Here is a 57,472-nt window from a genome sequence, read left to right on the forward strand (position 1 = left end):
TTCAAGTTTTAAGACAACTTGAGCGTAGACGCTACCGCTACCGGACGCTAGCATTAAGCGATATAACTGCCACGTATCTCAAGGATTTGTCCTCATTATGACCAGACTGATTCGCCTGCTGCCCCTCGCCGCGCTGGTGCTTACCGCATGTTCCATTACGCCGCCCAAAGGGCCAGGCAAAAGCCCCGACTCGCCGCAGTGGCGTCAGCACCAGCAGGAGGTGCGCGGTTTAAGCCAGTACCAGACCCGCGGCGCCTTTGCTTATCTGTCGGATCAGCAGAAAGTGTACGCCCGCTTCTTCTGGCAGCAGACCGGCCAGGATCGCTATCGCCTGCTGCTGCTCAATCCGGTGGGGAGCACCGAGATGGAGCTGATTGCTCAGCCAGGCAGCGCGCAAATCACCGACAATAAAGGGCAGAAATATACCGGCACCGATGCCGAAGAGATGATCGGCAAGCTGACCGGAATGCCTATTCCGATCACCAGCCTGCGCCAGTGGATCCTCGGCCTGCCGGGCGACGCCACCGATTACAAACTCGACGACCAGTATCGTCTGAGCGAAGTAAACTACAGCCAGAACGGCAAAAACTGGCACGTGGTTTACGGCGGCTACGACAGCAACACCAAACCGGCTCTGCCGTCCAGCCTGGAACTGACCGAAGGCGGCCAGCGCATCAAGCTGAAGATGGATAACTGGATTGTCAAATGATGACCCACTGGCCTTCACCGGCAAAACTGAACCTGTTTTTATACATCACCGGCCAGCGGGCTGACGGCTATCACACCCTGCAGACGCTGTTTCAGTTTGTCGACTACGGCGACACGATTTCGATTGAACTCCGTCAGGATGGACAGATCCGTCTGCTCACCCCGGTGGAGGGCGTGGCCGATGAAGATAACCTGATCGTCCGCGCTGCCCGGCTGCTGATGGCTGCGGCGCAGCAGAGCGGACGCCTGCCTGCGGGCAGCGGCGCGGATATCAGCGTCGAGAAACGGCTGCCGATGGGCGGCGGGCTGGGCGGCGGGTCGTCAAATGCTGCCACCGTCCTGGTGGTGCTCAATCACCTGTGGGGCTGCGGACTTTCGGTGGATGAACTGGCCGCGCTCGGGCTGACGCTCGGAGCCGACGTGCCGGTGTTTGTCCGGGGGCATGCCGCCTTTGCCGAAGGGGTGGGCGAGATCCTCTCCCCGGCAGAACCTGCCGAAAAATGGTATCTGGTGGCCCACCCGGGTGTCAGCATCCCCACCCCGATTATCTTTAAGGATCCGGACCTTCCACGCGATACCCCGGCCCGGTCAATAGAAACGTTATTAAACTGTGAATTCAGCAACGATTGCGAGGTTATCGCAAGAAAACGTTTTCGCGAGGTTGATGTCGCGCTTTCCTGGCTGTTAGAATACGCGCCGTCGCGCCTGACTGGCACAGGAGCCTGTGTCTTTGCTGAATTTGATACGGAATCCGCCGCACGTCAGGTGCTCGAGCTGGCTCCAGAGTGGCTGCATGGTTTCGTAGCGCGTGGTATGAACATCTCCCCGCTACAGCAGGCCATTCTGGCGCAATCTGAGTTTCGGTGACAACGTCACCCTGTTCCAGACGTTGCATCGCGCTCTTTAATACACCGCCTGGATAGCGTTCGCCTGGCCCGCACAGTTTTCGGCGACACTATCCACCACTGGACGCATGCCTGAGGTTCTTCTCGTGCCTGATATGAAGCTTTTTGCTGGTAACGCCACCCCGGAACTAGCACAACGTATTGCCAACCGCCTGTACACTTCTCTTGGCGACGCCGCCGTAGGTCGCTTTAGCGATGGCGAAGTCAGCGTACAAATTAACGAAAATGTACGCGGTGGTGATATTTTCATCATCCAGTCCACCTGTGCTCCAACTAACGACAACCTGATGGAACTGGTTGTCATGGTCGATGCCCTGCGCCGTGCTTCCGCTGGCCGTATCACTGCTGTAATCCCTTACTTTGGCTATGCCCGTCAGGACCGTCGCGTCCGTTCCGCACGTGTGCCAATTACCGCAAAAGTTGTTGCTGACTTCCTCTCAAGCGTAGGCGTTGACCGTGTTCTGACGGTTGACCTGCATGCCGAGCAGATCCAGGGCTTCTTTGATGTTCCGGTTGATAACGTATTCGGCAGCCCAATCCTGCTGGAAGACATGCTGCAGCTGAACCTGGACAACCCGATTGTGGTTTCTCCGGACATCGGCGGCGTGGTTCGCGCTCGCGCTATCGCCAAACTGCTGAATGACACCGACATGGCGATCATCGACAAACGCCGTCCACGCGCTAACGTTTCTCAGGTGATGCACATCATCGGTGACGTCGCTGGCCGTGACTGCGTGCTGGTTGACGACATGATCGACACCGGCGGCACTCTGTGCAAAGCCGCCGAAGCGCTAAAAGAGCGTGGTGCTAAACGCGTGTTCGCCTACGCAACTCACCCGATCTTCTCCGGCAATGCTGTAAACAACCTGCGCAACTCCGTCATTGACGAAGTTGTCGTCTGCGACACCATCCCACTGAGCGACGAAATCAAAGCGCTGCCAAACGTGCGTACTTTGACTCTGTCCGGGATGCTGGCCGAAGCGATTCGTCGTATCAGCAACGAAGAATCCATCTCTGCGATGTTCGAACACTAATCGGCCGCAGTCTGAAAACCCGCTACGGCGGGTTTTTTTGTCTGTAGCATTTATTTGTATGATTAATGCCTCCTTCACCTGCCATTGATATGACAGATGATGCGCAACTGGATAATGATTGTGAAAAACGCTTCCTCTCATGTTCTTCCCTTCCGCGCCCTCATCGACGCCTGCTGGAAAGAGAAATACACTCTGTCGCGGTTTACCCGTGACCTGATCGCCGGGATTACGGTCGGCATTATTGCGATTCCGCTGGCGATGGCGCTGGCTATTGGCAGCGGCGTGGCGCCGCAGTATGGCCTGTACACCGCCGCCGTTGCCGGGATTGTCATTGCCCTGACCGGCGGGTCACGCTTTAGCGTCTCCGGGCCGACCGCAGCCTTCGTGGTGATCCTCTATCCGGTTTCTCAGCAGTTCGGCCTTGCCGGTTTGCTGGTGGCGACCCTGATGTCCGGGGTATTTTTGATTCTGTTCGGCCTGGCGCGCTTTGGCAGGCTGATTGAGTACATCCCGCTTTCCGTCACCCTCGGCTTTACCTCCGGGATCGGCATTACCATCGGGACCATGCAGATCAAGGATTTCCTTGGCCTGCAGATGGCCCACGTACCGGAACACTACCTGCAAAAAGTGGGGGCGCTGGTGATGGCGCTGCCGACCGCCAACCCCGGCGATGCCGCGATCGGCGTGGTGACGCTGGGCACGCTGATCCTCTGGCCGCGGCTGGGCATCCGCCTGCCGGGCCACCTGCCCGCCCTGCTGCTGGGCTGCGCGGTGATGGGGGTGGTCAACCTGCTGGGCGGCCATGTCGCGACGATTGGCTCACAGTTCCACTATGTTCTGGCCGATGGTTCGCAGGGTAATGGCATCCCGCAGCTTCTGCCCCAGCTGGTACTGCCATGGGACATGCCCGGCTCCAGCTTCACCTTAAGCTGGGACTCCCTGCGTGCCCTGCTGCCTGCCGCTTTTTCTATGGCGATGCTGGGGGCGATTGAGTCTCTGCTCTGCGCCGTGGTGCTGGACGGGATGACCGGCACCAAACATAAAGCCAACAGCGAACTGGTCGGTCAGGGGCTGGGCAACATCATCGCGCCGTTCTTCGGCGGGATCACCGCCACGGCGGCCATCGCCCGCTCGGCAGCCAACGTGCGTGCGGGTGCCACCTCGCCGGTCTCGGCGGTGATCCACTCGATACTGGTGATCCTCGCCCTGCTGGTGCTGGCGCCGCTACTCTCCTGGCTGCCGCTATCCGCGATGGCCGCCCTGCTGCTAATGGTGGCATGGAACATGAGCGAGGCGCATAAAGTGGTCAACCTGCTCCGTCGCGCGCCGAAGGACGACATCATCGTGATGCTGATCTGCATGTCGCTGACGGTGCTGTTTGATATGGTGATTGCGATAAGCGTCGGGATTGTGCTGGCATCGCTGCTGTTTATGCGCCGTATCGCCCGCATGACCCGTCTGGCGACAGTGAACGTTACGGTGCCGGATGACGTGCTGGTGCTGCGGGTGATCGGCCCGCTGTTCTTTGCCGCCGCCGAAGGGCTGTTCAGCGAACTGGAGTCGCGCATCGCGGGCAAACGCATCGTGGTGCTGAAGTGGGATGCGGTGCCGGTACTGGATGCCGGCGGGCTGGACGCCTTCCAGCGTTTTGTGCAACGTCTGCCGGAAGGCTGCGAACTGCGGGTCACCAATCTCGAGTTCCAGCCCCTGCGCACGATGGCGCGCGCAGGGGTTCAACCCATTGCGGGTCGTCTGGCGTTCTATCCGGATCGCGACGCTGCGTTAGCGGATCTGTGACATCCTCCGCTGCATCATGATCCCGATCGCCTGCTGGAGCCACTCAAGCACGGCAGGCGTCATCCAGGTTCCCTTCATCAGATGCGGCTCCTGCTGCATCGCAAGGCGGAATTTTTGCTGAGTAACTGGATGCGTCCCGGCGTAAGACTGGAACAGCTCCAGCCAGTTTTCTGCCAGCCGCTGGGCTTCCGGGCTATCTGCACTCACGCCGTCCCGGCTCGCCTGATGCAGTTTTGCCACCAGCGCCGGCCACTCCATCATGCGATCAAAATAGTGCGCGCGGGTAAACGCCATCTCCTCGGGTGTCAGGTAGCGCGCCCAGATTGCCAGCTTGCTCTCGGCAAACGCCCGGGTGATGAAATCCAGAATTTCAGCGTTGATCCCCGTCTGCTCGCGCATCTGTGGCTCCACGCTGTGCATCTCATTCAGCCGGGTCAGGAAGGCCGGATTGCTCGCGGTATCCTGCTCAAGCTGCGTCATCCAGCGCGTCGCCAGATCGGTGGCGCGCGGGTCGGCAACGTCCACCTTTTCCGCCAGCAGGCTTTGCACTTCCGCCACCAGCCCGGCCCAGATCCCGGCCAGGGCGTCACTCTGCTGCGCAAAGGGTAATGCCTGTAACTCTTCTTTACTGAACCAGCGATCGTACATCGTCATTAACTCCAGCGTCTGTAACCAGGATTCCAGATCGGGCTCTGCCCCTGCGGCCATCGCGCCACGCAGGCCCATCAGCTGTTCGCGCAGCGTCTGTATGCCGCGCAGCTGTTTATCCAGCAGGGCGATTTGCACACTCAGTACGTCCACCATGGAGCGGGGATCCCGATCGAGAATCTCTTTGATTTCGGCAAGTTCCAGCCCCGCTTTGGCCAGCACCTGGATTCGGTGCAGCCGCTGTACATCCGCGAGGGTATAAAGACGGTAACCTGCCGCACTTCTGGCGGAGGGAAGCAGCAAGCCGGTTTGCTCATAGTGGTGCAACGTGCGAACGGTGATCCCCGCTCTCTTCGCCAACAGGCCAACCTGGATTAACATTGCTGCTCCTTTTATCTCGCCATCACGGTCACTCTGGGGGCTTACGTTACGTGAGGGTCAAGGAAAAAGGCAAAAAAAAACGGCTTCCGAAGAAACCGCTTTTCGCGCTGTCGCAGGTTAACTGTGCTTATGCTGATCGCGACGGCAGCGTTTATCGTAGTGGCGCACCCACCAGTATCTGTCGCAAACCTGCTCGTGGCCGCTGACGCGAGCCCCCGCGAGCCACAGCACCGCACCCAGGAAGATGCTGAGCACCGCGCCATGCGCGAAGTATTGCGGCAGGTCAAGTTGCGGAAGCTGGTTTAAAATGGAATAACCGACGCCGACAACCATGACGACTAATCCCAACCCCATCAGCACGTTACCGAGTAGCGAAGCGTTTTTGCGTTTCATATGTCACCTCCGGAACTTTGGGTTGTCAGGGAATAATCTCCCCAATCCTTGTGTGTAAAGTATAGACAACACCCTTTTTGCGGAGTGCGTGAGCGATCACAAATACGTACTTCAGTGCAACAAAACTTTACAAATAAGCCTTTGAGTAGCATGAAATTCTAATGGTTCAAAGGCGGTATTATTCAGCTTTTACGCGTCGGCACGCAGAATTTTGTCAACCGACGCGGCAGACAGTACACTACGCGCCAGTCTTAGCACTTTCAGGAACAAAAACGTGACGATTAAACTGATTGTCGGCCTGGCCAACCCCGGCGCGGAATATGCGGCCACCCGCCATAATGCGGGCGCATGGTATGTCGATCTGTTGGCCGAGCGGTTGCGCGCTCCCCTGCGTGAAGAACCTAAATTCTACGGGTTTACCTCACGCATTAACCTGGCCGGAGCCGATGTGCGTCTGCTGGTGCCGACCACGTTTATGAATTTAAGCGGTAAGGCCGTTGCCGCGATGGCGACCTTTTATCGCATCAACCCGGATGAAATCCTGGTAGCGCACGACGAACTGGATCTGCCGCCGGGCGTGGCTAAATTCAAACTGGGCGGCGGCCACGGTGGGCATAACGGCCTGAAAGACATCATCAGCAAACTGGGCAATAACCCCAACTTCCACCGCTTACGCGTGGGTATTGGCCATCCGGGCGATAAAAACAAAGTTGTTGGTTTTGTCCTCGGTAAACCCCCGGTTTCCGAGCAGAAACTGATCGACGAAGCGGTAGACGAAGCGGCGCGTTGCACCGAGATCTGGCTGCAGGATGGCTTAACCAAAGCCACTAACCGTCTTCACGCTTTCAAAGCGCAATAACCGGCGCGAAATGCCTTTTTTGCCCCGCAGGCTGCGGGTTACGTGTATAATAGGCGTAGTTTTTTACTTTTCTTCGACTCGTTAATGTCAACGCGTTGAATATCAAGATATTAAGGTGATTCAGAAATGGGATTCAAATGCGGTATCGTTGGTCTGCCTAACGTTGGCAAATCCACCCTGTTTAACGCGCTGACTAAAGCGGGCATCGAAGCGGCGAACTTCCCGTTCTGTACCATCGAGCCAAACACCGGTGTCGTACCCATGCCCGATCCGCGTCTGGATCAGCTTGCCGAGATCGTAAAACCGCAGCGTATTCTGCCGACCACCATGGAGTTTGTGGACATCGCAGGCCTGGTAAAAGGCGCATCCAAAGGTGAAGGCCTGGGTAACCAGTTCCTGACCAACATCCGTGAAACCGAAGCGATCGGCCACGTTGTGCGCTGCTTCGAGAACGACAACATCATCCACGTGAACAACAAAGTGGATCCGGCTGACGATATTGAAGTTATCAACACCGAGCTGGCGCTGTCTGACCTCGACACCTGCGAGCGCGCCCTGCACCGCGTGCAGAAGAAAGCCAAAGGCGGCGATAAAGACGCGAAAGCTGAACAGGCTGCGCTGGAAAAATGTCTGCCACAGCTCGAAAACGCAGGCATGCTGCGCGCGCTGAAAAACCTGACTGAAGAAGACAAAGCGGCGATCAAATACCTGAGCTTCCTGACCCTGAAGCCAACCATGTATATCGCCAACGTCAACGAAGACGGTTTTGAAAACAACCCATACCTCGACAAAGTACGCGAAATCGCGGCGGCGGAAGGTTCTGTTGTGGTGGCAGTGTGTGCTGCTGTCGAGTCTGATATTGCCGAACTGGACGATGCCGACCGTGAAGAGTTCATGGCCGAACTGGGTCTGGAAGAGCCGGGCCTGAACCGTGTGATCCGCGCCGGTTATGAGCTGCTGAACCTGCAGACCTACTTCACCGCGGGCGTAAAAGAAGTGCGTGCATGGACCATCCCTGTCGGTGCGACCGCTCCACAGGCTGCGGGCAAGATCCACACCGACTTTGAGAAAGGCTTTATCCGTGCCCAGACTATCGCGTTTGAAGACTTCATCACCTACAAAGGTGAGCAAGGCGCGAAAGAAGCCGGCAAGATGCGTGCAGAAGGGAAAGACTACATCGTTAAAGATGGCGATGTGATGAACTTCCTGTTTAACGTCTAATTCGTTTCTGTTGTCTCATGCGATCTCAGCGAATCGCATGAAGACTGAAAAAACCCATAAAATCCACGCACTTGCGTGGATTTTCCTTTTCATAATGTCTCAACTCGTCTCATAGCAGCGCAGTCAAAAATGAGTACAGACATGAGTACAATCAGTTTTCATCTTCATTTTAGGTGAGTACAATAGCGGTCTAAGAAATAGACAAGGACTCGCTATGCTCACTGATACGCAATGCCGCACTGCTAAGCCGAAAGAAAAACTCTATCGACTCAATGACTTCAATGGTCTCTACCTCGAAGTAAAACCCAACGGCAAAAAGGCATGGCGCTATCGGTTTAAACTCAACGGCAAATCCAGCATGTTCGCGTTGGGTGAATACCCAACAGTCAAACTTGCCGAAGCTCGGGAGAAATGTGTTGTGGTCAACTAAAACTGGCCACCGCGTTAGAGTTTTTCCAGTATCGGTTTTCTGATTCGTTTGGTGGTAACCCACCATTATATTCGTGCGGTCTTAGTGCGCTGTAATATCCAACGATATAGTCCGTTATTGCGTGAGCTGCATCGCTGAAGCTTACATAGCCCGTCGCTGGCACCCATTCGTTCTTCAGACTCCTGAAGAAGCGCTCCATTGGGCTGTTATCCCAGCAGTTTCCACGCCGACTCATACTCTGCCTGATCCGGTATCGCCACAGTAACTGCCGGAACTGCCTGCTCGTATAATGACTGCCTTGATCGCTGTGGAACATCACCCCGACGGGCTTACCACGGGTTTCCCATGCCATTTCCAGTGCTTTCATGGTAAGCCTGCTGTCCGGCGAGAACGACATGGCCCAGCCCACTGGTTTTCTTGCGAACAGGTCGAGAACAACGGCGAGGTACGCCCAGCGCTTACCCGTCCAGATATAGGTCACATCACCGCACCACACCTGATTTGGTTCCGTTACGGCGAACTGTCGCTCAAGATGATTCGGGATAGCAACGTGCTCATGACCGCCACGCTTATACCGGTGAGTCGGCTGCTGGCAACTGACCAGCCCCAGCTCTTTCATGAGTCTGCCAGCAAGCCAGCGCCCCATCTGGTAGCCTCTCTGGGTTGCCATTGTGGCGATGCTTCTTGCTCCGGCAGAGCCGTGGCTGATGCCATGCAGTTCAAGTACCTGGCTGCGTAATACAGCCCGTCTGCCGTCTGGCTTTTCAGGACGGTTTTCCAGTATTTGTAGCTGCTGCGATGGACCCCGAACACATGGCAGAGAGTGGCCACAGGATAACGCGCCCTGAGTTTCCCGATTATCGAGAACTGTTCAGGGAGTCTGACATCAAGAGCGCGGTAGCCTTTTTTAATATTTCATTTTCCATTTCAATACGTTGTAGCTTTTTCCTGAGCTCACGGATTTCAATTTGTTCCGGGGTAATGGGGGAGGCTTTTGGTGTTTTTCCCTGCCGCTCATCACGTAATTGTTTCACCCATCGCGTCATTGTGGAAAGGCCGACATCCATAGCGCTGGCTGCATCTGCCACGGTGTAATTCTGGTCAACGACCAGTTGAGCGGATTCGCGTTTAAACTCTGCGCTGAAATTTCTTTTTTTCATTATGGCACCTGTGTTGTTCTGAGGTGAGCATATCACCTCTGTTCAGGTGGCCAAATTCAGTAAACCACTTCAATGTTCGGGGATCTGCCACCAGAGAGCATTGGCTGGCTTCTGGTAGATGAAGCGGGCCAGGCCGTTCCTCAGGCAGCAGTTGGAGCTATCATGCGGGCAAAGCGCTCCATCGTGGTAGGTGACCCGTTGCAAATCCCACCTGTAGTTTCACTTCCTGAAAAGCTGAACGCCGAAATCTGCAAGTTCTTTGACATTGACCAAGTCGAATGGTCTGCCCCCGCAGCATCTACGCAGACCCTTGCTGATCAGGCATCGCGCTTCAAATCCACCTTCGTCATGGACGTAGGTGATCGAGAAGTCGGGCTGCCACTTCTCGTTCACAGGCGTTGCCAGAACCCAATGTTCGACGTTTCTAACTCCATCGCGTATGCCAAGCAAATGGTCCATGCTGTCGGGCCTAAAAGACCTGGATCTATCGGCTTGGCATTGGGAAGATCTCGCTGGGTGGATATCAATGGCGATGCTGAGACGAAGTGGTGTCCCGATGAGGGCGAAGCGGTTGTACGAATGCTAAAAGAGCTGGCAGCATCGGGCACTACAAATCCAGACGTATTTATCATTACACCATTCAAGATCATAGAGCAGAACATGCGTCGGCGTCTCGACAGAGAAACCGACCTGCTGCGAACGTTCGGCGTAAAGCTGGATGAATGGTGCCGTGATCGTGTAGGCACAATCCACACGTTCCAGGGCCGAGAGGCGGACACGGTAATCCTGTTGCTGGGTGCGCCGAAAGCGAGTCAGCAAAGGGCGCGTCAGTGGGCGGCAAGCCCGCCAAACATAATCAATGTAGCCGTCTCACGCGCCAAGCAAAACCTGTATGTGGTCGGCTCGGCTGCTGCATGGGCAGGGGCGGGAACTAGTCTTCAGGTCCTGCATCGTCAATTGGCACAATCAGCCTGACAATCTCCGAGGTGGCCCTCATTGTTGAGGGCTCATCGCGACTCATTTTTGGCTTACTTCAGTAATGGGCTGGCCTCTAAATGACTTTGTTGAATAAATCGAACTTTTGCTGAGTTGAAGGATCAGATCACGCATCTTCCCGACAACGCAGACCGTTCCGTGGCAAAGCAAAAGTTCAAAATCACCAACTGGCCCACCTACAATAAAGCCCTCATCAACCGTGGCTCCATAACTTTCTGGCTGGATGATGAAGCTATTCAGGCCTGGTATGAGTCGGCAACGCCTTCATCACGGGGAAGACCTCAGCGCTATTCTGATCTCGCCATCACCACCGTTCTGGTCATTAAACGCGTGTTCAGGTTGACCCTGCGGGCTGCACAGGGTTTTATTGATTCCATTTTTACACTGATGAATGTTCCGTTGCGCTGCCCGGATTACACCAGTGTCAGCAAGCGCGCAAAGTCGGTTAATGTCAGTTTCAAAACGTTCACCCGGGGTGAAATCGCGCATCTGGTGATTGATTCCACCGGGCTGAAGGTCTTTGGTGAAGGCGAATGGAAAGTCAAAAAACACGGCAAAGAACGCCGTCGTATATGGCGAAAGTTGCATCTGGCAGTTGACAGCAAAACACATGAAATCATCTGTGCAGACCTGTCGCTGAACAATGTGACGGACTCAGAAGCCTTCCCGGGTCTTATCCGGCAGACTCACAGAAAAATCAGGGCAGCATCGGCAGACGGCGCTTACGACACCCGGCTCTGTCACGATGAACTGCGGCGTAAGAAAATCAGCGCGCTTATCCCTCCCCGAAAAGGTGCGGGTTACTGGCCCGGTGAATATGCAGACCGTAACCGTGCAGTGGCTAATCAGCGAATGACCGGGAGTAATGCGCGTAAGCGTTAAGTGAGCGCCGTATTGACGGCTATTTATTGGTGAGATCTACGTTCCATGGCAGCAGTTCGGCCACTTTGTTGATGGGCCACTCCGGCAATACGCTCAGGATATGGCGAAGGTAACCCTCTGGATCGATACCGTTCAGCCTGCACGTTCCGATCAGACCATACAGCAGGGCACCACGTTCACCACCATGATCACTGCCGAAGAAGATGTAGTTTTTCTTGCCCAGACAGACCGCTCGTAGCGCTCGCTCAGCAGCGTTATTATCCGGCTCTGCCAGACCATCATCGCAGTAGTAACACAGGGCATCCCACTGGTTCAGTGCATAAGCGAACGCCTCGCCTAACCGGGATTTTTTCGACAGAGTGGCACTTTTCTCCACCAACCAGTCATGCAGGGATATCAGCAACGGTTTACTTCGGGACCGTCTGGCGGCCAGCCGCTGAGATGCCGGAAGGCCGCGTATTTCCTCTTCTATCGCGTATAACTCACTGATGCGCTTCAGAGCCTCCTCTGCTGTGGCCGTCCGGGTGCTGATATAGACGTCATGGATTTTGCGCCGCGCATGAGCCCAGCATGCCGCTTCTGTCAACGGGCCACCTTCACGCTCTGCGCTGAACAACCTGTCGTACCCTGCGAAGGCATCTGCCTGCAGCACGCCATGATAGTGCCGAAGATGTTGCTGAGGGTGTTTCCCCTGTCGGTCCGGTGAGAAGGCGAACCATGCCGCTGGCGGATCTGATGAACCCGCGCTTCTGTTATCACGGACATATGTCCAGATACGCCCGGTTTTCGTCTTCTTTCTGCCCGGCGCCAGCACGGGCACCGGAGTGTCATCCGTATGCAGTTTGCGGCAGTCCATCACGTAGTGGTAGAGGGCTTCATCCAGCGGGGCCATTAACCGGCAGCACGCATCCACCCAGTTGGAGAGCAGCGCACGACTCAGATCCACACCCTGACGGGCAAAGATTTCGCACTGGCGATACAGCGGCAGGTGTTCACAGTATTTGGCCGTTAACACGCGGGCCAGCAGACCCGGCCCGGCGATGCCCCGGTCGATAGGACGTGAGGGCGCTGGCGCTTCAACGACGCAGTCGCATCGGGTACAGGCCTTTTCACTCTGACCGTGCGGATCACTTTCAGGGCGCTGGAGACCAGCTCCAGTTGCTCCGCGCTGACTTCGCTGAGATAGGCCATATCACTACCGCAACCAGGACAGCTGGTTTCAGCTGGCTCCAGTCTGTTTATTTCGCGGGGAAGATGTTCCGGTAACGGGCGACGATGACGGGACTGGCGCAACTGACGCGGAACCTGCTGATCATTGTCCCGGCCGTTGTAACGATCGCTTTGCTGCTCCTGCTGTTTCAGCAGGGCTTCGGCTTCTTCGACCTGCCGGCGTAGCTTTTCTGAACGGGTACCGAACAGCATTCGGCGCAGTTTTTCTATCTGAGCCCGCAGATGTTCTATTTCACGCTCTTCGTTCTCTATTTTCTCTTCTGCGCGGGCCAGCGCCGAACGCAGGAACGACTCAGTCTCAGCAACGAGACTGAGCTGGCTGTCTTTCTGGCGAAGCGCGTCTTCCAGCGCAGCGATACGGGCGAGATAGTCCTGACTCATGACCCCATTTATAATGCGGTCATGCGCTTTTTACAACATCGTCAGTGAGTTAAGGCGTGCAGTTTTAGGTTGCCGCCAGTCCAGCTTATCGAGGAGCATGGCGAGTTGTGAGCGGGTGATGGCGATTTTGCCGTCGCGTACAGCAGGCCAGACGAACTGTCCCTCTTCCAGACGTTTGGTAAACAGACACAGACCGTCAGCATCAGCCCAGAGGATCCTCACGGTGTCACCTTTACGACCACGGAAGATAAACAGGTGGCCGGAGAACGGATTGTCATCAAGAACATGCTGGACCAGTTCGCCCAGACCATTGAAGGACTTACGCATATCGGTGACCCCGGCAACCAGCCAGATACGAGTGCCTGACGGTAAGGGTATCATCGGCTCCTCCCGCTCAGCTCGCGGATCAGCGTTTTCAGAAGTGCAGGTGATAAATCCCCGGACAGACGCAGGCTGGCACCGCCGACAGTCACCTCGCATGTCATGGCCTCGCGGCAGGCTGGAGCGGCGGATTCATAGTGCGGCTCAGCATGGTGTGACAGGACCATATCAGGCAAGACAACGGGGATAACAGAGTCTTGCTCTCTGATTGACCGTTGTATTTCATCGGGCAGAAGATGTCTGTAACGCTGGCGCCAGGTAAACAGCAGATTGTCATTAATTCCATTATCCCGCGCCAACCGGGCAACACAGGCTCCAGGCTGATATGACTTTTCGACGAGAGCCAGCTTAAAGTCCATTGAGTAGGACGCCCGCGCCCTGCGGGGCTGAAGAGTGTTTGACATTGATAGAGTCCATTAACGTTAATAAGAGGACTCTATCATCGTCAATCGTTAGTAATCGCAACAGGCGGCAGTGGCTTGACGCTTACTAATGCGCGGTGGAAATGGACAACAGATTACAACCGTCGCTCGATAGCGGAAACGGCGATGTACCGGGTAAAACAGCTGTTCGGGGGTTCACTGACGCTGCGTGACTACGATGGTCAGGTTGCGGAGGCTATGGCCCTGGTACGAGCGCTGAACAAAATGACGAAAGCAGGTATGCCTGAAAGCGTGCGTATTGCCTGAAAACACAACCCGCTACGGGGGAGACTTACCCGAAATCTGATTTATTCAACAAAGCCCCTCTAAATGTCAAAAGCTGACATTGCTCACATAATAGTCAAGTAGTCACTTTTCACCGCCCATCCAAGCTTGATAATTCTTACCGCTCCCCTTATATCCACACTGAGGAATAACCTCTGACATGGCTAAGGAGTACGATTATGGGGCTTAAACCTGGTCCAAAACCAATTGCAAAATCAACAGGAAAACCCGATCAACGCAGACGTGATAATAAGGATACACCCGGTAATACCCCAGGACTGAAACCAAGCAAATCAACTGGGAAGTAATCGTTCAAGGGTATGGAGAATTCATCTATACCCTTATCTCATTAAATCTGTCTGCTCTAGCCCTTTTGTGCCAAAAGCGGAAGAATTTAACATTGAGATAAATTTCAAAAAATCAAAGCGATTGTCTTACAGTTCTATTATTAAAAGGCTTATTCACAAGCCAAAAATAACTATCCGCTGCCTGCCAATGCTTAAGTGTAAATATATTGGCAATAAAATAATGACATAACTAAAAACAATCTTATTAGCTCAGATTAATACTTTTCGGGATAAGGCTCTTAAGAGTTTAATAAATGACAAGGGAATGAGTTACTTGCCATTTATTAATTTAAGGATGATTATTTCTTACGACTCTCATAGAAGTTAATTAATTCATTAACTTCGTCCTTACGAGGAAGGAGTTCTATTAATGGATTATCCTTAAGATATTGTATTGCATATCTAAAGCCACCATCATTTTTATCCATCATTTTGTTTATGTGCCTCGAGTTATTATTATAATTCCGGATGGATTCTAGGCTACTTTCAAAGAAGCTCAGCGCATATATTTTATCATTATTTATAGATAGAGCCCTTGCAGACAACTGCGCTAATACTAATGTGGCACTGTAATAAGTTTGATTTTTAAACTCGGCACTATCGAGTCTTACTTTGCTTGCATAACTCATTCCTTCGACGAGGTCATCAATTGTGTGTGCCGATATTAATTCTGACTTAGCCCTTTGTAACCAGTAGTGCATATCTTCACGATAGGTATGTGCAATTTCCTTATATATGTCCCTGATAAATTTATGGACATTTTTTCCATTCCCAAGTTCATTTAGTTTATCAAAGCTTATAAGGTTCCTTGATGCTGCAAGAAATCCTTTTGACGCAAGAGATATTATTAAATCAGATACTGTTTTATAAGATGCAGGATTCTTATCAATATAATCACTGATAACTCTTAAAAGCCAGGATGGTGAATTGCAGATTATAACTCCACTTGGATCTGTGTTAGTTGACTCCAATTCAAATAATCTATCATTTTGCGAAATAAAATTCTGAATATCAAAATATTTATTGTGACTGTTGATATGACCATATGTGGCTTTATTAAAAGCTGCAATTAAAATCAAAACAAACATTGAATCTTCATCAAATTGCTTATTAAATAAATTAGAACCACTTAGTCTATTTTTATACTCGCTATAGTATCGATAAGCAAAATTCAACAACGTTTCTGAAGATTTATAAAGTGGTAGCCCCTCAAAAGAAAGCTTATCATTGAGAAAGTTACCTTCTTCATTAATCAAGTTATTTTTAATCTGAATTTCGGTATGTAATATCTTTTTATCCTTTAACTTGAATCTATATAACTCTGCGTCACCAAAACTCGAGCATAAAACAACTTTGTTACTAGGATGCACCCTTGTGGTTAAAATTTCATCAATGCTTTGTGCATTAAAGAAATTAGAGTCGAAAACGAATATATGATTCTCGAATTTTATCAATGAGTTTTTAATGGAAGGATCGAATGTGTCAGTCGAAGAGTAATAAGAGGCATTATATTCTTTTTTTGCCTCAATAATTTGAAATAAAAGTACAGATTTTCCGCTGAAGCGTCGACCTGTAATTAGGATATAGTCATGATTACGTAGTGCTTTAATTGCATCATCACAGACATCTCGTTGAGAAAAAGTTATAGAATTTCGCAGGATTCTTTTATTATCCACTATTTTAGTTACAGGGCCTCCATTAGCGAATAAATTTATAGCCTCTTCTTTCATTAACTTGGAGTCATCGAGTTCGAAACTTCTTGTGGGGGATTTTCGCTCAACATTCTGAAGTGTGTTATTTAACCATTGATATATCTGATCGTAAGTGTCAAAGGTAATTACTTTTTCGATGCCGTACTCCGAAAGAGCTATTTTTTCTTCTAAATTTAAATATCCTTTCTTCAAATAAATTGATTTCTTAAATGGTGTGCTTCTTGATAAATGCATTAAATCAAGCTCTCCATCAAGACTGCAACCTATGAAAAGGAAAGCTGAGTTTTTGGCTTCCTCAGATAAAAAGGAAAGCATGGATTTATTTTCTTCTATACTGTGTGCATATTCACGCCAAGTAAAAATCAGATTTTGATCTTCGTATTTAATAAATTCAGTAATATCGCCATGAATTTTGAATAGACACTTATTAGCAGATATAAATTCTCTCTGAACTGCTCGATTTGGATGCAGAATTTTGTATTTCCTATTAACGTTTTCTATAGCATCGTCAATATTAAACGTGAAAATATGAGGCCAATCTAAATTTATTATTTTTGTCTTTTCGTGATCAGAGAGTTTACACTCTGAAAAAATGTTACCTAATAATGCCTTCGATTTTCGTTTGGGTATATATTCCTCCATATTTAGAAGTCCAAACGCTTTTTTAAGCTGGCTGATTCTTAGAATTTCATCTATTTCTGTTTGTGTTAACCCTTCTTTTTCTGCCGCTATATTCCTAATCAACTCCGTAAATTTAATAGCATCAGGAACTTTACCATTTTTTGCTCTAATATCTCTAGTAAATCCACTGCCAAAAAAAGGTATCAATTGAGAAGCCTTAAATAAAGCCACAATCTCATTCTTCAAGTTTGGTTCAGTATGATGTTGTACTTGCATTTTATCCTCGGTACAATTTGAATTGTAAGTTTAGCTCAGCATAGTTATTTTAGATGCCTGTTCGCTAGCAAACATCCAGATATTGTAAAAAAACCTATTAATTTTATCAACTCTTGGCTTAACTCATTTCACTCTAGGAGTGATTAATAATCTGGTTTAGATCAGGAACTAACATTTAAGTTATAAACCTAAGTTTAAATATATATTGTATTGCAAACATGAAACATGATCTAACCCAGTGCCTCTCAAAAGTTAGGTCATTGAAAAAGAACTCATGAGGGCTTTATCCATTTGCGCTCCTCACTCAAAGCAGACCATATGACCTCGATTTCTGGCAGATTCGAGCCAAGAGTGAACATTGCTAACATCATTCGGCCTCGATCTATGGGAGAGCCGATCGCCCTTATTGCTTAGCTAGTTTACTTAAGATGCTGCTTGAACCAAACACAAGTCCCCTCAATGTCATACGCTTTTTCCCCAAATCCTTTCGCAAGCAGGGATTCTGGTAAATACTCGTCGTATTTATCCAAGAATTTTTCTGGAACATCTGCGGCAAGATCAAATGCAGATGGTAAGCCTGACAACAGCATTTTTTTAAGCGCCTGTTGAACAGTTGCTACACTTGCATCATCAATCTCTATAACTCCAGCAAATGAATTTGTTTTAAAACCACAACGTATGAGCAAAGCAGTGATCGTATTCACAACTTTATCCCCCATCCAGGGTATTACGTAACAATGTTGTCCACTCGTAATAAAACACTCATTTTGAAGTTTAAAACGCTGAAAGTTACTACAGCCTTCCGCAAATAGGTTTCTGGCGGCAGTATCGGCATAATCTACTTTCTTGCTACCTATTGCTATGCGGTAATCACCTTCCCTATAGATAGCGAGCATTTCCTGACGAACGGCATCATGAACAGACATACCTCCCCCACTAAATTGTGGTGGCTGACCGCCTTTGGTTGCCTCTACATAGATAACTTTTTTCTCTGTCTCGATCTCTGTCACTTTCCAGCGCCGCCCACCGAAGATGATGTGTTGGTCTGGTAGCAGTGGGGAGTCCACAGGCACTGTTCCAAGGGTTCTGTTTCCGGTGACAATGCGGAACTCTTCTGGTGTATTGAACACGGCATAAAAAGTGTAATGGTTAGTCAGTTTCTCCCCCTCTGCCCCAACAACCATTTCGCCGCTAGCAAGTTGAGTGAGTAGGCCACATGCTCCCATATGTTTAAGCAGGCTTTTGAAATCGTTTAAATCTACATTTCTGAACGGCCCTGTCTGGCATAGTTGTGACCAGAGCTGGTCGGCGCGAACTCCACCCCATTGTGCGGTAATTGCAAGAATCTGGTGTAGCAGCGTGGAGTAATGCATCTGCCGGGAATCGGCAGGCTCAAACCATTGTTTAGAGATCATCAACCTGATCATTGCCATCGATTGCACCAACTGAAGTCGTAGGTGATCAACGATACTGCTACTCACAGTAAGCTCATTTTCTGTAATTAGCATTCTGAGTACTGATGGGGAATCGCGTCGCCCAGAACGCCCCATACGCTGGCGCAAACTGGAAACAGAATGCGGAGGCGTAACTTGGATAACCGACTTAACCTTACCGATATCAATTCCCAACTCAAGCGTCATTGTACATACAGCTGTTGTGGGCAAATTTCCTTTCTGAAGACGAGATTCAAGCGCCTCACGTAATTCCTTGGCAAGGGAACCATGGTGGGGGAAAAATTCATTCGGAACAATTTGTTCCTCACACATGTCGCTCAGCGTTGCCGCTATGCTTTCAGTGCGCTTTCGGCTGTTTGCAAAGACCAAATGAGAATCGCCACGGCAAAGTCTAAAAATGTCAGCGCAAACGTCATGTTCAGCTGAACTCTGAAGTTCTTCCTCTTTTTGGATCACTCGCTCCAGGTACCCTTTGACCTGTACCTGAAGAGTGGCCGTGCTATTACTATCTGTAACAGTTACGCAGGGGAGTCGTTTGTCCGGGCGCAACATTTCGGGCACTTTCTCCAGTTCCCCCAGCGTGGCACTCAACGCAACGCGGGGAATTGGATTTACCTGGCGTCCTAGCACATGGTCAATTCTATTGAGCAGAGAAAGCAGCTGTACACCACGCTCTGAGCCAATAAAAGCATGAAACTCATCAATAACGATGTATGCGACTGAAGAAAAAGCCTGTTTGAGCCAGCCCATTGAATTTATGAGCAAAGACTCAAGTGACTCAGGTGTAATCAGTAAAATGCCAGCAGGGTTCGTCCGAGCCTTTTTCTTTTTGCTTTGTGGTACATCCCCGTGCCAGGGAGTCACTGGCATTTCCAATGCATCTCCAAGGCTCCCAAGACGACGGTACTGATCGTTAATCAATGCCTTCAACGGACTGATATAGACGATGCCAAATCCATTCGTGAGATCTGCAACTGCCGAACAGGCAGGAAGAAAGAAAGCCTCTGTTTTACCCGCTGCTGTACCTGCACTGATTAGCACGTCTCGATCACGGGCTAAAATTGCCGGGATAGAACTCTCCTGCAAGGGCCTTAATGTAGACCACCCCTGCTTGTAAACCCACTTACGGACGCGGGGATCGAGGCTATCGTAGGCACTGCTCATAGTTTGAAGTTCGCCAGTCCGTCGTCGTCATCGCTTTCCTCCGTAGTGGCGTCATCCATATCGCTGGGCCTGTCCTCTTCAATCGCCACACCCTCGATTAGTGTTTGCCAGTTCATCGTTCTGTTTTGTTCCAGAACGGCCAGCATGTCCAGGAAACCTTTTATGGTATTACGGGGGGTACGGAAGTAAGCGTCTCCAATGGTTTTACTACAGTGATGCAGGAATCCAGTCAGTGCCTCATCTGGTACCAGATAATTCTCTGGATCTCCACCTGCATAAACATGACGAAGATTTCTCAGCAAAATATACAGTTCCTCAGGGGTGAGGCTGGCAAGATGCAAAGTGGGGGATGAGTAGTCAATCACTCCTGCTTTTTGCGCGAACCGGTTTTCCGCCAGACGCGACTGGAGCGCCTCATAGCTGTAAAGACCTTTACGCGGATCGAAAAGAAACTCTGGCGTCCCCCCGAGGATAAAACCAATGTTCTCGGCTGAACCTTGCAGGCAGTCATTCAGTATCCGCAAAATCTGTTCGTAGTTCGCTGTTCTTGCTTGCGTATTATTCAGCTTAAAGAGGTTCACCATTTCGTCGAGGCTGACCAAAAGACCGGCATAGCCTGCCTGGCGGACAAAAAGGCTCATCAGCTTCAAAGAATCATAGAATGAAGCGTCTGAGATAATAGTCCGAACGTCGAGATCGTTACGGGCATCAGTTTTGGTGGTGTACTCTCCCCGCAACCAGCGAATAGCATTGGATTTTAGCGTTTCGTTATCCTGCTCATGCCCGCGCCAGAATGCATCAATGACCTTCGCAAAGTCATATCCACCCACCATCTCTGACAGAGCTGCCAGGCGTTTATGAATAACTGATGAAACCTCGGAGCCGTCCGTGTCCGCTTCCTTTCTTGCCTCCGTAACGAATCTTTCAACAACGCTAAGTAACGCATTACCATCCGGCTTGTTTCTGGTGGACATGTTTTTCATAAGCTCAGAATAGAGATTACGAGCCTGACCTCCCGATGAGTGAATGCGTCTGTCAGGAGAAAGGTCTGCACTGACTGACACCAGCTTCTTCTCTAGCGCAATAGAGCGCACAACACTCAGAAAGAACGTTTTACCAGAACCATATTCACCGATGATAAGTCTGAAGCTTGCACCACCGTCAGCAATCCTCTCAATATCTTGGTGGAGAGCGGTGATCTCGTTCACGCGGCCAACCTGGATATGCTGAATGCCTATCCTTGGCGTTACACCTGACTTAAGTGACTGAATAATAGCGTCACGTTCTTTCACTCTTATACGTGTTACAGACATTCACTATCCCTCTAATTCTTTGGCAATTTCCAGGTCAACCCAGATATCATCATCGGCATCGTCCAGTACTGGAGCATCAACCACCGCATAGGACCAGTCATTGATCACCTCAAGCGCACCGCCGAGCATCAAATTCAAATTTCCGCACAATTCTGTCGCCTCTTTTCGGGACCACTGTTCTTTCTCCAGCAAACTGCGATAAAGCTGGCTATGTGCGGAGTCAAGCCCCCCCGCCTCCGTTGATGAGGCTGGAGCGCTTTCTGGCTCTTCCGGTTCTTCTTCGGTGAAAATTGTGTTCAGCAATTTACGAACATCATCCGTGGCAGATTCGTGGCGGGCAAGTACATTAGCATCCAGTGTGAACCCTGCTGCTGTCTGATCAGTTGGTACAGACGAGACGAGATCATGTTCAGTTGCGGAATGCTGATGGATATTGCTCGAGACAGATGAGGGATCCAGCCCCAAACTTGAATAAATCTTCTCAAGCTGTTTGATTTCAGCAGGCGCTATCGTCCCATCCGAACAGGCAACACTAACGATAACCTTACCCACAGCAGCTTTTTCCGCGGCCCCCATCAACTCAATCCTGCTTTTCATTCCTGTCATATTGGCTGGGGTATGAAGTTGCCACGTTAAATACGCATGTAGAGAGCGTTTTTCATCATCGGTGAAGCCAGGATTGTTGTTGATGGCATTCTCAAGCACTTTCTGTTCAGCTTGATCAAGAGAATCGTCAATCAAGGCGACCATCGCCCCTAATCTGAGCGTCATTACGGCTGAGATAAATTCAGGAGAAGGTGAGAAGCGTCCATCTTCGGCGTCAGGGAATAGAACAAGTGTCCCATCAACATCCGCCTTCACATGGTGATAATACGGGTCAGGTGCCACACCGTAACCCATCTTCAGAGCAAAGGCCTGCATCAAATCGGCCTCTTTTTTATTGATCTTATTGGGGCAACTGGCATTCATATGTGCCCAAAAGTCAGCAACTGAGACTAACCCCTCCTTGACGAGGATCGCCTCATCAGCCCAGCGTTTGAATGAGCTTAATATTTTTTCTGCACTTTCATTAACGATCTCTGAAGGGAGCAACATAATTGCAGCCGTATCATTGACTGACGTACCTTTCCTACCAAGGTAGCGACTATAAGCATCAAGTTCATCCGTACATATGTCGGCAAGAGCCATAATTTTCTGGACAGGGCTCTTCAACGCACTTGGATCAGGCAGGTCGGGAACAGGAAGTCGAACACCTCGCAAACTAGGACTTGCTGGTGTGTAATCTAACCTTAGGCGCGTTTTATTCGCCTTAACGACCATCCCTTCACCATATTTGAGGGTGTAACGCCGTTTGAAAAGCGCAGCAAACTCTTTAGCACAGCGGCGAGCCGGGGTACGCAGCGAATACTCGGTGTGGTTTATTACCCAGTTCAACGCCAGTTCAGCTGATACAGGAACTCCTTCATGTACAGTTTTTGCCAGAGCCAGCTTAAATTGCATGCTGTTGCTGAAACCTGAATTGCTATCGAGCTCAGTGGCTAAGCCCATGTTCGGGCGCAGAATAGACATGGCTTCGAGTAATTGGGTCGAATATCCACGGAAGGAGCGGTTCTCAATGAATACCGATCTTAACCGAGCGACTTCATTGAACAGATTACGGAACTCAGCATCAGGGAATTTTGGGTCAGTGGAATCTACGAGCGCTTTTCTTTCCAGGCCGTAGAGGTAGATAAAAACATAGCCGATAGGACACGATGGATCAGACCTATCGCTGGCAAGCCAACTGACATACGCACCGCGTGCTTCTGGGGAAAGAGAGGAAAAACTGGGCCAGTATCCTAATGAACTGTCCTCGTAAAGATAAGCAGTAGGTTTTATCTTACATGTGTCATCAATTAATGATGCCTCACTTCCATCGTCATAATAGCCGCCTGATTCCTGACCGGAGGGCTTCATGCGTTGCCCCACGTAAATGTGGCCACCGCTAATTGCTACACCAGCCACAGTTATCATCTCACCCGGAAGTACCCATCGAGCTAGTGCACCTGCTAACTTTGAGGTGTTCCGGTAATGATTGGTTGTCAGCCGAAGTTCAACACCCCGGCCACCGCTCAATGTAAAAGTTGCAAGATTATCGTCTTCACTATCATCGTTTCGCACAACCGCCTCTTTTTTCTTGATGTCAGCGAGCCATTCTTTTGGCGGTGCTTTCACGGGGCTTGAAGCATAAGACTTTGGAGATTTACGTTTTTTCTTTCTAAAAAATAACAAGTAAATGACTAAAATCGCCGCCAGAAACTTCAATAACTCCATGATATATAACCTTAAAATCATTCCTCACGCACACTCATAAGCAGCAATGAAGGTTGAGCAAGTGGATTAATCTCAAAATAATACGTCTAAATCGCAAGGGTTCAAACCAAAATGCAATCAAAATTAATTTATTGATTTAAAGGAAAATAATTATTGATTAAGCATGCTTTTCAAGCAGAAATTTTGAAGGTATGCGAATGCTTGTGAGTCATTCGCATCAGAATGAAGTTGAATTGGCTCTGCATAAACATACGAGTAGCTGTTACATGGATGCAGAGCTGGCGGCAATTATCCTTATCTATTTGCTCTCAGAACTGACTCTGCTAACGGGAAATGAGTTCACCGACGGCGAACCGTGCAGAATGCATTTCATACTCTAGTGACACGAACAAACCACACAGTAAGTTTCTGTATAAAATTCCTACGCTGGTGACGTTCAACTTCTTGAGCACGGATTTCCTCCTGTTCCTTTTGTTTCTGATTGGTTAGCAGCGTCGGATCTCTCTGCAAAAATCCTCGGTAGGCTGATTCGGCAATGAGGGCATCGGGCTAGTTTCTCTTCTCTTCGCTACATTGGGGCAATCCCAACAGCAATGCCCCTTTTAGCCTCTTCACGTTTACTACGAGCATCAGCCAAAGTCACGTCGGGATAAACCCCAAGAGCAAGCAACTTCTCCTTGCCTACAACACGGTACTTAAGCCGCCAATAATCAAAAGGTAAAGTCCCCCACCATCAGAGAGTTTGTAAGGTTCATCTTTTGGCTTTGCGGTATCAACCTGACGGGCGTTAAGTTTCATTGGGGGTATATCCATAAGACCGAACAGCACATACCCCAAATGTACCCCCATATGCATGTATATTTTGGGGGGTGTCAGTAGACGTCAGAATGCAAGCGAGAGCTGGAAGATGCTGATTATAATGGTTTTCAGTGAACTGGAGTAGACTTTGAGAGATACTTGATTGGTGCGATAATAGGAGTAAAACCTATGAGCTTCGCCTTACGAAAGCAAGCCAACTCCAAAATGAGTACAAGAATGAGTATTCTAAAGACTAATTTTTAAATAAAACATAAATATCAATAAAATATAATTAAAATCACGGTTTAACGTCTGATGTCTTAAGCGAGCCGCACGCTGTGGCTCTTTAAATATAAAAATCCACGCGCTTGCGTGGATTTTTTATTGCGGGGAAACTTACTGGTAGTAAAGTCGGAATGAGTACGCCCCGCCCACTTTAACACCATCTACGTAAGCTGTGCCTTTCGGATATTTGTCACCGGCACCCGGCCCAAATCTGTTAAGTAAAAAGATCGGGGCTTCAAATTCCTGTTTTATGGCCCACCAGCTGACGGCATTATCTGGCGTACACTCATCACAGGTCAGGCGCAATACATATTGCTGATTATGGGTGATCTTCACCCCATCTAAATCAAACCACGCGTAGGCATTGTCTTTGAGCGTTTCCATTTTGACGACCTGGCTTGCGATAACCTTTCCTGAATTATCCAACAGCGCAAGGGTTAGCGGGCCATGGTTTTGCCGCGCAAAGGTTGCCAGCATCAACTCGACCCCTCTGAGAGAATTCGTCTCGGCCATGATCGACTGTTCAAACCGACGCCCATTGGTAAGATAGCCATAGCTGGTATTAAACAGAGGTTGCTCAACAATCGTCACGGACTGCCACATGCGGAGGTCTAAAAATTTTACTGTCGCAGGGTAAGTCGCCGTGATTAAACCCGTTACCATCAACACAGCAACCACGCCTTTTATGATCTTACTACGCAGGTACGCGATCACCTTTGCTATGACTAAAGAACAAACGGGTAAAAAACCAAAGAAATATCTGGCCTGCATTGCACCCGTGTAGCCTGTTTTTAGATGCATGTCTCTGATGGTGAACAGGTATATGATGAAGAAAATGAAAAATGCCACAATCAAAGAGGATGTGATAACAAAGTAACTTTCCTTTTTGGAGGATTTTTTGATTGATACATATCCAGCCATCACAGTTAACACAATCAAGATAGCTTTAACGACGACGATTCTGCTTTCACTGTCTGCAATATAAATATGCCCATAGGGAATAGTCAAAGTTACTAAATTCCCGTTGAGAAAATTGCCAACAAAATCTGAAAAGGCCAGCCGTTTCGCATCGGGGTTTTCAACAAAAAACCACGTCGCAGGCGTGCCCTGAGGCGCAGGATAAACCCCACCATAAATTTTATGCACGCTAATAAAATAGACAACCACAATCGCGACCGAGGCGACAATGATTAGCCATTGTTTTACAGACAGATTCTTTACAAGCTGTATCACTCGGGAAAAATTGAAAATCGCAACGCTCACCAGCATGCACACGATTGCCAGCGAACCGGTGGCTTTTGTGAGTGAGGCGATAATACCGCCTGCACATATACAAAGGATCCACGATGTTAAGGGCTTCTTTTCTTTGTCAATTTCCATTAACCCTAACAGTCCGTAGATAACCAGAGTACAGCCAAGCGTATTGATCTGATCGTTACTGACCGCACTTCCTAATAGCACAAACATAGGGATAACTAATAAAAAAGCCCCCCCCAGAAAAGTCGCGAGGCTGGATTTGGTCGTCTGATATAACATTCGACATGTTAATGCAATTATGATAACCGAAATAAGCATGTTTACGTATCGGCCTACATTCGCAAAAGCATCCTGCAAACCCAACAGCTTGGCCAGCTCGCCCACAATCACATAATAGAGTGCAGGATGATTCAGATAGTTTAGTTTGTTACTCGAGAAAATAAGGCCTTCCCTGTAATCGGGAAAGTTATTTTTCAGCACATCAACAATGTATCCCATATGAGCAAACTCATCTGGGAAAAAACCTGGATTATAGGATTGTGAATAACCGATACCCAGCACCAGATAAAACAAACAAAGAGTAATAACAATTAAAACAACGCTGAGTTTTTGTTTAATCATAACAGTCATCTCAGAGTGAGAGAGTATAAATAAAAGAAGCAATCGCCAACTACCGTCGTAATTCGACTTATAATTACCGCCATGACGATATCAATCTCAGCAAAGAAAGGCTTCAACAACAGAATCAACAAAAATTCTCTGATACCCACCCCAGCGGGCGAACCCGGTGTGACAAGCCCTGCAAGCCACGCGATGACATAGGCTCCAATAAGCGGAAATACCATTGCGGGAGTTAGTGTCCAGCTATCGACAATCGAATACAATACGCACAGGAATACGGTGCCTGAGATAAGCAGGAATAAAAAGTACCTGGCTACCACCCTGATTAAACCACCCTGACCTCGCCATTTAAGGCTCCATGCAATCAATAGCGCGGTAATCACAAAGAGCGACAGGCCATAAACAATGGTTAATGCCGGGTACAACAAGGGCAACATCCACAGAACAAACCCGGCACCGGTCAGAACCAGCAGCAGTAATTCCAAAAATGCGCTTTTGGCTATCGCTTTTCCGGAAAAGCCATATGACATCGCCATAAACTGCCTGCCGGCAAACTGAAAGATATTACCCGGTACATATTTCGCCAGCTGCGTCAGGCCGTATATCCTGGTTGCAACCCGGGCGCTGATAGCCTGCTCAAGCTCAGTCATCAGCACCCGCCACGCTGAGGCAAGTATAATGTTCGCTGCACCGTAAACACATGCCAGCAGCAGAATTAACAACAGCAACTTTACCGTAAAGGTGTTATCCGGAACCTGCGCCCAGTATGCGTGGATCCTGTGCGCAACAAAGAGGACACTCAACAGGGCAATAATGCTACCAGCATAATTGAGCGCCTTGCGTAAATTACTTTTTGTCATACGGCACGCACAGCAGCATGGTCCAGGGGAAAGGAGAAGAGACTTCCAGCACCTTGAAATACCGGCCAGTGAACTTGATAAAGGCATTTTTTGACCAGTGTTGTATATGGCCCGGCGTATTACCAAAGTCTTTTAAGTACTTTCCACGGGCCATATTGAGCGCGCACCACACCGGTTCACGTGGCACGCTGACAATGAGATAGTGTTTAACCAGACTTTGTAAAACCTTCATCGCGCGGTCTGGATCCTCAAGATGCTCCATAACCTCACAGCAGACAATGAGATCCGCGCTGTCGGTTTCAGGCCTGAGATCGTAGATACTCTTAGCGTTAAACACATCAGGTATAAGCCCCGCGCTTGCCGCATTCTCTCGCGCTAAAGAGATAACATCATAAGAAAAATCGCTGCCGACAGCCTGTAATCCCTGCCCGTTCCATTTGTTGACCCAAAAACCTTCGCCGCAGCCAACCTCATGAATTGTTTGTGGATTAGCGCGGGTAACGAAGTTTTCAAGAGAGGAGTCAAAACCCTTCATCATCCATTTTACAATGGGATTTTTAGAGCCGTATTTGTCGAAAGCGTTTCCGAAAACAACGCCGTCTTCTGACTTTCCACCCGATACTTTAAAACCCATAATTACCTCTTCTGTTTTTGTTCTTAGTCATTATTATCAGATTTATTTCTCGGGCTGGTCTCCCGTTGAGCGACCTTAAAACGCAGATCTTCAAGCAGCTTTCTGTTGGCGGATAAAAGATCCGTCACAAACGCGACAAGGATGGTCTGAAACCCCATTCCCATCAGTATCGATGCCAGGATTAATGACTGAACATAACCATCACCGTCGCCGGTCAGGTATTTATAAAGGAAACGAAGGCCTAATAAGAACCCGGCCGTAAACAGCACGGTGCCTATTGTGCCAAAAAAGCGGAATGGGCGATAAATCACAAAAATACGGACAATGGTAATAATACTTCTTTTGATATAGGACGAAATACTTTTTACCAGCCGTGAAGGCCGCAAATCTTCGTTGACACGTACTGATACTGAAGTGATGGTAATGTTTTTTTGACCCGCCTGAATAATGGTTTCTAATGTATAGGTGTAGTCGTTAAAAACCATTAATTTTTGCGCTGTCTCTCGCGACATTGCCCTGAAACCGCTCGGCGCATCGGGGATATTGGTGTTACTTGCTACCCGGACAACCCAGCTTCCGAGTTTCTGCAGGTATTTCTTTATGGGAGAAAAATGTTCGATGGTAGTGATGGGTCGCTCACCGATAACCATTTCTGCGCGGTGTTCGAGGATAGGCGCGACAAGAAGCGGTATATCATCAGCGCTGTATTGATTGTCAGCATCCGTATTGACAATGACATCAGCATTCAAATTAAGACATGCGTCCAGACCGGTCATAAAGGCTTTAGCCAGTCCTTTATTACCTGCATGCTTAACGATATGATCAACGCCGTTTTGTCTGGCCACGTTAACGGTATCGTCGGTACTGCCATCATCAATAATCAGCCATTCAACCGTGTCGAAACCGGCAACCTGTCTGGGCAGGGCATTCAAAGCAATTGCAAGTGTTTCAGCTTCATTAAAGCAGGGAATTTGTATGATTAATTTCATTACCCTTCACCTTACATTTCTTTTTGATTGATTTTTTATACCGCTTCCTTATCGAAGGTTACACTTTATATACAAAAAGTTAGCTTTACAAATTTCACATCGCAGAGGTTTTGTTTTAATGATTATTCTCTGAAAAGTGTTATTCGGATCGCAAAATGGCTGCGATATATTCTGATTAACCACGGTTGTCTGTTTTAAAAAACAGAATAAAGCGAGAATAAAAGTGATATATCCAACGCGTTCAGAGGAATATAAGTGCTATCTACCCAACCATACCTTATATAACATTCTGCCCGTTTTTCGTACTTATCCCGCTGGCTCAGCAAAGCCTTTCCTGTACGCCGCAGGCGTCGTCGACAGCTGGTTTCTGTAGTGATGGCGCATCGTCGCCACGCTGCCAAATCCTACCTCCTCCGCAATCCGTTCTATCGACAACCTGCTGTTCTCCAGCAGATCCTGGCTGCGGCTCAGGCGGGTGTGGAGCAACCACTGGGCGGGCGTTTTACCGGTTGTCGCGGCAAAGCGGCGCAAAAAGGTTCTCGGGCTCATCCCGACAAATTTCGCCAGCGACCCGACGGTATGGGGTTCCGCGAGCCTGGCGTGCAGGTAGTCAAACAGCGCGCCAAGGCGATGGCCTTCGTAGGCGACAGGGACAGCCTGCTGAATAAACTGGGCCTGGCCGCCATCGCGATGTGGCGACACCACCAGCCGACGCGCCACGCGGTTGGCCGCGACACTGCCGTAATCCCGGCGCACCAGGTGCAGGCAGAGATCGATGCCTGCCGCACTACCGGCGGACGTCAGCACGTCTCCGTTATCAATATACAGCACGTCAGGCATTACCTGAATGGCGGGATAACGCTGCTGCAGCAGGTCGGTGTATCGCCAGTGGGTCGTGGCCTGGCGGTTATCGAGTAATCCTGCGGCGGCCAGCACAAACACCCCGGAACAAATCGACAGGATCCTGGCGCCTCGACGGTGCGCCGCGACAAGCTGTTCGCACAGCGCGGCGGGCACCGGGACATCCGCCCCCCGCCAGCCGGGAACGATGATGGTTCCGGCCTCACTCAGCAGCTCCAGCCCGCCGTCGACCACCAGCCTGAAGCCGCCCGTTGCGCGCAGCTCCCCCGGCTCAACGCCCGCTACCGCAAAGCGATACCAGTTATCACCCATCTCAGGGCGGGCAAGGGCAAAAATCTCAACGGCGATGCCGAATTCAAACGTACAGAGCCCGTCATAGGCCAGCGCAACCACCAGAGGATTATTCATCACTGCACTCAATGCTTTTTGTCATGATCTTGATGTTATCTGGCATTTCTGCCAGCTGTCAAAATCGCTTCGCAGCCGTAGAGTAAAAACTCAATTACGGAGGTGTTTATGAGCTATGTGACTGATTATGCTGCTGCGTCAGCAGAAACGGCGGTGAACTATTTTTTACAGCGCCTGAGTGTGGAAACGGACTGCGACGATGTCCACACCGCGTTCAAAGCGGGTGATGTCGATTTTGTCTTGTTGCATGTGGTGGGAAGCCCGGAGGCGTTCGCCCGCCGCCATATTCCGGGGGCGCTGCACCTGCGGCATCGGGATATGACCGCGCAAAGAATGGCGGAGTGGCCAGCCGACACGTTATTCGTTGTCTATTGTGCCGGGCCGCACTGCAACGGTGCCGATCGGGCCGCGCTGAAGCTGGCCCAGATGGGCCGCCCGGTAAAAATTATGATTGGCGGCATGACCGGCTGGGCCGACGAAGGTTTTGCTTTTAACTCTCAGTAAAGCGCAGCGCCCCGTATTTCTATGGGGCGCTTTAATCCCCTTACCTGCCGGACGCCGGGTAGATCGTCTCTTGCGGCAGCACCCGACGGTCTAAACGTCGCAAGCCATAGTACAGCGCCGCGGTACAGAACCAGCCAATCACCCATGAGACATCATTGTCGGCAAAAATCCAGGTCAGCGAACCGTGATAGAGCGGGTTCTCAATAAACGGCAGCTGGATTAACACCCCAACGGCATAGACGCTGATCGCAAACAGATTCCAGTGGCCGTAGCGCCCCCGGGCATCAAACAGCGCCGGGATATCCACCGCTTTGCGGGAAATAATAAAGTAGTCGGTCAGGCTGATGGCGCTCCAGGGTACAAAGAATGCCAGCAGGAACAGCAGGAAATGGGTGAAGTGTTTCAGGAACGCGGGTTCGCTGAGCAGCGCAATCACGCAGGAAATCGTCACCATCAGCACCACGAAAGTGATGCGGCTCTTCTGGCTCAGCGTGGTCTGTTTACGAAAGCCCGACACAATGGTGGTTAGCGACATAAAGCTGCCGTAGGCGTTCAGGGTGGTGAAAGTAATTTTGCCGAAGCAGATCGCAAAGTAAATCACCATCGCCATCGCCTCGCTTTTACCCAGCCCGACGATGTAACTCACCTCATGGCCCTTGAAGGCGCTGCCGGCAATCGCCGCAGCGATCACGCCGAGCGTCATCGAGGCCTGAGTGCCGAGCACCGTGCCGCTGAAAACGGACAGGAAGGTTTTCACTCCGGAAACGTCGCGCGGCAGGTAGCGGGAGTAGTCCGACACATAAGGGCAAAACGCGATCTGCCACGAGGAAGAGAGCGACACCGCCAGCAGGAACATCGGCATCGAGAAGTGGTTGTTTTGCGCGACAGCGCTCAGATCGCTGGACATCAGCAAAGCGATAAACAGGTAGACGAATGCCAGCACCCCCACCACGCTCGCCACCTTTCCGAGTTTGTGGATCACCCGATACCCCAGCACCGCAATCACGATAATAATTGCGCTGAAGAGGATCATCCCGGCCACGTTCGACACCGACAGCAGCCTGGCCATTGCCTGTCCGGCCAGCACCGTACCGCTGGCGGAGAAGCCAACGTACATCACACACACCAGTACCAGCGGGATGACGGCCCCCAGCACGCCAAACTGGGCGCGGCTGATGATCATCTGTGGCAGGCCGAGGCGCGGCCCCTGCAGGGCGTGAAACGACATCACCACGGCGCCCAACACCTGACCCACCAGCAGGCCAACGATCGACCACACCACGTCGCCACCCAGCACCACTGCCAGCGCGCCGGTCACAATGGCGGTGATCTGCAGATTGCCGCCAAACCACAACGTAAACTGACTGAAGGGGTGGCCGTGACGTTCATTATCCGGGATGTAATCGATGGAGCGGGTTTCCGAAATCCGCGCCCCGCTTTGCTTTGACTGCTCTTCTAAAGACGAAAAAGACGACATAGTTTCCTCTCCCAATGGATGATTCATGACCGTCAGACACCCTGCCTGTACTACGCAACGCCATATGACAGAACATGTATATACAACCATTGACATCCGCCGACACGGATCTGATGATGGATTTGTGAGCTCAACTGTGAATAATTTGTAATTAATATGAAAATTATCTGTATCTCAGATAGCGCGACAATCCACACTCAGATGAGGCATTACCGCAGCCGGCGGCATCGATCGCCATGATAAGCAACCCGCTTTAACAGGAGCGCAGATGAGTAACAACAGACGAGCGGTTCCCGGGATCCGCCATTACGCCGGACCGGCAGGCGGCTGGGGAGCCTTAAAAGCCACGGCGATAGCCGTTCGCACGCAGATGGACGCCTTCGACGCGCCCGCCACGCTGCTGCGCACCAACCAGCCAGACGGCTTTGACTGCCCGGGCTGCGCCTGGCCTGATAAGGAACACAAATCTACCTTTCAGTTCTGCGAAAACGGTGCCAAAGCGGTGACGTGGGAAGCAACGACAAAACGCGTCACCCCGGAATTTTTCGCGGAGCACACCGTCAGCACCCTGTGGGCGAAAAGCGATTTTGAGCTGGAAGGCTATGGCCGTCTGACCCATCCCATGAAGTACGATCCGCAGAGCGACACTTTCCGCCCGGTGGCGTGGGACGAGGCCTTTGCCCGTATCGGTGAGGTGCTGCGCAGCCTGGCGCCGGAGCAGGTGGAGTTTTACACCTCCGGGCGCGCCTCGAACGAAGCCGCGTTCCTGTATCAGCTGTTTGCCCGCGAGCTGGGCACCAATAATTTCCCCGACTGCTCCAATATGTGCCACCAGGCCACCAGCGTCGGCCTGCCCCGCTCCATCGGCATCGGCAAAGGCACCGTCTCGCTGGAGGATTTTGACCACACCGACCTGGTGATATCCATCGGCCATAACCCCGGCACCAACCATCCGCGAATGATGGGCACCCTGCACGAACTGGCCCGCCGGGGCGTGCCGATTATCGTCTTTAACCCGCTGCGCGAAACGGCTCTGGAACGTTTCGCCGATCCGCAGAGCGTGCGGGAGATGGCGACTTACAGCGCTACCGATATCGCCTCAACTTACTACCAGGTGAAAGCCGGGGGCGACGCCGCCGCCTTAAAAGGCATCGCTAAACATCTGCTGGTGCTGGACGTGCTGGATCACGACTTTATCGCCGCCCATACCCAGGGGTTTGCCGACTTTGCCGCCGATATCGCCGCCACCAGCTGGGAGGCCATTGAGCGCGAATCCGGCCTGAAGCGCGCCGATCTGGAGAGCGTGGCGCAGATCTACGCGAAATCCAGCGCCGCCATCATTACCTACGGGATGGGGATCACCCAGCACAACAAGGGCACTGCCAATGTGCGCCTGATTGCCGATCTCCTGCTGCTGCGCGGCAATTTTGGCAAGCCCGGAGCGGGCATCTGCCCGCTGCGCGGCCACTCTAACGTGCAGGGTAACCGCACGGTAGGGATCACCGAAAAGCCGACCGCGGCGTTTCTGGATCGGCTGGGCACGGTGTTTGGCTTTACCCCGCCAGCCGCCCACGGCCACGACGCGGTGCAGGCTGCCCAGGCGATGATCGATGGCCAGGCAAAAGCGCTCCTCTGTCTCGGGGGCAACTTCGCGGTGGCAATGCCCGATCACGACAAAGCCTTTCCGGCGCTGAAAAGCCTCGATCTGAGCGTCCATATCGCCACCAAGCTGAACCGCACCCACCTGCTGGTCGGCAGGGAGACGTATCTGCTCCCCTGCCTCGGTCGCACGGAACTCGATATGCAGCAGGGCGGCCAACAGTCAATTACCGTCGAGGATTCCATGTCGATGGTACATGCCTCCAGCGGCAAGCTGAAGCCCGCCTCCCCGTGGCTGCGTTCGGAACCGGCCATTGTCGCCGGGATCGCCCATGCCACTCTGGCGAACAGCAAAACCGACTGGCTGGGTCTGGTGGAAGATTACGACCGCATCCGGGATCGCATTGAGCAGACCCTCCCCGGCTTTGAGAACTTCAACGCACGCATCCGGGTGCCCGGCGGATTCCGCATGCCGCTCCCGCCGACAGAGCGCGTCTGGCCCACCGCCAGCGGCAAAGCGATGTTCTCGCTGTTTGATGGCGTGGCGGAGAACAGTCCGGGCGAAGGCGAGAGCGTGCTGCGCCTGGTCACCTTAAGAAGCCACGACCAGTACAACACCACCATCTATGCCCTGGACGATCGCTATCGCGGGGTGTTTGGCCGTCGCGACGTGCTGTTTATGAACGAAGAGGATATGCAGCAATTGGGTCTGGAGCATGGCGACAGGGTGGATATTCACACTGCCCTTGCCGACGCTCAGCAGCGGCTGGATGACATCACCGTGGTGGCCTATAGCATTGCGCCGGGCACGGTTGCCGCCTATTACCCGGAAGCTAACGTGCTGGTACCCCTGAATTATCTGGATAAAGAGAGCGGTACGCCGTCGTATAAATCGGTGCCCGTTCGTCTGACCCTGCGCTCAAAACAGATCCGCTCCCTGTAATTTCACTCAATATTCGCAACCGCTCCGGGGTTTCACCCGGAGCGGTTAACTGTCTTCATATAGACAAAATAAACTTTTTAGTCCACACTGAGACATGACATTATTACCCTTAGCGGGGGCATTCTATGACCAGGCACCTGAATCCGGCCTCTGAGACTCGCGGCGACCGTGACCTGATCGCTATCCGGGCGGCGATGAACATTCTCGATAAGTGGGGCTGCACCCCCGAGCAGCAGCAGAACATCCTGCAGCTTTCCCGGGCGGCGCTGTACAAGTATCGTCACGGCGACACCAAATCCGCCTCCCTTAGCCATGACCAGTTAACCCGCATCAGCTACCTGCTGAACATGCACTCGGCGCTGCGCATTGTGTTCAGCAACCCCGAGAACGTGTACGGGTTTATGACCATGGCCAACCACAATGCGTACTTTAACGGCGCCACGCCGCTGTCGCTCATTGAGGGCGGCGAGTTCGGCAACCTGCACGAAGTGGCGAAACGGGTGGACGTGCTGCGCGGAGGCCTCGCCGGATGATCCATCCCGACGTTCCCCGTACCGCAGTGGTGCCCATCAGAGGCTACCGTCTGCTGCACACCAAGTACCCTGCCATTTATGTGTTTGAAGACGTCGCCACGCCCGAGGCGTTCGACGTGCTGTATGAGATCCAGAAACTGACCAACCCGCGTCTGTCGGACGAGGTGGGCAATCTCAGTTTGTTGCCGCGCAAGGAGTGGGTGCTGGGGATCCGCGGGGCGCATTACGCGATGGCCGCCTTCACCCACGTGAACCCGGACGGCAGCCGCTTTTCCAACGGCGATTATGGCGTCTATTACCTCGGCGACAGCAAAGAGACGGCGCTGGCCGAAATCGTCTACCACTGCGATCTTTACTGGCATAACGTGCCGGAGCTGAAATTCGAACGTTTCGAGTACCGCTGCCTGGAGACCGAACTGGGCGGATGTGCCTTTGCCGACATCACCGGCCTGCCGGACACACACCCCTGGTATCATCCCACCGACTACAGCGAGCCGCAGCGGTTTGGCGCCAGCCTGCGCGTTGCGGGCGAGACCGGCGTGACCTACCGTTCGGTGCGCAGGCCAGGCGGCATCTGCTGGGCGCTGCTCACCCCGAAACCGATCACCAGCATTATCCAGACCTCCCTGCACCAGATTATCTGGGATAAAGGCATCGTCAGCGTCGGCCTGGTCACGCCGGTGAGCAAATAAAACGCTTCAGACGGTTTCTGCAGGCTCAACATCTAAAACAGACGTACCGTAAGAGTTATCGATGGTGCACAGCCAGCGGTCGTTTTCCTGACGGAAGACATAGGTCGCGCGACGGGTGATCTCTGTCGTGCCGCCCTGTTCATCCGGGAAGAAAAGCTGGGTTTCCATGATGACCAGCGCGTCGCCGCCGCCTTCAATGACCTGAATATCGCCCTGCTTCACGATGAGCTGATCCTGAAAATAATCAGAGATAGAAATAAAGGCGCTGCGGATATTGTCTTTCCCTCTGACGATCATTCCGGGCTTAACCACCAGCGCGGCGTCCTCAGCGTAATACTCCATCAGCGAGTCGAAATCTTTGGCTGTGATCGCCCTGTCACACGCCTTGATGATCTGACGAAGCGGATGTTCGTACATGTGCTCTTCTCCTGTTAAGTGACTGCCTGTATTGAATCTACCATCAGACTGCCAAATGTGCTGGCCGGACAAGCAAAGCGCGTCCGGCTGGCCTTTCTGGAAGACGCCTCGCAAAGCCGAAAGTAAGCCTGTGAAATTCAGGGTTATGGCTTTTCATCCTTTTGTCATGGTCATAAAGTGACCGCGTTGCGGCACATCCGCAATCAGGCCAGGGAAACAAGTGGGCATTGCATGCAGGGAGCATTAAGTGCGTATAGAAGAAGAGATTTTTCTCGACGATTATGGCATGAGGCGCAAGACATTTTTCTACGATCGTCGGATACATCACAGCTACGTCTTTGCTGCCGGGAACGAGGTTTACACTGTAATTGTGGGTAGTTTGCTGGATGAAGTCACGTTTTCGCGAATCGGATACGAAATGCCGTCTGGTATTCCATTCCCGATCAACGGAATGGCAGAAGTATGTTTTGATACTTTCGATGGTATGGGCGGTTTGGCTGATTTTCGCCATATTAAATTTAAAGGATTAGGTAGCGCTGTCGTTTTGCAATCAGTCTCCCTGGCGTTAATCGCCCATGCGGAGAAACTCAACATTGGTGGTTTTGTTTTCCAGGCGGCTTCAGGAGGTGTGGTTGATAAAGACCGTCGCACTTCCCTGGAAGAGACCTATGACATTCTGCTTGGGTTAAAAAATGTACCGCGCTACAATTCACGAACAGGGTTGCCAAAGCGAATTCCGCGACCACTGATACAGGGAAATTTCCATGCGTACAAGACAGTTACAGAAGGGAGAGCCAGCTATGTCGTATTGCAATAAGCATGAACATTCCACGCTTCTTGCCCCCGGAGAAAGGGAAAAGAGAGTATTTCAGGCATTAGCGTCTGCTGAATTAAAAGCGCACGGCATCAGCGCAGAGGCCTATATCCGCGACCTCAAAACTGAACTGGCTGCGGTTAAAAAACGCTCCTCAGCCGCCCTGCTTCGCAAAAAACTGAAAGAACCCTTTGGCCGTGTATAAAGCGCATCTGACCAAATCTCTTTCAGCAAAAGGCCCTACGACTGGGCCTTATTTTTTCAGCAGATTACGCCAAAAAATACCCCGCCGCACAGAACGCCACTACCCCGGCAATCACCGTGGCAAATAGCCCTCGGGTAATAATGCCCACCAGGGTAGCGAAGGCCGCTGCCAGCAGCGAAATGCTGATCCCCGAGTCCGTCATGGCGGGCTTACTCATCAGTTCACCGGCTACCAGCGCGGCCATAATGGCGGTGGGGATAAAGCTCAGCCACTGCAGTAGTACCTCAGGCAGGCGGAAGCGGGAGAGCAGTAATACCGGCACGGTGCGCATCAGGGCGGTGACCAGCGCAGAGGCGAGGATCGCCAGCAGAATATTTCTTTCCATCTTATTTTCCTTTCCGGGCGCGTAACAGCAGCGTCGCCAGGGTGGCGGCAAGGGATGCGGCGACAATCACCACCATACTGAGCGACGTGCTCCCGGCCATCAGCAGCGTGATGACCACCGCGACGGCTATGTTAAGGGTTTCCAGTATTTTTCTGCGGCTGGCAAACCACATCATCAGGATCAGGCCGATAAACATCGATACCAGGCTGAAGCCCAGCCCCTCCATCAGCGACGCTGGCAGCGCGGTCGCCAGCCAGGCCCCGGTTACGCAGGCGATGATCCAGTTCAGCCAGGCGGTGACATTCAGCCCCAGCATCCAGTAATAGTTGATCCTGCCCTGCGGACTGGCGCGCTGCACCGCCACGCCAAAGGTTTCATCCGTCAGCAGCAGGCCGCTGACCACTTTCTGAAAGGTGGTGTAGTCACGAAAAAAGACGCTCATGGAGGAGCTCATCAGCAGGTAGCGCAGGTTCACCAGCAGCACGCTCAGCACCACCGACGCCATTTCCGCCCCTGCGGCCCACAACGAGTAAAACAGAAACTGCGCCGAACCGGCGTAGAGGGCGCTGGCCAGCAGTGCGATTTGCCCTGTGGTAAACCCGGAGAGCGTGCCAATCGCCCCGGCGGCAAAGCCTATGCTCCAGTAGCCTGCAATGGTGGGCAGACAGGCGGCAATACCGGCCCGAAATTCGTCCACGGCGGACGCGGGGTGTCCGGTATTTATCTTCATCAACATCGTTTCATCCCTTATATTACTTAGTTCAATAACTATCTTAAGAATCAGCAGCAATCGCTATAGTAAAATCCTGCTCAGCAGTGAAATTTACGAAGGCCATGGAGACGCGACGTGGGGCAAGTAAAACGCGATGAGATTAGCCTGTGGCGCGACAGCCAACTGCATGGCGGGATGGAGATCCTGCAGGCCACCTGCTACGAACACAGCTACCCGCCCCATTTTCATGATGAGTTTGTGATTGCCGCCTTTGCTCGCGGGGCGCAGCGCACCCGGGTGTGCAGGCAAAACGGGATTGCCGCAGCAGGGTCGGTGATGATTATCGCCCCCGGCGAAGTCCACACCGGCGAGGCGGTGCAGCGCGATGAAGGCTGGGATTACTGCGCCTTCTATCCGGGCGAGACGCTGGTCAACGAGGTGGCGCAAACGGTGCTGAGTGGCAAAGGCGAGGTGAATTTCGGCCAGCAGGGAATTCGCCACGATCCGCTGATGGCCCGCCACATGTTGCAGGCCGCCAGCGTGATGAAACAGAGCAACGATCCGCTGGAAAAAGAGTGCGTGATGTACCAGATCCTTAATCTGCTGGTGGGTCATTACGGCGAGCGCAGCGTAAAAGGTTCGCGTCAGCCCTTTTTGCGCGCGGATATCCGTCAGGCGATCGACTTCTTGCACGGCAACTACGCCCTGCCCCTGACGGTAAAAGAGATTGCCCAGGCGGCAGGCTTAAGTGAGTTCTATTTTATGCGCACCTTCCAGAAGATGACCGGCCTGTCGGTACATCAATATCTGACGCAGATCCGCCTGATGCGCGCCAAAGCGTTACTGGCGAAAGGGATCGGCGCCGCGCAGGTTGCCAGCGATATCGGCTTCTTTGACCAGAGCCATCTAATCAAACACTTCCGCGCCCATTTTGGTACCACGCCAGGGGTGTTTGCTGCCGCGTCTGTTTGACGATTTTTGTAGGCCGGGCAAGCGAAGCGCCCCCGGCAATGCCCTTTCAGGCATTCATCTTCAGCAAGCGAAACACCCCCATCACCACGCCAATAATAATGGCGGCGAGCACGACGATTTGGTTCGGGAATGGCTCAGGGTGACCCACTACCTCCACATTCAGATATTATTACAACGTGAACTGTTCACTAAATCAGCATATTATGCATTACCATCACAGTTCAGAGGGATATTGAATGCAGGCTTCAGACTATTTAAGAGTGAAGTTTCAAAGTGACAGGCAGTTTGCCATCCATGCTGAAAATGGATTTACCAACACGATAAAGGCAGCAAGAGGTGTTGCATCTGATATTTATTCGGGGATTGAGCGCGCCAGCTGGTACTCTAGCTGTTTAATTCCCAGTTATAACAACGTATGTCAGGAACTCAAAGCTGAAGAGATAAGGATGGTCTATTCCATTATGTCTATTTACAGATACCGCAATGTCATTGCCCACATGCTTTATTTGTACTTCCAGACCTTATGCAAGGATGTGAAAGAGGGCAATCATGACGGTTCGGCTCAGAACATGGTTCGCAATGCTGCAAGCCTTGCGGCAAGTATGGCAGTAGCGGGTGGAACGCGGTTCGTCGTAGCGGCGGCGATGGCGGAAGCCATCGCACAATCTGAGTTTCTTTCGAAGTCCGTTGCACAGAAGCTGGCGGGGAAAATGCCCGTTGGCGTTTATCTTCTTCAGGTGTATGGCATCCAACAAAAAGCGGCCATGGCTGCTAGGGGGCTAAAAGCCATTGATCCTAATTATTACTGGATCCTTTATCAGGCAAAGCTGGAAATGCTCTATTACTTCATCGAGCCCGTACTCGCTGACATTATAAAAAAAGTGAAAGCAGGTCTCTATTCTTCCCTCGACGACCTTACCGATGAAATCAGGGAGAAATTCAGTGTTTAAAAGCGTTATCTCACTTTTACTCTATAATCTGGTGCTCCCTATTATTCTTATCGGCTTCGCTGTGCTCTGGTTATATTTATTTCCTGATTATTGGTGGGGACTAATGCTCGTTACAGTTATCGCTATCTTTTGGTTTTTCCCGCTCATCACTGCGAAATTCGAAAAGTTTAAATAATGAATCACACACATATATCAACGTAGTCTATAAACACAAGGAATGTATATGTCTAATCCTGCTTATCTTTGGTTAGAGGATGCCAATGGTTCTCCGCTTGTCGGTTCATCTCTGATTGCTGACCGGATCGGTGCGATCGAAATCAAATCTCTTACCCATAACGTGAATATCCCAACAGACGGGAATACAGGGCGACTGACAGGTACGCGCATTCATGCCCCGATTCAATTTCAGAAAGAGTTTGATCGGGTCACTCCCTTTTTATATAAGGCTCAAAGCGAAGGTGCCACGCTAAAAAGAGCAACAATAAAAATGTACACTATTACCGAAGTTGGCATGGAAAAGGAATATTTCAATATCATTCTTGATAACGTAAAAATAACATCAATTACCGCCGACCTTTACCCGGGGGCATTAACCGGAACACACCTTGAAACCGTTCTGCTGCGCTATGAAAGCATTACCTGGAAGCATTGTGAAGGGAATATTATCTATACGGATGCCTGGAATCAGCGCGTTTTCGCGTAGTGGTCAGAGCCCATTACAGGGCTGTGAAAACAGCCCTGTAATTATTTTCTTACCGCATGGTGAAATGATTTTTCCCATGTGGACGGATCATTTTACCTCACAACTTCGGTTTTGTAGGCCGGGCAAGCGAAGCGCCCCCGGCAAGTTCTTTCAGGCATTCAGCTTCAGTAAGCGAAACACCGCCATCACCACGCCAATAATAATAGTTGGTGAATGAAAGCTGATGTTCACGATCTCTCCCCTCTTTTTATGTGACTAAAGGGGAGTGTAGTTATCGATGCCGGGCAAGCCAATCACCCGGTATGACCTTTCTGGAAGGCACCTCGCAAAGCCGTAAGTAACCTTATGTAATCTGTGGTTAACCCTTTTTTTCAGGGGATCGGCATCGTAGAGTGATTGCGTTGCGGCACATCCGCAATCGGGCGTAGGAACCCGCTGGCACAAGCGACATTTATTATGTCGCAGCAGCGTATATCCGTTAAAATCACGGTGGCGCTGGCGGAGCAGCCGTAAGGCTGGCCGTTTTCATTGTGCACGGCATTCCTACCTCCGTCAGCGCTACCACCTCGAGCGTAGGAACTCACAGGTGGTTAATCAAAACTGCACAATGAGGATGCCCTATGGCTAATATCCCTGCTTTTTCTTATCTTCAATCTGACGATAGCATTCTTCACCCGCTTATCGCCCTTGCCCTTCCTGCTGATGCGGATCTCTTTGAGACCGCCGACCACTGCGCCGCACTGGTGATCGTGCTGATCGAAACTGACGGTCCGGCAACATGTACTACGCTCTGCGAGCGCCTGCTGCATGGCTGCGCCAGTTACGAGAACTTTGCGATGCCGACCTGCCCCCGCATCTGATCGCACAGCTAATCGCGGGTGAGAAAATCACCTCCTGCGTGCCGGAGTGCTGGCAAGAAACCGCGTTACAGGTGGATTATGCGCTGGCGTTAACACAGGCGCTGCTGTATGGCATACTGCCGCCTGGCATTGCGAAGGAATTAACGGGTTTGCTGCATGATATGGTGTGGCTGTTGGATGAGTTTGTGAAAGAGCCCTATATCACTGCGCATTAAGCGCATTTAAGACATTGAGAAAACCCGGTCGCAAAGACCGGGTTTATAGTGGCTATGCTTGTCTGTTTCTCAGGGTGGCGACGATATAAATTAATAAGGTATTGATTATTACTGACGCCCCAAGAATGGCTAACATGAATAAATCATTCCATGCCTGTTCGGTAATGAAACCAACCAACTCGCTGAAACGTCTAAAAAAATAAACCTCAGGCAAGAACAGATAAAACGCTGAAAAAATTAGCAGGAATGACAAGAACTGAATAAGCCATAAGCCTACTTGTTTTGCTGGTGTCATCGTTAACAACATCCTTATCATTGATAGAGCTGATGGCTGAAAAAAATTCTATTATTACCATTTGCAGTAACGCGTCGCAATAATATTCAAAAAATTACTTATCGGCATTATGAATAAATAGTTATTCATGAGCACATACATTATCAAAATTTACTTACTTGCTATTATTTTACCAGTCAATCTGTAGTACGATACCCTTAATCAATGTAAGGAAACAGGGCAACTTATGGCATTACATGGAAAATTGTTATTAAACGGAGCGGATTATGCCCCCTTCAATCTATACGGCGTCGGCGTATTTATGGCCCATTCAGGAAAAGGGATATATCGGAATAAAGGCGCTTGCGGGGCAATTCCAAATGACGGCCCATTGCCACCCGGTAAATACTGGATTGTTGACCGAGGTTCCGGCGGGGCGGGATCATGGCTGAAAGCAAAATCTCAGGATCTGGTTAACCGGGCATTTTACGGAGCCGAATTTGACAGGGATGAATGGTTCGCACTCTATAAGGATGACTGGGGGATTGATGATGGCACGTGGGTTAATGGCGTGAGCCGTGGATTATTCCGCCTTCATCCGGGTACGATTTCTGAAGGCTGTATCACGATAGCCCATAATTCTGATTATGCCCTTATCCGAAACGCACTATTAAGAACATCACTGGTACAGGTTCCCTGTCAGCGTTCTCTTATGGCCCGGGGTTGGGTTGAGGTGATTAATACCTATGGCAACACTTGTCCGTAGAGCGTTAAAAATCGCGTACTTCCTGATGCTGTCTGTGTGTGTAGGCCGCACGCTGGGGAGTCCTGAAATATGGATGAACTATAGCGTATCAAGATGGATCGGCCACTTATTATATGGCCCAGGAGAAATAGGTGCAGATAATTTCTATGATCTCTATTTTTATATCTCAATACTAACAGTATTTCCGATAACAACCGTTATCTATAGTTTAACAATGAAGTTAATAGAAAAAAAAGGAACTTGTAAAATACCAGATCCTCCATATTTGTAGTTAAAGCACGACAGTGAATCGAACATTAATCTTTCGATAACACTCTTCCATCATAATGACAATTTCTAGTTGATACAGTGCATATACGTCATTTTTAACCTTGACTTTAGAAATTATGATTATTAATGTATAGTGTTCAACACATAACAAAAATGAGGCCCTTCTTTGAAAATAATCACTAAAATAACATCTAAAATCAATGAAAAAAAATATATCCTTTTAACTGAAAATAATTGGGATGATTACTCCTATAAATCAACATTCGATCTTAAAGTTTATATCAATAATAAGGAGTATTATATTGGCGAAGTCAAACTCATTGATAATACGAAAGACGTCGGGAGAGTTACTGTTGAAAATGGCATAGACCAATTAGATGATCGCTTTTGTTCTCTAGGTCAAAACAAAGAATACTATCAATCACTACGAAAACTTGGTAAGGAAATTGAACGTGATTTACTTACAACTTTGAACGATTGTGCCTATGATAACATTATCTACGATGCGTTTTCAGAGCTAACTCAATTTAAAACATCCGCAGTAAGATTTAGTACTGCTGAGCAAGCGCTAAACTATGCAAAAAAATTATATTCTATCAACATAATGCATGAAACACCGAATGAATGCCACTCCTTCACTTTTCATACCAAACTAAAAGGATTTGAAGAGCATTATGATTTAAAGTTCTCTTTTATAAAACAAAGTGAATCATTAATACCCTCTAACATCAATGTTATCATAGGAAGAAATGGCACTGGTAAAACACAGTTATTATCTGATTTAGCAAGAACCATATCCGGTTATGGTTTTGACGAGAAAGATGATTTAGTTATCGCAAGGAAGGAAAAATTTCAAGATACAAAACATGATTTTGGAAATGTAATAGTTGTCTCTTATTCTGCATTTGATAATTTCGAGTTACCTGGTAAAAACATTGAAGAAATAAAGGAACTTGATTCCCAAGGACATATTTTTGGTTATAAATACTGTGGTTTGAGAGAGCGAATTGATGGAACCAATGAGTATAAACTTAAAAACATTGAAGAAGTAGCTAATGAATTCAAGAAAAATTACGATAAGATCGTCGAAAGTAAAAAACTCGATGATTGGAATGAAAAAATCAAACCTGTCGTGAGTGATCCATCTTTTAGATTTTTAGATAAAAAACAGTTCATTAAAAGCTTTGATAAACTAAGCTCAGGCCAGAAAATAGTTCTTTCAATACTTAGTAGTATCTATGAACATATTGAAGAGAATAGCCTTGTAATTATCGATGAACCAGAAACGCATCTTCACCCTTCTCTTATTGCATCATTCATGCATTCGATAAGAGCAATACTTACTGAATTTAACTCATACGCAATAATAGCAACACATTCACCAGTAATATTGCAAGAATCACCGTCTAAATTCGTACAAATACTAGATGGCTCCACATTAACTCCTCGTATAAAAAAATTAACTAATGAGTGCTTTGGCGAGGAAATTTCAACACTTACCGAAAATGTATTTAAAGTTTCTATTGAAGACTCTAACTTCTATCATACTCTTACAACTTTAGCTAATGGAGGATATTCTCTTGAACAGGCTGATCGAATATTTGGAAAACGATTAGGAATTACAGCCAGGTCTTTTTTAAACTCATTGAAACAATAAGAAGGAACTTTACAATGAGAAATTTACCTATTCCAAAATCCGATGATAAGTCGTGCCTAGATGCCATTGTGCTTGAAAAACGAGAAAGTAATAAAACTAATCTTACGGCTATATCTAGTAAGGTTAAAATCGCATATGATAACCATACTTCCAATTGCAATACATTGGAAAACCTGAGTCCTATAAGATTACTCAAAAAACAAAAAGCCAGTTTGCATCACGCATATACATCCAAAACCAATACATTTAAAAAAGTAACGATCGATATTCTTTTTCCACCAACTTTAGATGATTTTGATGAATGTCCTTATTGTGGTATAGGGGACCCGTCAACACTTGATCATTATATACCTAAAGAAGTGTACCCTGAGTTTTCAATTTTATCTAAAAATCTCATACCTATTTGCTCAACTTGTAATAGTTCTTATAAAAAGACTAAATTCAAACTACCTAATGGAAAGAGAATATTTATACATAGTTATTATGACATCTTTCCCGATCTTTATTTTTTAACTGCAAATGTCACCATTTCTCAGAAGATAGCTATTAATTTCACAATTAACCATCATGCGACTGAGTCAGATTTTTCGGAATTAATCAGTAACCACTTTATTAATCTAGGATTAAATAAACGATTTAAAATCAAGGCTGCCGCTGAGATATCCCGTAAGAAAGGAGCATTTAATCGGCAATTCAATACAAACATGTCAGCACGTGATTTATCTATATTTTTACGTGAAGAAGCAACCAACCTTGAAACAAGTTACTCAAAAAATCACTGGAAAGTAGCATTATACAAAGCACTTAGTAATAGTGCTGACTTTTGTAATGGCGGTTTCCTCTTGCCTGTAAAATAACAACACTAATGGCAGGAATATTATCTTCCTGCCATTAAAACATTTATTTCTTGATAATGTTTGTAAATATCAACTGTAGTGCTTAATGCCCATTACCAAAAACATTAATGCACATAGAATTACCTTGATGGGATGTTATCTTATTTTTCTTGGTATAGTCATATTCAAGCGCGGATAAAATTAATACTTAAGTTCCTGTTGGATACTATAAAACCCTCATGTTCCGCATCTTCTATCCGAGTCACAAATGAAAATAGATTTTTTCAGTACTCCTATTTATAATATTCAACAAAAAAAACCGGGCCCGCTCTCGCGGACCCGGCCCTCTACCCTTCCGAACCTACTCCTTCACGCGCGCCCGCTTCCCTCTCTGCTCTTCCTCGCTCTCCGCCGCTTTCACCAGCGTAAAGTTAAAATTCACCTCCGTATGCTCCCCGTTGAGGTCGCGCTCCCGCGCAACAGCCGCATCCGTAATCTTCACCGGATCCGCAATCAGCTCCGCCCTGGTGGCGAACGCAAAGTCATCCCACAGATACTCATCCCCGTTCAGGTTGATCTGCGTGGTCAGATGTTTATACCCCGGTGCCGACACAAAGAAGTGCACATGCGCCGGGCGGTTGCCGTGGCGGCCAATGGCTGTCAGCAATTTTTGGGTTGGGCCATCCGGCGGGCAGCCGTAGCCGCACGGCACGATGCTGCGCACGGTGTAGCGACCGTCATCCCCAGTGCGCACGCGGCGGCGCAGGTTGTATTCGCTCTGGGACTGGTCGAAGAACGAGTAGCCGCCGAGGGTGTTGGCGTGCCAGATGTCCACAATTGCACCCGCCACCGGCTTGCCGTTCATATCCGTTACCTGCCCCTGCAGCCACATGGTTTCCGCCTGCTCCTGGCCGTCGTCCATGCGGGCAAAGCCTTCGCTCAGCGGGGCGTTGGCCACGTACAGCGGCCCTTCGATGGTGCGCGGGGTGCCCACTTCGTTGCCGGATGCCGCCTCTTTCTCGTCGGCACGCATATCCAGATAGTGCTCCAGCCCCAGACCGGCGGCCAGCAGCGCCGCTTCCTGGCGTCCGCCCAGCTCGTTGAGGTAGTTCACCGCAACCCAGAACTCTTCATCGGTCACATCGAACTGCTTGATGGTCTTGCACAGGTCGCTCAGCAGCTGGTGCATGATGTTCTTTAAACGGTCGTTGCCGCCGGTGGAATTTAAGCCGCTGCTGATTGCCAGTAAGGTGTCCAGTTCGGTTTGATGTACAGGATTCACAGACATTGCATATTCCTCTTGTAGGGTACGATTGTTGTAGTTATTGCGACGACTATTGTTCGTTGTGAATGGATGACGGATGCGTGCACAGAGGCTGGACGCTGATCTCCATCCACGGGTAGAGGGGCAGCGCGGTCAGGATGTCGTGCAGCTCCTGGTTATCCGCCACGTCAAAAATGCTGACGTTGGCGTACTGGCCGACCACGCGCCAGATGTGCGGCCACTTGCCTTCACGCTGTAGGCGCTGGGAGTAGGCTTTCTCTTTCGCCTTAATGGCTTCGACGTCTGCCGAAGGCAGCGACGACGGGATGTTGACCGTCATTTCAACTTTAAAAAGCATGATGTTTTCCTTTATTGACGCGCGTAATGACGCAGCTTGTCTTCGTCGATATCAATGCCTAATCCTGGCCCCTGAGGTAACGTCACCTCTCCCTGGCTGAAATCCAGCGGACGTACCACGATGTCATCCTTCAGCAGCAGCGGGCCGAACATCTCGGTGCCCCACTGCATCTTCACCGTCGACCAGGCGTGCAGCGAGGCCACCGTGCCGAGCGTGCCTTCCAGCATGGTGCCGCCGTAGAGCGCCACCCCTGCCGCCTGCGCCACGTGCGCCAGCTTCAGGGCCTGCACCGGGCCGCCCGCTTTGGCGATCTTCAGGGCGTAAACGCCGGTAAAGCCGCCGCTCGCCAGGGCGTAGCCGTCATGGCTGGTCGCCACCGCTTCGTCGGCGAGGATCGGCACCGTAAATCGCTGGCTGAGGGTGATAAGCCCCTGCCGGTCCCACAGCGGGATCGGCTGCTCCACCAGGTCGATGCCGCCCGCCTGCAGTTGGGTCATCCCTTTGATGGCGGTAGTCAGATCCCAGGCCTGGTTAACGTCCACCCGCACGCTCACCTCGTCGCCCAGCGCGGCCTTGATCGCCAGGGCGTGACGAACGTCCACGTCCAGCCCGCGAGCGCCGATTTTCAGCTTGAAGGTGTTGTGACGCCCCTCCGCCAGCAGGCGTTTGCCCTCTTCGATGTCTTTCTGCGTGTCGCCGCTCGCCAGGGTCCAGAGCACCGGGAGGCGTTCCGTCAACGCTCCGCCCAGCAGCGCGCTGACCGGCTGGCCCAGCGCCTTGCCCTGCGCATCGAGGAACGCGGTTTCGAGGGCAGATTTGGCAAAGGTATTGCCCTTCACGTGGGCGTTCATCTTGTCGGCGAGCGCCGCCACGCCGCTGAACGACTGGCCGCACACCAGCGGGGCCAGATAGGTCTCAATGGCGGATTTGATCGCTTCCGGGCTTTCCGGGCCGTAGCTCATGCCGCCGATAGTGGTGGCTTCGCCCCAGCCGGTGACGCCGTTCGCGCAGGTCATTCTGACGATGGCGAGGGTCTGGCAACCCATGGTCGCCATCGACAGCTTGTGCGGGCGAATGGTGGGAATGTCCACCAGCCAGCAGGCCAGGGATTCAATGGTGAGGGTCATGTCGTGCTCCTGCGGGTTAAAAAGGTCAGCACCTGCTGGTTAAAGGCCTCCGGGCAGGCGACGTTCGACAGATGCGAGGCGGGTAGCGTCACGGACTCCGTCTGCTTTGCCTGAGCCGCGAGCCACCGGGCGTCCTGAACCGTGGTGACCGGATCGTCTTCGCCTGCGATGGCCAGCATCGGGCGTAGCATGGCGGCCACCTCTTCGCGCAGATCGGCGGTGGCCAGCGCTTCGCAGCAGGCGGCGTAGCCTTCGGCTGGCGTGTCGGCCAGACCGTCAATCAGCAGCTTCACCATTCCGGGATTGCTCTGGCGATATGCCGGAGTAAACCAGCGCTCCGCCGCCGTGCTGGCGACCGGGGCCATCCCCTGCTGGCGCACCGTTCCGGCACGCTGTTGCCAGCCTTTCGCCTCGCCGATTCTGGCTGCGGTGTTCGCCACCACGAGGCGTGAGAAACGTGACGGGGCGTGGCGGTTCAGCCACATCCCGGTCATCCCGCCCAGCGAAATGCCGCAAAAACAGGCGCGTTCCACGTCGAGATGATCCAGCAGGGCAATCACGTCCTGCCCCAGCGTGTCGAGCGTGATGCCCGCGTCCGGCACCGGCGAGTGGCCGTGGCCGCGGGTGTTGTAGCGCAGCACGCGAAAATGGCGGGTGAAGTCGACCATCTGCCCCTGCCACATCTGCCAGGTGGTGCCGAGCGAGTTGGAGAGCACCAGCAGCGGGGCCTCTTCCGGTCCGTCGAGGCGATATTCCAGATCCATTCACGCCTCCTCGGTTTCAGCGTTCAGGGCAAAGGTCAGCGCCACCGGGGTGACGGACTGCAGATACTCCGCCGTCACGTCGCCAAACAGCTCGCGCACCACGATGCCCTCAGCGGTGATATCCATCACCGCCATATCGGTGTAGATCCGGTCGATGCAGGCCATACCGGTCAGGGGATAGGTGCAGGCTTTAACGATCTTGCAGTCGCCCTGACGGGTCAGATGTTCGGTCATCACATAGACGCGCTTCGCGCCAATCGCCAGATCCATCGCCCCGCCGACGGCCGGAATCGAGGAGGGTTCGCCGGTGCTCCAGTTCGCCAGGTCGCCGCGCTCAGAGACCTGATAGGCTCCCAGCACGCAGATATCCAGGTGGCCGCCGCGCATCATGGTGAACGAGTCGCCGTGATGGAAATAGCAGCCGCCTTCGAGCAGCGTCACCGGCTGTTTTCCGGCGTTAATGAGCTCAGGATCTTCTTCTCCCGGCGCAGGGGCCGGGCCCATGCCGAGAATGCCGTTTTCGCTGTGCAGGAAGATCTCGCGATCGGCTGGCAGATAGTTGGCAATCCGCGTCGGCAGGCCGATCCCGAGGTTCACATAGGCCCCTTCCGGGATATCGCGGGCGATACGTTCGGCCAGCTGTTGATGGGTCAGTTTATTCACGGGCTCTCCTTATGCCGTCTGCGGCAGGCGTTGCGGCGCGACCGTCACCACGCGCTGGACAAAAATTCCCGGCGTCACCACCGCCTCCGGATCAAGCTCGCCCAGGCGAACGATCTCGCTCACCTGCGCAATGGTGCAGCTGGCGGCGGCGGCCATGATCGGCCCGAAGTTGCGCCCGGTTTTGTCATAGACCAGGTTGCCCCAGCGGTCGGCCTTCAGGGCTTTGATCAGGGCGAAATCGGCTTTTAACGGGTACTCCAGCACGTAATCCCTGCCGTCGATGTGCCGGGTCTCTTTGCCCGCCGCCAGCTCGGTGCCAAAGCCGGTCGGGGTGAAGATCGCCCCCAGCCCGCTGCCGCCCGCCTGAATGCGCGCCGCGAGGTTGCCCTGCGGGACCAGCTCCAGCTCTACTTCGCCGCGACGGTAGAGGTCGTCAAAGACCCAGGAGTCGGTCTGGCGCGGGAAGGAGCAGATCACCTTTTTCACGCACCCGGCCTTCAGCAGCGCCGCCAGGCCGTAGTCGCCGTTGCCGGCGTTGTTGCTGACCAGGGTCAGATCCCGCGGCCTGCGGCGGATCAGGGCATCCAGCAGTTCGGCGGGCTGTCCGGCCGCGCCGAAGCCGCCCACCATCACCACCGCGCCGTCAAAAATGTCCGCCACGGCGGTATCGGTGGCGGCAATCCGTTTATCAATCATTTGCTTACCTCGTTATTATTCGTTGACGGCAGGCTGCGCAGGGCGATCCACGCCAGCAGCGCATAGGCCATCAGCAGCAGGGAGACCGGCCATGAAGCGTCGAAGTGCATCAGCAGCGCCACCGCCAGCATCGGCCCCAGTCCGCCGGAGAAGATCGAGCCCACCTCATGCCCCAGCGCCAGGCCGGAGTAGCGCACGCGCACCGGGAACAGGTCGCTCATGATGCAGGGCTGGGTGCCGATCATCGCCCCGTGGCAGAACGGCAGGCCGAGCAGCATCGCCAGCATGATCCAGCCGTAGTCGCCGGTGGAGAGCAGCCAGAAGAACGGGAAGGCCATCACCAGCAGGCCGATGACGCCGATGTAGTAGACCGGCTTCAGGCCGATGCGATCCGATAGCGCGCCCCAGAACAGGATCGAGAAGAACTCCACCAGCATCGCCAGGGTCACGGCGCTGATGATCTCCCCGGTGCCGATGCCGATGTGCTTCGCGTAGACCACCGAGAAGGTGAAGAAGATATAGGAAGCGCCGTTCTCCGGCAGGCGCAGGGCGATGGCCTGCAGCAGCGCTTTCGGGTGCTCGCGCACCAGCACCATAAGCGGGATCTTCTCGTGTTTCTCTTCGGGCTTCGCCTGAGTGAAGGCCTTGCTCTCGCGGATGTTTTTGCGGATATAGACCCCGACCAGGAAGATGACGATGCTGAGCAGGAAGGGCACGCGCCAGCCCCAGCTCATCAGTTCGTCCTCCGGCAACTTTTGCACCAGATAAAAGGCAAACGCCGAGAGCACAAACCCGCCGGAGACCCCCATCTGGCTCCAGGCGGTAAAGAAGCCGCGACGCGATGCCGGAGCGTTCTCGCTCAGCATCAGCACCCCGCCGCCCCACTCCCCGCCTGACGCCACGCCCTGTAAAAAGCGCAGGGTGATGAGCGATATCGGCGCCCAGATGCCAATCTGGGCATAGACCGGCAGCAGGCCGATGACGAAGGTGGTGGCCCCCATCAGGGTCAGGGTCATGATCAGCGTCATCTTGCGGCTGTAGCGATCCCCGAGATGGCCGAAGACGATCCCGCCCAGCGGACGGGCAAGGAAGCCCACCGCAAAACCGGAGAAGGCCAGCAGCGTGCCCTGCATCGGGTCGCCGCCCACCGGGAAGAACAGCGGGCCAAACACCAGCGCCGCGGCGGTGCCGTAGAGGAAGAAGTCATACCATTCCAGCGCGTTACCCAGCACCGAGGCGAACACCAGCTTGCGCATCTGTCCCGCATCCTGCGGTTGTACTGCCGAAGCGGTTGTTTCAGTCACCACATTGCTCATCAGCGTTACCCTTATGGTTGGTTTTACGCTTCCACGTCATGCCCGATGGCATGGTAGCGACGGTTGAAGTAGACCAGCCCGCGCGGGGCTTCGCTGATGCGGATCGCCTGCACCTGGCAGTAGAACACCGTGTGGCTGCCCACTTCATGGCAGGTGTCGATCACGCAGTCGAAGCTGGCGACGGACGAGCTCAGCACCGGCGCGCCGCTGGCCATCACCTGCCAGGTGTCGTACTCGAACCGCTGCTCGGAGCGCAGGCTGGCGTTGGCGAAGATCCCGGAGAGATCCTGGTGGTCGCTGGAGAGGACGTTGACGCACAGGACCCGGTTCTGCTTGAAGGGCTCATGGGCGTAGGAGTTGCGGTTCATGCACACCAGCAGCGTCGGCGGCGAGTCCGTGACGCTGCAGACGGCAGAGGCGGTAAACCCAAACTTGCCCGCCGGGCCGTCGGTGGTGATCACGGAGACCGCACTGCCCAGTTGCGCCATGGCATTACGAAATTCGGTTTGCAGTGTCATAAGGAATTCCTCACAGATCGATAACTAAACGGGCGCTCTTTGCCCGGGAACAACACAACAAAATCTGGTCGCCGTCGGCTTTCTCTTCGTCGGTCAGGTAGCTGTCGCGATGATCCGGCTCACCTTCCAGCACGTCGGTCAGGCAGCTACCGCAGATCCCCTGCTTGCAGGAGACGCACACCTTCAGCCCGGCCAACGCCAGCGCCTCGACGATGCTCTGGTTCTCCAGCACCTGGACGGTGATGCCGCTGGCGGCGGCGACCACTTCAAAGGCCGCCCCGCCGGTGATCACCCCGGCGCTGAAGCACTCCTGATGCACCTGCTCCGGGCGATAGCCCGCTGCCGCGGCCTGTTCGCTGACCGCATCCATCAGCCGCGTCGGGCCGCAGGTGTAGACGTGGGTGTTGGCCGGCACGTCGCTCAGCACGGCCGCCAGGTTCAGGCGCTGGATATCGCTGAAGTGCAGATGAACGCGGTCGGCATACGGAGCCTGCTCCAGTTGAGAGATAAACGCCGCCTGTTCCCGCGTCCGGGCGCAGTAGTGCAGGCTGAACGAGCGCCCGCTGGCGTGCAGTTCGGCGGCCATCGCCAGCATCGGGGTGATGCCGATCCCGCCGCCAATCAGCAGGCAGTGGCTGGCGGTCTCCTCCAGCGCAAACAGGTTGCGCGGGTCGCTGACCTGGATCGAATCCCCTTCGTTCAGGGCGTGGGCGGCAAGGGAGCCCCCCTGGGATTTACTCTCTTTCAGAATGCCGAGCTGATAGTGGCGGCGATCGTTCGGGTCGCCGCACAGGGAGTACGGACGCACCAGGTCTTCTGCCAGATGCAGATCGATATGCGCCCCCGCGCTGAAGGGCGGGAGGTCGATACCGTCAGAATGCGCCAGCGTCAGCAGGACCACCTCGCCCTGCAACTCCCGCCTGATAACCTGTAATGTCAGCATGTTGACTCCTTAACGCATAAACAGGCCGCCGTTGATGTCCCAGGTTGCCCCGGTGACAAACGACGCCTGCTCTGATGCCAGCAAGGCCACGGCCTGTGCGACAAACTCTGCTTCACCTAATTTGCCGACCGGGATCATCTGCAGCAGTCCGGCCATCTTCTCTTCCGGTACCAGGGCGTGAACCATCGGCAGATCCATCGGGCCCGGGGCAATGGCATTCACCGTCACGCCGGATTTACTCAGCTCGCGGGCAAACACTTTGGTGAGGGTCAGGATCCCGCCCTTCGAGGCCGCGTAGTGGGCCCCGGAGGCGGTTCCGCCGTTCTGCCCGGCCAGTGAAGCCAGGTTGATGATGCGGCCATAGCCTTTGCCCGCGAAGTAGCGTCCCATGGCCTGGCAGCCGACAAAGGTGCCGCGCAGGTTGGTGGAAATCACCCGGTCGAACTCGTCGACCTCAATCTCTATCACCGGGGTGGCGAGGGTCAGCGCGGCGTTGTTCACCAGCACTTCAAGGCTGCCGAAACGCTCGAGGGTGGCCGTCAGCGCTTTGGCGAAATCCTGCGGCTGGCGAATATCCAGCCCCAGCGCCAGGACTCTGCCCTGCCCGTTATCCAGGCGATCCGCGGCCTGCTGCGCCCGGGCGGCGTCGACGTCGGTCAGCACCACCTGATATCCCTGCGCCAGCAGGTGGGCGGCAATCACGTTGCCCAGACCGGCGGCGGCGCCGGTCACTAATACGGTTTGCGTCATGGACGGCTCCTCAGAGGATGTAGCCGATGCTGTGCAGCACATCGTCGCTGTTGACCAGGCGGATCACCTTTTGGGTAATCAGCAACCTGCCGTCCTGCGGCTTGAGGTGCCAGGTGATGTCCGCCGCGTAGTGGCGGCTGTGCCCCTTGCGGTGCTCCCACAGGGACTGCGCCCCGCGCACCACGATCAGTTCCTCGCTGGATTCCAGCAGGCGGAAGCGCGACAGGGTGCGCAGCGTTCTGGCGCGCGGCGTGGTGGAGATGGACTCCCCGCTGTAGAGACGCTTCACCCGGCGCTCGCGCATGTGGTGATCGTCGCAGGCGTAGTTGAGGGTGTTTTTAAAATCGGTTTCGTTCGGGTCGATGGGCACCACGTACAGGCCGTCGCGCTGCCACAGCTCCAGCCAGGCGTTGAACTCGCCCTGGTCCAGCAGATCGCCTTCGAGGTTGATTACGGACATGGCCGCAAACAGGACAGAATCTGGGGTCATCATTTTTCGCTCTCCGTCATCAATTTTTTCCACTGCTGATAGGCCGCCCGCATGCCGGTCTCGGCGCTGACGTCGCTGCGCAGGCCATCGTCGGTGCGGTACTCCCCGGCGAGTCCGCGGTTGAGCATGATCCACAGGTCGTCGCCAGCGGTGGCCCCGCGCTGCACGCGCTCCCAGGCTTCGGAGTCGTCCGGAGTGCCAAAGCCCATCGGCCCCTGGAAGTGTTCGTGCAGACGCAGGCGCGCCTGGTTGGCAATCTCCGGCCCGCCGTCCATGGTGATCACCGCGTGGTGGATTTCGGTTTCCATCACTGAGATCGGCTGCAATACGCGGAAGAAGGCCATCGAACAGGCGATATTCGGGAACAGGTTGAGGTTGAAGCCGGAGCCGCCCACCGCGCGCACGATGCGGCGTACCTGCTCTTCGTCGTGATCTTTGCGCAGTTCGTCAGCCAGTTCGACAAAGCGCTCCGGGATTGGCGCGTCGAGGTTAGCTTCCAGATCCACCAGCTCGGGGATCATCACCATCACGCTGTGGCCGTTGCCGAGATCTTCCACATAGCCGCTGCCGTCCACGAAGTTGAGCATCTCTTCGGTCTGCTTATCCACCGAGCTCAGGAAGGAGCGGTGCACCACCGGGAAGTGGTAGCCGTCGGTGGTGTTCTCCAGCTGAATTTTCCAGTTGCCCGGGAAGCGGAAACGGTGCGCAGGCCCGGTCTTGATCGGGTAGCCCGCCCCCTGCTTCATAAACAGATCCATCCACTTCTTCGCCGCGCCGAGGAAATCCTCCAGCGGTTCGATCTCGTCGTTAAAGGTGGCGAAGACCATGCCCGCATACTGTTCGGTACGCAGCGACACCAGACCCAGCTCGTTTTTCTCAAGCTGATCGGCATAGCTTTCCGGGTGCGGCACGCCGCGCAGGCTGCCGTCGAGGGCGTAGCCCCAGCCGTGGTACGGGCAGACGAAGCTGTTGGTCTTGCCGCTGCGGTGCTCGCAGACGGTGGCCGCGCGGTGGCGGCAGCGGTTCAGCAGGGTGTGGATCGCGCCTTTACGATCACGCACCACGATCACCGGCTGGGTGCCGATCTCGGTGGTTTTGAAGCTGCCGGTCTCCGGGATCTCGCTGACGTGCGCCACCCAGACCCAGGTTTTGCTGAAAATACGGTCCAGCTCCAGCTGGAAGAGTTCGTCTGAGGTGTAGAGCGACGTGTGGACGCGGTCATGCTTTACCAGGCCCGCAATCTCTTCCCGGCTCAGGGTCGGCTGCGCGGTGGTATCGATATTCTTGACGTTGATGAGGTGGTCACACTGCATAATCTTTCTCCTGCTAGCGGTCGAGGTTCTAGTTTTTGTCAGGGACAGGTAACGCATCCGCCGCATGCCAGTGGCTCACCGGCCGGCTGAACAGGTTGCGGGTGGTGAAATGGTGCATGGTCATCTCACCCGCCTCGCGACGGAAAATAATCTGCAGCTCGGCGGCATTCAGATGCGCGCCCCCGGCGGTAAAGGCGGAGGTTTGCAGCATCTGCCAGCGGCCATGCAGCACGCCGTCGGCATCGTGATACAGCGCTTCGGAGCATAAAAAATGGCCGTTCAGGGCGAAGTGCGCGGGCGTGCGGACGTAGCCCGCCATCATCGCCACAATCGCCTCGCGTCCCTGATGTCTTCCCAGCCGGGTGGCGTAAGGCTCACCCAGCCCTTCCCAGCAGGCGTCTGCGCTGAACAGGGCCCCGATGGCCTGCACCGTCGCCATGTCGTCCAGCCGATCGCACAGCCGCATGTAAGTGCTGATACAGACCCGGGCGGCCTGCTGATCTTCAAGCTGCTGTAAACGCAGCGCATCCTGTGGGCTCATGATCCACTCCGTTACTGAATGATCAGTTCACGACCGACGCGGGCTTCGATCTTGCAGTACTTCCACAGCTTGCTGTCGCCGTCGCCCACCGGGGTGGTGCGGAACAGGTTGCAGGCGGCCACCACGCTGTCGAGGGTGTCGGCATCGGCCAGCACGTAGGTGGTCCACGGGGAGGTGGTGGACGGGCCGACCATCAGGCGGTCATCGTCCATGTTGCCGATGACGCGGATCCCCTGGGTTTCGTCGATGCCCTTCATCATCACGCCGAATGCGGCCCACACCTGTTTGGCTTCTGCCGGGGTAGCGTCAAAGAAGTTCTGGTTCACGCCGATGCAAAACAGCACGCGTAAGGTTGTTGTCTGGCTCATCTGTTGCTCCTTTCGTAAAAATTACAAATAACCCGGCAGAGGCTGGCCACCGAAATAGACCGTACCGGCGTTGAGATAAGAGAGGTCGCCCATAAAGGCGTGCTGGGTGATCACCATGGTGTCGCGCACGTAGCGTTGCAGCGGGCTTTTCATGGTGATGCCGCCCATGCCGTTCAGCGCCAGCGCCTGGCGGGTGACCTCGGCGGCCACGCGGGTGACGTGGGTGGACGACAGCCGCAGGGCGTTGATCTGCTCGCAGGCCGGTTCATCCCCGGCGAGGATGCACTGCCAGACGTCGTCGATGGCGTCGTAGAACCAGGCCCGGGCGGATCGCAGATCCGCTTCGCAGCGGGCAATCTGCATCTGCGCCTGCGGGCGGTCGGCGAGGCGCGGCGCGCCGGTGACCGACTGCTGGCGATGGGCAATGGCATAGATTTCGTTGAGTGCCGCGCGGGCGACGCCAAGCGCCACCACCGACAGCACCTGGGTCGCGAGGGACAGCACCGGATAGCGATAGAGCGCCCCTTCCAGGTTGAGCGCGCCGCCGCGAA

General features: G+C 52.5%; 53 protein-coding genes and 7 pseudogenes (1 of these 60 cut by a window edge). 24 read left to right on the top strand and 36 right to left on the bottom strand.

Annotation, left to right across the window (positions count from 1 at the left end):
* Positions 1–97: 97 nt before the first annotated feature.
* The 4 genes from lolB to dauA all read left to right on the top strand — a co-directional run bounded on the left by lolB (position 98) and on the right by dauA (position 4,444).
* Positions 98–709 carry a lipoprotein insertase outer membrane protein LolB gene (lolB, locus tag FHN83_RS25565; protein WP_039030719.1) on the top strand — a complete coding sequence of 204 codons (612 nt, stop codon included), beginning with the start codon at positions 98–100 and terminating at the stop codon, positions 707–709.
* Complete coding sequence (gene ispE / locus FHN83_RS25570) at positions 706–1,575, top strand: 4-(cytidine 5'-diphospho)-2-C-methyl-D-erythritol kinase (RefSeq protein ID WP_138369268.1); 870 nt, start codon at positions 706–708, stop codon at positions 1,573–1,575. The genes lolB and ispE overlap by 4 nt, the downstream gene beginning before the upstream one ends.
* 124 nt (positions 1,576–1,699) lie before the next feature.
* Entirely contained in the window at positions 1,700–2,647 is a 948-nt protein-coding gene (gene prs, locus FHN83_RS25575; protein WP_003856663.1) for a ribose-phosphate diphosphokinase, read from the top strand.
* Between the two features lie 120 nt (positions 2,648–2,767).
* On the top strand, positions 2,768–4,444 hold the full coding sequence (gene dauA, locus FHN83_RS25580; RefSeq protein WP_176556532.1) for a C4-dicarboxylic acid transporter DauA: 1,677 nt from the start codon (positions 2,768–2,770) through the stop codon (positions 4,442–4,444).
* On the opposite strand, the gene FHN83_RS25585 is transcribed toward dauA, so the two are convergent.
* Together FHN83_RS25585 and ychH are read right to left on the bottom strand one after the other, a co-directional pair.
* On the bottom strand, positions 4,430–5,473 hold the full coding sequence (locus FHN83_RS25585) for a MerR family transcriptional regulator (protein ID WP_139565348.1): 1,044 nt from the start codon (positions 5,471–5,473) through the stop codon (positions 4,430–4,432). The genes dauA and FHN83_RS25585 overlap by 15 nt on opposite strands.
* 117 nt (positions 5,474–5,590) lie before the next feature.
* Complete coding sequence (ychH, locus tag FHN83_RS25590; RefSeq protein ID WP_039030722.1) at positions 5,591–5,866, bottom strand: stress-induced protein YchH; 276 nt, start codon at positions 5,864–5,866, stop codon at positions 5,591–5,593.
* A 274-nt stretch (positions 5,867–6,140) separates the two neighbouring features.
* On the opposite strand from ychH, the gene pth reads away from it, so the two are divergent.
* The 3 genes and pseudogenes from pth to FHN83_RS25605 form a co-directional block, all read left to right on the top strand.
* Complete coding sequence (gene pth, locus FHN83_RS25595; protein ID WP_039030723.1) at positions 6,141–6,725, top strand: aminoacyl-tRNA hydrolase; 585 nt, start codon at positions 6,141–6,143, stop codon at positions 6,723–6,725.
* 126 nt (positions 6,726–6,851) lie between these two features.
* Positions 6,852–7,946 (top strand): redox-regulated ATPase YchF, encoded by a 1,095-nt coding sequence (ychF, locus tag FHN83_RS25600; RefSeq protein ID WP_032611353.1) that lies wholly within the window; start codon positions 6,852–6,854, stop codon positions 7,944–7,946.
* Positions 7,947–8,160: 214 nt separating this feature from the next.
* Positions 8,161–8,361: pseudogene (locus FHN83_RS25605) on the top strand (Arm DNA-binding domain-containing protein); the annotation flags it as partial.
* Between the two features lie 7 nt (positions 8,362–8,368).
* Here FHN83_RS25605 and FHN83_RS25610 read toward each other — a convergent pair.
* Positions 8,369–9,536, bottom strand: a pseudogene (locus FHN83_RS25610) (IS3-like element ISEc52 family transposase).
* 69 nt (positions 9,537–9,605) lie between these two features.
* Between FHN83_RS25610 and FHN83_RS25615 the strand changes: the two are divergent.
* A pseudogene (locus tag FHN83_RS25615) lies at positions 9,606–10,511 on the top strand (DEAD/DEAH box helicase); the annotation flags it as partial.
* Positions 10,512–10,625: 114 nt separating this feature from the next.
* Positions 10,626–11,405, top strand: a pseudogene (locus tag FHN83_RS25620) (IS5 family transposase); the annotation flags it as partial.
* Between the two features lie 28 nt (positions 11,406–11,433).
* Here the strand turns inward: FHN83_RS25620 and tnpC are convergent.
* The 3 genes and pseudogenes from tnpC to tnpA all read right to left on the bottom strand — a co-directional run bounded on the left by tnpC (position 11,434) and on the right by tnpA (position 13,810).
* Positions 11,434–13,025 (bottom strand): annotated as a pseudogene (gene tnpC / locus FHN83_RS25625) (IS66 family transposase).
* Positions 13,026–13,055: 30 nt separating this feature from the next.
* Complete coding sequence (gene tnpB / locus FHN83_RS25630; protein WP_021567584.1) at positions 13,056–13,406, bottom strand: IS66 family insertion sequence element accessory protein TnpB; 351 nt, start codon at positions 13,404–13,406, stop codon at positions 13,056–13,058.
* On the bottom strand, positions 13,403–13,810 hold the full coding sequence (gene tnpA / locus FHN83_RS25635) for an IS66-like element accessory protein TnpA (RefSeq protein WP_048242260.1): 408 nt from the start codon (positions 13,808–13,810) through the stop codon (positions 13,403–13,405). Before tnpA ends, tnpB begins: the two co-directional genes overlap by 4 nt.
* Before the next feature lie 78 nt (positions 13,811–13,888).
* Between tnpA and FHN83_RS25640 the strand changes: the two are divergent.
* Positions 13,889–14,095, top strand: a pseudogene (locus FHN83_RS25640) (IS5/IS1182 family transposase); the annotation flags it as partial.
* A gap of 664 nt (positions 14,096–14,759) precedes the next feature.
* Here FHN83_RS25640 and avs5 read toward each other — a convergent pair.
* From avs5 to ftrA, 10 genes and pseudogenes are all read right to left on the bottom strand, one after another.
* Positions 14,760–17,069 (bottom strand): AVAST type 5 anti-phage protein Avs5, encoded by a 2,310-nt coding sequence (avs5, locus tag FHN83_RS25645; RefSeq protein WP_139565349.1) that lies wholly within the window; start codon positions 17,067–17,069, stop codon positions 14,760–14,762.
* A 419-nt stretch (positions 17,070–17,488) separates the two neighbouring features.
* On the bottom strand, positions 17,489–19,687 hold the full coding sequence (locus FHN83_RS25650) for a DEAD/DEAH box helicase (RefSeq protein WP_139565350.1): 2,199 nt from the start codon (positions 19,685–19,687) through the stop codon (positions 17,489–17,491).
* Positions 19,684–21,000 carry an ATP-binding protein gene (locus tag FHN83_RS25655; RefSeq protein ID WP_001515184.1) on the bottom strand — a complete coding sequence of 439 codons (1,317 nt, stop codon included), beginning with the start codon at positions 20,998–21,000 and terminating at the stop codon, positions 19,684–19,686. Before FHN83_RS25655 ends, FHN83_RS25650 begins: the two co-directional genes overlap by 4 nt.
* A gap of 3 nt (positions 21,001–21,003) precedes the next feature.
* Positions 21,004–23,313: a TerB N-terminal domain-containing protein gene (locus FHN83_RS25660; RefSeq protein WP_139565351.1), complete on the bottom strand. Its 2,310-nt coding sequence runs from the start codon at positions 23,311–23,313 to the stop codon at positions 21,004–21,006.
* Between the two features lie 571 nt (positions 23,314–23,884).
* Positions 23,885–24,111 (bottom strand): annotated as a pseudogene (locus FHN83_RS25665) (Arm DNA-binding domain-containing protein); the annotation flags it as partial.
* A 396-nt stretch (positions 24,112–24,507) separates the two neighbouring features.
* Positions 24,508–26,274 carry a glycosyltransferase family 39 protein gene (locus FHN83_RS25670; protein WP_139565352.1) on the bottom strand — a complete coding sequence of 589 codons (1,767 nt, stop codon included), beginning with the start codon at positions 26,272–26,274 and terminating at the stop codon, positions 24,508–24,510.
* A 5-nt stretch (positions 26,275–26,279) separates the two neighbouring features.
* Positions 26,280–27,134, bottom strand: a complete 855-nt coding sequence (locus FHN83_RS25675) for a hypothetical protein (protein ID WP_139565353.1) — start codon at positions 27,132–27,134, stop codon at positions 26,280–26,282.
* Positions 27,121–27,768: a class I SAM-dependent methyltransferase gene (locus FHN83_RS25680; RefSeq protein WP_139565354.1), complete on the bottom strand. Its 648-nt coding sequence runs from the start codon at positions 27,766–27,768 to the stop codon at positions 27,121–27,123. The genes FHN83_RS25675 and FHN83_RS25680 overlap by 14 nt, the downstream gene beginning before the upstream one ends.
* A gap of 23 nt (positions 27,769–27,791) precedes the next feature.
* The gene (locus FHN83_RS25685; protein ID WP_138369286.1) at positions 27,792–28,757 is read right to left on the bottom strand and encodes a glycosyltransferase family 2 protein; all 966 of its coding nucleotides are present in this window, start codon (positions 28,755–28,757) and stop codon (positions 27,792–27,794) included.
* Between the two features lie 306 nt (positions 28,758–29,063).
* Positions 29,064–30,026, bottom strand: a complete 963-nt coding sequence (gene ftrA, locus FHN83_RS25690) for a transcriptional regulator FtrA (protein ID WP_139565355.1) — start codon at positions 30,024–30,026, stop codon at positions 29,064–29,066.
* A 108-nt stretch (positions 30,027–30,134) separates the two neighbouring features.
* On the opposite strand from ftrA, the gene FHN83_RS25695 reads away from it, so the two are divergent.
* On the top strand, positions 30,135–30,530 hold the full coding sequence (locus FHN83_RS25695) for a rhodanese-like domain-containing protein (RefSeq protein WP_139565356.1): 396 nt from the start codon (positions 30,135–30,137) through the stop codon (positions 30,528–30,530).
* A gap of 40 nt (positions 30,531–30,570) precedes the next feature.
* Here FHN83_RS25695 and FHN83_RS25700 read toward each other — a convergent pair whose 3' ends face one another.
* A complete protein-coding gene (locus tag FHN83_RS25700) occupies positions 30,571–31,956 on the bottom strand; it encodes a purine-cytosine permease family protein (RefSeq protein ID WP_176556548.1) in 1,386 nt (461 codons plus the stop codon).
* Positions 31,957–32,275: 319 nt separating this feature from the next.
* Between FHN83_RS25700 and FHN83_RS25705 the strand changes: the two genes are divergently transcribed.
* The 3 genes from FHN83_RS25705 to FHN83_RS25715 all read left to right on the top strand — a co-directional run bounded on the left by FHN83_RS25705 (position 32,276) and on the right by FHN83_RS25715 (position 35,774).
* Positions 32,276–34,549, top strand: coding sequence for an FdhF/YdeP family oxidoreductase (locus FHN83_RS25705; RefSeq protein ID WP_139565358.1), 2,274 nt, complete (start codon positions 32,276–32,278; stop codon positions 34,547–34,549).
* A 125-nt stretch (positions 34,550–34,674) separates the two neighbouring features.
* Positions 34,675–35,082 carry an MbcA/ParS/Xre antitoxin family protein gene (locus FHN83_RS25710; RefSeq protein ID WP_039030732.1) on the top strand — a complete coding sequence of 136 codons (408 nt, stop codon included), beginning with the start codon at positions 34,675–34,677 and terminating at the stop codon, positions 35,080–35,082.
* The gene (locus FHN83_RS25715; RefSeq protein WP_139565359.1) at positions 35,079–35,774 is read left to right on the top strand and encodes an RES family NAD+ phosphorylase; all 696 of its coding nucleotides are present in this window, start codon (positions 35,079–35,081) and stop codon (positions 35,772–35,774) included. Before FHN83_RS25710 ends, FHN83_RS25715 begins: the two co-directional genes overlap by 4 nt.
* 6 nt (positions 35,775–35,780) lie before the next feature.
* Here FHN83_RS25715 and FHN83_RS25720 read toward each other — a convergent pair whose 3' ends face one another.
* On the bottom strand, positions 35,781–36,191 hold the full coding sequence (locus FHN83_RS25720; protein ID WP_139565360.1) for a YybH family protein: 411 nt from the start codon (positions 36,189–36,191) through the stop codon (positions 35,781–35,783).
* A 247-nt stretch (positions 36,192–36,438) separates the two neighbouring features.
* On the opposite strand from FHN83_RS25720, the gene FHN83_RS25725 reads away from it, so the two are divergent.
* Together FHN83_RS25725 and FHN83_RS25730 are read left to right on the top strand one after the other, a co-directional pair.
* On the top strand, positions 36,439–37,008 hold the full coding sequence (locus tag FHN83_RS25725) for a hypothetical protein (RefSeq protein ID WP_139565361.1): 570 nt from the start codon (positions 36,439–36,441) through the stop codon (positions 37,006–37,008).
* A complete protein-coding gene (locus FHN83_RS25730; RefSeq protein ID WP_139565362.1) occupies positions 36,956–37,210 on the top strand; it encodes a hypothetical protein in 255 nt (84 codons plus the stop codon). The genes FHN83_RS25725 and FHN83_RS25730 overlap by 53 nt, the downstream gene beginning before the upstream one ends.
* A 64-nt stretch (positions 37,211–37,274) precedes the next feature.
* On the opposite strand, the gene FHN83_RS25735 is transcribed toward FHN83_RS25730, so the two are convergent.
* A complete protein-coding gene (locus FHN83_RS25735) occupies positions 37,275–37,595 on the bottom strand; it encodes an AzlD domain-containing protein (protein WP_139565363.1) in 321 nt (106 codons plus the stop codon).
* A 1-nt stretch (position 37,596) separates the two neighbouring features.
* On the bottom strand, positions 37,597–38,331 hold the full coding sequence (locus FHN83_RS25740; RefSeq protein ID WP_139565364.1) for an AzlC family ABC transporter permease: 735 nt from the start codon (positions 38,329–38,331) through the stop codon (positions 37,597–37,599).
* 111 nt (positions 38,332–38,442) lie between these two features.
* Between FHN83_RS25740 and FHN83_RS25745 the strand changes: the two genes are divergently transcribed.
* The 5 genes from FHN83_RS25745 to FHN83_RS25760 all read left to right on the top strand — a co-directional run bounded on the left by FHN83_RS25745 (position 38,443) and on the right by FHN83_RS25760 (position 42,007).
* Positions 38,443–39,279 (top strand): AraC family transcriptional regulator, encoded by an 837-nt coding sequence (locus tag FHN83_RS25745; RefSeq protein WP_255296482.1) that lies wholly within the window; start codon positions 38,443–38,445, stop codon positions 39,277–39,279.
* Positions 39,280–39,515: 236 nt separating this feature from the next.
* The gene (locus tag FHN83_RS25750) at positions 39,516–40,229 is read left to right on the top strand and encodes a hypothetical protein (RefSeq protein WP_139565365.1); all 714 of its coding nucleotides are present in this window, start codon (positions 39,516–39,518) and stop codon (positions 40,227–40,229) included.
* A 223-nt stretch (positions 40,230–40,452) separates the two neighbouring features.
* A complete protein-coding gene (locus FHN83_RS25755; RefSeq protein WP_138369297.1) occupies positions 40,453–40,932 on the top strand; it encodes an Hcp family type VI secretion system effector in 480 nt (159 codons plus the stop codon).
* A gap of 620 nt (positions 40,933–41,552) precedes the next feature.
* Positions 41,553–41,792 carry a hypothetical protein gene (locus tag FHN83_RS28860; protein WP_327062101.1) on the top strand — a complete coding sequence of 80 codons (240 nt, stop codon included), beginning with the start codon at positions 41,553–41,555 and terminating at the stop codon, positions 41,790–41,792.
* Positions 41,711–42,007: a hypothetical protein gene (locus FHN83_RS25760; RefSeq protein WP_327062102.1), complete on the top strand. Its 297-nt coding sequence runs from the start codon at positions 41,711–41,713 to the stop codon at positions 42,005–42,007. The genes FHN83_RS28860 and FHN83_RS25760 overlap by 82 nt, the downstream gene beginning before the upstream one ends.
* Before the next feature lie 52 nt (positions 42,008–42,059).
* On the opposite strand, the gene FHN83_RS25765 is transcribed toward FHN83_RS25760, so the two are convergent.
* Positions 42,060–42,302, bottom strand: coding sequence for a hypothetical protein (locus FHN83_RS25765; protein WP_139565366.1), 243 nt, complete (start codon positions 42,300–42,302; stop codon positions 42,060–42,062).
* 226 nt (positions 42,303–42,528) lie between these two features.
* Between FHN83_RS25765 and FHN83_RS25770 the strand changes: the two genes are divergently transcribed.
* The 3 genes from FHN83_RS25770 (at position 42,529) to FHN83_RS25785 (ending at position 45,831) form a co-directional block, all read left to right on the top strand.
* Positions 42,529–43,047, top strand: a complete 519-nt coding sequence (locus tag FHN83_RS25770) for a DUF2778 domain-containing protein (RefSeq protein WP_139565367.1) — start codon at positions 42,529–42,531, stop codon at positions 43,045–43,047.
* A 436-nt stretch (positions 43,048–43,483) separates the two neighbouring features.
* Entirely contained in the window at positions 43,484–44,974 is a 1,491-nt protein-coding gene (locus FHN83_RS25780; protein ID WP_139565369.1) for an AAA family ATPase, read from the top strand.
* Positions 44,975–44,988: 14 nt separating this feature from the next.
* On the top strand, positions 44,989–45,831 hold the full coding sequence (locus tag FHN83_RS25785) for an HNH endonuclease (protein WP_139565370.1): 843 nt from the start codon (positions 44,989–44,991) through the stop codon (positions 45,829–45,831).
* A 340-nt stretch (positions 45,832–46,171) separates the two neighbouring features.
* Here FHN83_RS25785 and catA read toward each other — a convergent pair whose 3' ends face one another.
* From catA to FHN83_RS25860, 15 genes are all read right to left on the bottom strand, one after another.
* Positions 46,172–47,098: a catechol 1,2-dioxygenase gene (catA, locus tag FHN83_RS25790; protein WP_139565371.1), complete on the bottom strand. Its 927-nt coding sequence runs from the start codon at positions 47,096–47,098 to the stop codon at positions 46,172–46,174.
* 46 nt (positions 47,099–47,144) lie between these two features.
* A complete protein-coding gene (gene catC, locus FHN83_RS25795; RefSeq protein WP_039030742.1) occupies positions 47,145–47,432 on the bottom strand; it encodes a muconolactone Delta-isomerase in 288 nt (95 codons plus the stop codon).
* A gap of 11 nt (positions 47,433–47,443) precedes the next feature.
* The gene (locus tag FHN83_RS25800; protein WP_139565372.1) at positions 47,444–48,559 is read right to left on the bottom strand and encodes a muconate cycloisomerase family protein; all 1,116 of its coding nucleotides are present in this window, start codon (positions 48,557–48,559) and stop codon (positions 47,444–47,446) included.
* Positions 48,556–49,323, bottom strand: coding sequence for a 3-oxoadipate enol-lactonase (gene pcaD, locus FHN83_RS25805; protein WP_139565373.1), 768 nt, complete (start codon positions 49,321–49,323; stop codon positions 48,556–48,558). The genes FHN83_RS25800 and pcaD overlap by 4 nt, the downstream gene beginning before the upstream one ends.
* Positions 49,324–49,986, bottom strand: coding sequence for a 3-oxoacid CoA-transferase subunit B (locus FHN83_RS25810; RefSeq protein ID WP_139565374.1), 663 nt, complete (start codon positions 49,984–49,986; stop codon positions 49,324–49,326). It lies immediately after the preceding gene.
* A 9-nt stretch (positions 49,987–49,995) separates the two neighbouring features.
* Positions 49,996–50,682, bottom strand: coding sequence for a 3-oxoacid CoA-transferase subunit A (locus tag FHN83_RS25815; RefSeq protein ID WP_139565375.1), 687 nt, complete (start codon positions 50,680–50,682; stop codon positions 49,996–49,998).
* The gene (locus FHN83_RS25820) at positions 50,679–51,938 is read right to left on the bottom strand and encodes an MFS transporter (protein WP_052246206.1); all 1,260 of its coding nucleotides are present in this window, start codon (positions 51,936–51,938) and stop codon (positions 50,679–50,681) included. The genes FHN83_RS25815 and FHN83_RS25820 overlap by 4 nt, the downstream gene beginning before the upstream one ends.
* A gap of 83 nt (positions 51,939–52,021) precedes the next feature.
* Positions 52,022–52,516, bottom strand: coding sequence for a flavin reductase (locus FHN83_RS25825; RefSeq protein WP_039030748.1), 495 nt, complete (start codon positions 52,514–52,516; stop codon positions 52,022–52,024).
* 10 nt (positions 52,517–52,526) lie between these two features.
* Entirely contained in the window at positions 52,527–53,459 is a 933-nt protein-coding gene (locus tag FHN83_RS25830) for a PDR/VanB family oxidoreductase (RefSeq protein WP_139565376.1), read from the bottom strand.
* A 9-nt stretch (positions 53,460–53,468) separates the two neighbouring features.
* The gene (locus tag FHN83_RS25835) at positions 53,469–54,209 is read right to left on the bottom strand and encodes an SDR family NAD(P)-dependent oxidoreductase (RefSeq protein WP_139565377.1); all 741 of its coding nucleotides are present in this window, start codon (positions 54,207–54,209) and stop codon (positions 53,469–53,471) included.
* A gap of 10 nt (positions 54,210–54,219) precedes the next feature.
* A complete protein-coding gene (locus FHN83_RS25840; protein ID WP_139565494.1) occupies positions 54,220–54,699 on the bottom strand; it encodes an aromatic-ring-hydroxylating dioxygenase subunit beta in 480 nt (159 codons plus the stop codon).
* Positions 54,699–56,012 carry an aromatic ring-hydroxylating oxygenase subunit alpha gene (locus tag FHN83_RS25845; protein WP_139565378.1) on the bottom strand — a complete coding sequence of 438 codons (1,314 nt, stop codon included), beginning with the start codon at positions 56,010–56,012 and terminating at the stop codon, positions 54,699–54,701. The genes FHN83_RS25840 and FHN83_RS25845 overlap by 1 nt, the downstream gene beginning before the upstream one ends.
* A 28-nt stretch (positions 56,013–56,040) precedes the next feature.
* A complete protein-coding gene (locus tag FHN83_RS25850) occupies positions 56,041–56,553 on the bottom strand; it encodes a nuclear transport factor 2 family protein (RefSeq protein ID WP_139565379.1) in 513 nt (170 codons plus the stop codon).
* An 11-nt stretch (positions 56,554–56,564) separates the two neighbouring features.
* Complete coding sequence (locus FHN83_RS25855) at positions 56,565–56,921, bottom strand: hypothetical protein (RefSeq protein WP_039030753.1); 357 nt, start codon at positions 56,919–56,921, stop codon at positions 56,565–56,567.
* 21 nt (positions 56,922–56,942) lie between these two features.
* A protein-coding gene (locus tag FHN83_RS25860) for an acyl-CoA dehydrogenase family protein (RefSeq protein ID WP_139565380.1) crosses the window boundary here: on the bottom strand, positions 56,943–57,472 show its 3' end. 598 nt of this gene lie beyond the right edge of the window; 530 of the gene's 1,128 nt are visible here — the last part of the coding sequence; its start codon lies beyond the right edge, outside the window; it ends in the stop codon at positions 56,943–56,945.

It is taken from the genome of Leclercia adecarboxylata, from assembly GCF_006171285.1.
GTDB lineage: Bacteria > Pseudomonadota > Gammaproteobacteria > Enterobacterales > Enterobacteriaceae > Enterobacter > Enterobacter barmai.

What these genes read in the sequence shown, in the direction of transcription:
- FHN83_RS25850 (WP_139565379.1), bottom strand. Translation starts at nt 56,553, where the DNA reads ATGAGCCCACAGGATGCGCTGCGTTTACAGCAGCTTGAAGATCAGCAG.
- FHN83_RS25830 (WP_139565376.1), bottom strand. Translation starts at nt 53,459, where the DNA reads ATGCTGACATTACAGGTTATCAGGCGGGAGTTGCAGGGCGAGGTGGTC.
- FHN83_RS25785 (WP_139565370.1), top strand. Translation starts at nt 44,989, where the DNA reads ATGAGAAATTTACCTATTCCAAAATCCGATGATAAGTCGTGCCTAGAT.
- FHN83_RS25715 (WP_139565359.1), top strand. Translation starts at nt 35,079, where the DNA reads ATGATCCATCCCGACGTTCCCCGTACCGCAGTGGTGCCCATCAGAGGC.
- FHN83_RS25840 (WP_139565494.1), bottom strand. Translation starts at nt 54,699, where the DNA reads ATGACCCCAGATTCTGTCCTGTTTGCGGCCATGTCCGTAATCAACCTC.
- FHN83_RS25770 (WP_139565367.1), top strand. Translation starts at nt 42,529, where the DNA reads ATGGCATTACATGGAAAATTGTTATTAAACGGAGCGGATTATGCCCCC.
- FHN83_RS25660 (WP_139565351.1), bottom strand. Translation starts at nt 23,313, where the DNA reads ATGGAGTTATTGAAGTTTCTGGCGGCGATTTTAGTCATTTACTTGTTA.
- FHN83_RS25820 (WP_052246206.1), bottom strand. Translation starts at nt 51,938, where the DNA reads ATGCGCAAGCTGGTGTTCGCCTCGGTGCTGGGTAACGCGCTGGAATGG.
- ychH (WP_039030722.1), bottom strand. Translation starts at nt 5,866, where the DNA reads ATGAAACGCAAAAACGCTTCGCTACTCGGTAACGTGCTGATGGGGTTG.
- FHN83_RS28860 (WP_327062101.1), top strand. Translation starts at nt 41,553, where the DNA reads ATGGCTAATATCCCTGCTTTTTCTTATCTTCAATCTGACGATAGCATT.
- avs5 (WP_139565349.1), bottom strand. Translation starts at nt 17,069, where the DNA reads ATGCAAGTACAACATCATACTGAACCAAACTTGAAGAATGAGATTGTG.
- FHN83_RS25800 (WP_139565372.1), bottom strand. Translation starts at nt 48,559, where the DNA reads ATGACCCTCACCATTGAATCCCTGGCCTGCTGGCTGGTGGACATTCCC.
- catA (WP_139565371.1), bottom strand. Translation starts at nt 47,098, where the DNA reads ATGTCTGTGAATCCTGTACATCAAACCGAACTGGACACCTTACTGGCA.
- FHN83_RS25765 (WP_139565366.1), bottom strand. Translation starts at nt 42,302, where the DNA reads ATGACACCAGCAAAACAAGTAGGCTTATGGCTTATTCAGTTCTTGTCA.
- FHN83_RS25680 (WP_139565354.1), bottom strand. Translation starts at nt 27,768, where the DNA reads ATGGGTTTTAAAGTATCGGGTGGAAAGTCAGAAGACGGCGTTGTTTTC.
- FHN83_RS25835 (WP_139565377.1), bottom strand. Translation starts at nt 54,209, where the DNA reads ATGACGCAAACCGTATTAGTGACCGGCGCCGCCGCCGGTCTGGGCAAC.
- ychF (WP_032611353.1), top strand. Translation starts at nt 6,852, where the DNA reads ATGGGATTCAAATGCGGTATCGTTGGTCTGCCTAACGTTGGCAAATCC.
- FHN83_RS25750 (WP_139565365.1), top strand. Translation starts at nt 39,516, where the DNA reads ATGCAGGCTTCAGACTATTTAAGAGTGAAGTTTCAAAGTGACAGGCAG.
- pcaD (WP_139565373.1), bottom strand. Translation starts at nt 49,323, where the DNA reads ATGGATCTGGAATATCGCCTCGACGGACCGGAAGAGGCCCCGCTGCTG.
- FHN83_RS25815 (WP_139565375.1), bottom strand. Translation starts at nt 50,682, where the DNA reads ATGATTGATAAACGGATTGCCGCCACCGATACCGCCGTGGCGGACATT.
- FHN83_RS25705 (WP_139565358.1), top strand. Translation starts at nt 32,276, where the DNA reads ATGAGTAACAACAGACGAGCGGTTCCCGGGATCCGCCATTACGCCGGA.
- FHN83_RS25730 (WP_139565362.1), top strand. Translation starts at nt 36,956, where the DNA reads ATGCGTACAAGACAGTTACAGAAGGGAGAGCCAGCTATGTCGTATTGC.
- FHN83_RS25740 (WP_139565364.1), bottom strand. Translation starts at nt 38,331, where the DNA reads ATGTTGATGAAGATAAATACCGGACACCCCGCGTCCGCCGTGGACGAA.
- FHN83_RS25825 (WP_039030748.1), bottom strand. Translation starts at nt 52,516, where the DNA reads ATGACACTGCAAACCGAATTTCGTAATGCCATGGCGCAACTGGGCAGT.
- lolB (WP_039030719.1), top strand. Translation starts at nt 98, where the DNA reads ATGACCAGACTGATTCGCCTGCTGCCCCTCGCCGCGCTGGTGCTTACC.
- ftrA (WP_139565355.1), bottom strand. Translation starts at nt 30,026, where the DNA reads ATGAATAATCCTCTGGTGGTTGCGCTGGCCTATGACGGGCTCTGTACG.
- FHN83_RS25855 (WP_039030753.1), bottom strand. Translation starts at nt 56,921, where the DNA reads ATGAGCCAGACAACAACCTTACGCGTGCTGTTTTGCATCGGCGTGAAC.
- tnpB (WP_021567584.1), bottom strand. Translation starts at nt 13,406, where the DNA reads ATGATACCCTTACCGTCAGGCACTCGTATCTGGCTGGTTGCCGGGGTC.
- FHN83_RS25720 (WP_139565360.1), bottom strand. Translation starts at nt 36,191, where the DNA reads ATGTACGAACATCCGCTTCGTCAGATCATCAAGGCGTGTGACAGGGCG.
- FHN83_RS25755 (WP_138369297.1), top strand. Translation starts at nt 40,453, where the DNA reads ATGTCTAATCCTGCTTATCTTTGGTTAGAGGATGCCAATGGTTCTCCG.
- FHN83_RS25760 (WP_327062102.1), top strand. Translation starts at nt 41,711, where the DNA reads ATGTACTACGCTCTGCGAGCGCCTGCTGCATGGCTGCGCCAGTTACGA.
- FHN83_RS25735 (WP_139565363.1), bottom strand. Translation starts at nt 37,595, where the DNA reads ATGGAAAGAAATATTCTGCTGGCGATCCTCGCCTCTGCGCTGGTCACC.
- FHN83_RS25585 (WP_139565348.1), bottom strand. Translation starts at nt 5,473, where the DNA reads ATGTTAATCCAGGTTGGCCTGTTGGCGAAGAGAGCGGGGATCACCGTT.
- tnpA (WP_048242260.1), bottom strand. Translation starts at nt 13,810, where the DNA reads ATGTCAAACACTCTTCAGCCCCGCAGGGCGCGGGCGTCCTACTCAATG.
- FHN83_RS25655 (WP_001515184.1), bottom strand. Translation starts at nt 21,000, where the DNA reads ATGTCTGTAACACGTATAAGAGTGAAAGAACGTGACGCTATTATTCAG.
- FHN83_RS25695 (WP_139565356.1), top strand. Translation starts at nt 30,135, where the DNA reads ATGAGCTATGTGACTGATTATGCTGCTGCGTCAGCAGAAACGGCGGTG.
- FHN83_RS25650 (WP_139565350.1), bottom strand. Translation starts at nt 19,687, where the DNA reads ATGAGCAGTGCCTACGATAGCCTCGATCCCCGCGTCCGTAAGTGGGTT.
- FHN83_RS25675 (WP_139565353.1), bottom strand. Translation starts at nt 27,134, where the DNA reads ATGACAAAAAGTAATTTACGCAAGGCGCTCAATTATGCTGGTAGCATT.
- FHN83_RS25685 (WP_138369286.1), bottom strand. Translation starts at nt 28,757, where the DNA reads ATGAAATTAATCATACAAATTCCCTGCTTTAATGAAGCTGAAACACTT.
- catC (WP_039030742.1), bottom strand. Translation starts at nt 47,432, where the DNA reads ATGCTTTTTAAAGTTGAAATGACGGTCAACATCCCGTCGTCGCTGCCT.
- FHN83_RS25710 (WP_039030732.1), top strand. Translation starts at nt 34,675, where the DNA reads ATGACCAGGCACCTGAATCCGGCCTCTGAGACTCGCGGCGACCGTGAC.
- FHN83_RS25845 (WP_139565378.1), bottom strand. Translation starts at nt 56,012, where the DNA reads ATGCAGTGTGACCACCTCATCAACGTCAAGAATATCGATACCACCGCG.
- ispE (WP_138369268.1), top strand. Translation starts at nt 706, where the DNA reads ATGATGACCCACTGGCCTTCACCGGCAAAACTGAACCTGTTTTTATAC.
- FHN83_RS25670 (WP_139565352.1), bottom strand. Translation starts at nt 26,274, where the DNA reads ATGATTAAACAAAAACTCAGCGTTGTTTTAATTGTTATTACTCTTTGT.